The sequence below is a fragment of the Streptomyces sp. NPDC051218 genome (assembly GCF_044455475.1).
GTDB lineage: Bacteria > Actinomycetota > Actinomycetes > Streptomycetales > Streptomycetaceae > Streptomyces.
This window is the reverse complement of record NZ_JBITEU010000006.1, coordinates 57,672-111,917: the sequence shown is the minus strand read 5'-3', so window position 1 is coordinate 111,917 and position 54,246 is coordinate 57,672. Positions and strand designations below refer to the sequence as shown.

Below are 54,246 nucleotides of genomic sequence, written 5' to 3'. Positions count from 1 at the left end.
CTTGTCCGTGAAGGAGTCGGCGTTGCTGAGCCCCTCGGCGCGCAGCTGCGTCAGGCCGAGTGCCAGCGCCGCGAGCGCCACCGCCGTGATGCCCCAGGTCAGGCGCGGGCGATGGGCGATACGGCGGCCCATGCGGGCCCAGACGCCGCGCTCGGTGGGCTCCTGCGAGCCGTTGTGCGGGATCAGCGGCCAGAACAGCCACCGGCCGCAGACCACCAGGAGCGCGGGGAACAGCGACAGCATCGCCAGCAGGGCTACCGCGACGCCGATGGCGGCCACGGGGCCAAGACCGCGCGTCGAGTTCATGTCGGCGGTGAGCAGGACGAGCATGCTGACCACGACCGTGGCGCCGGACGCGATGACCGCGGGGCCCGCCCGGTGCAGGGCGAGCTGCATCGCCTCGTGCCGGTCCTCGTGGCGGCGCAGTTCTTCGCGGTAGCGAGCGACCAGGAGCAGGGCATAGTCCGTCCCCGCGCCGAAGACGAGGACCGTCAGGATGCCCGCGCTCTGGCCGTTGACCGTCAGGCCCGCGTGCTCGGCCAGGAGATAGATCAGCGCCTGCGCGGCGAACAGGGAGACGACCGCCGCGAGCAGCGGGACGAACAGCAGGACCGGGCTGCGGTAGGTGATCAGGAGGATGACGATGACGACGCCGGCCGCCGAGAGGAGCAGCGTCGAGTCGATGCCCTCGAACGCCTCGGAGAAGTCGGCCGACGTACCGCCGGGCCCCGTGACGTGCACCGAGAGACCGCCAGAACTCTCACCCACACGCTCACGCATGGACTCGACGGCGGGCGTGATCCGCTCCCAGCCCTTCTCGTCCATGGTGATGGGCACGAAGATCTGCGCCGCCTCGGCGGCGGCGGGCCTCTTCGTATCGAAGAGCGGGCCGCGGGTCTCCTGGCCCCGCACGCCGTGGGCGCGCAGCTCCTTGAGCTCGCCGAGGTCCTCGGAGATCCGCGCGCGGTCCTCGGCGGTGAGACCGCCGTCGCGGGCGTACACGACGATCGCGGGGATCTGTTCGGGCCTGAACTCCTCGGAGATGTCCAGGACTTGGGTGGATTCCGCGGACCCCGGCAGCCAGGACGACGCCTGGTTGTCCTGGGCGTCCGTGAGCTTCTGTGCGAGCGGTGCGGCGGCCACGATCACCACCAGCCAGAACAGCACCACGAGCCACTTGGTGCGCCGCCCGCACACCAGCCAGGCCACGCCACGGCCCGCCCTGCGCTGTCCGTCCGACTGCCCGTGCGACCGCACGTCCGACGGTTCGTCCGACCGTTCGTCCGGCATGGCTACCCCCGCTGCCCCACGTCGTCCCGGTGGACCGCCCAGCATGGCACGCGGTCCATGGTCAAAGGAGCCGGTTGGCCCACGCTACGGACCGCGGCGGGCAACGGGCACGGGGCATGGCAGTCTTGGGGCATGGCCGTGCAGATCAACCCCAGCATCCTGTCCGCGGATTTCGCCCGTCTTGCCGAGGAGGCAAGGGCGGTCGAAGGTGCCGATTGGCTCCATGTCGACGTCATGGACAACCACTTCGTTCCCAACCTCACCCTCGGGGTGCCGGTCGTAGAGTCTCTCGCCCGAGCGACGGACACGCCGCTGGACTGCCATCTGATGATCGAGGACGTCGATCGCTGGGCTCCGCAGTACGTCGAAGCGGGCGCCGGATCGGTCACCTTCCACGTGGAGGCGGCCGCCGCTCCCGTCCGCCTGGCCCGCGAGATCCGAGCCCAGGGCGCCCGCGCCTCCATGGCGCTGAAGCCCGCGACGCCCATCGAGCCGTACGAGGATCTGCTCGCCGAGCTCGACATGCTGCTGATCATGACCGTCGAGCCGGGGTTCGGCGGCCAGGCGTTCCTCGACATCATGCTCCCGAAGATCCGTCGTACCCGCGAGTTGATCAGCAAGCACGGCCTCGAACTCTGGCTCCAGGTCGACGGCGGCGTCTCCGCCGAGACCATCGAGCGCTGCGCCGAGGCCGGCGCCGACGTCTTCGTGGCCGGCTCGGCGGTCTACGGGGCGAACGACCCGGCGGAGGCGGTACGTGCACTGCGCACCCAGGCGGCCGGGGCGACGTCCACGGCGGCATGGGCGTGCGGCCACTGAGCCACCAATACGTGAACGCAGTCCTTCGGGGCTGATCAAGTACGTCAGATCTGCAAGGATGAACGGCGAACCCAGGTTGCGCTGCGGCAATGCGCGAGAAGCCGTGGCCATGCGCGCGAAGCCCACGCGGATGTGTGTGAACGCGTGAACGACAGATGCTTGAAATGACAGTCGTGAAATGACAGTGAGGAGATCGTCGTGTCGACGGGCGGCCGGTCAGCCATGCGGATGGGACCCGCGGAGCTGGTGCAGGCGGCGGCCATGGCCCGCCGCTTCTATCTCGAGGGCAAGTCGAAGATCCAGATCGCCGAGGAGTTCGGCGTGAGCCGCTTCAAGGTGGCCAGGGTCCTGGAGACGGCTCTCGAACGTGATCTCGTACGGATCGAGATCCGTGTGCCCGCCGAGCTGGACGCGGAGCGCTCGGACGCGCTGCGCGCCCGCTACGGCCTGCGGCACGCGGTCGTCGTCGAGTCGCCGGCGCCGGCCGACGAGATCGACGAGTCGCCCGACCCCGAGAACCTCGGCGAGGTCGCGGCCGATCTGCTCGGCGAGCTGGTCACCGAGGGCGATGTCCTCGGCCTCGCGTGGGGACGCTCGACCATTCACATGGCCGCCGCCCTCGACCAGCTGCCGCCGTGCACCGTGGTGCAGCTGACGGGTGTGTACGACGCCGGGACCGCCGAACGCGGCTCGGTCGAGGCCGTGCGGCGTGCCGCGCAGGTCTCGGGCGGCGAGGCCCACCCCATCTACGCGCCGATGCTGCTGCCGGACCCGGCCACGGCCGCCGCGTTGCGGAACCAGACCGGGATCGCGCGGGCGTTTGAGTACTTCGACAAGGTCACCGTCGCCGCGGTCTCCATCGGCTCCTGGGAGCCCGGCATCTCCACCGTCCACGACATGCTCAGCGACGAGGAGCGTGCGCATTACGCCTCGCTGGGGGTCGCCGCCGAGATGTCCGCGCACCTCTTCGACGCCGAGGGCCGCAGGGTCGGGCGTGACCTGGGGGAGCGGTGCATCACCGTCGAGGCGGACCGGCTCCGGCGGATTCCTGAGGTGGTGGCCATCGCGGGCGGGCAGCGGAAGGCCGCCGCGATCGACGCGGTGCTGCGTTCGGGTCTTGTGACCAGCCTCGTCACGGACACGGCTGCGGCTGATCAGCTGATGGTCATGGGGCACACTCCGCATCCTGCGTTGGACCGGGCGGATCCGGACGGTAGTTGAGTTTCTGCCGGTTGTGGGGGCTGAGCGCGCCCACGCGGCGGAGCCGCAAATGGACGCCGCCCCGCGCCCCTTGCGGGGCGCTGTGGCAGCATCTGCCGCATGCTGACCCGGTTCGTCCCTCGCGCGCTGGGGGCGCTGCTGGTCTGTTTCACTGTGCTGGTGGCCGGGTGCTCATCGGACGGTGCGCAGGGCGCCCCCGCCTGGGCCCGCGGCATGCCCGTCGTCCAGGACGACCGGCTGCCTGCCGAGGCGCGGCGGACGTTGCGGCTCATCGATGACGGTGGGCCCTTCCCGTACGCCAAGGACGGCTCCGTCTTCGGCAACTTCGAGGGCGAGCTGCCGAAGCAGCGGCGCGGCCACTACCGCGAGTACACCGTCCCCACCCCCGGCGAACGCGACCGGGGCGCGCGGCGGATCGTCACCGGGAGCGGCGGCGAGACCTACTACACCGACGACCACTACGCGTCCTTCAAGGCGGTACTGAGATGACGCCCGAACAGCTGCCCCCGGAGCCGCTGGCCCCCGTGCTGGAGGCCGTCCGTGCCGCCGGTATGGCCACCGTCTCGCTCGACCTGAGCGGCGTGCGCGACAAGGCCGCCTTCATGGAGCGCTGCGCCCGCGCGCTCGACCTGCCCGAGTGGTTCGGGCACAACTGGGACGCGCTCGCCGACTGCCTCACCGATCTGGGCGGCGCGTCCGCCGCGCCCGGACGGCTCCTCGCCGTCTCCGGCTGGCAGGAGTACGCCGAAGCCGCCCCCCAGGAGTGGATCGTCGCCCAAGAGGTGTTCACGGATGCCGTGGAGTACGCGCGGGGGCGCGGGACCGGCCTGGAGATCGTTCTCGCGCTCGGCACGCGCTCCTGAGCGGAGGGTGACCGTCCGGGGCGGCGCTTGGAGGATCCGACCAGGGGCCCGGCGACCCGGCTGGGTGATCATCCCAGGCGGCGCATCACCCGGGGCATGGGACACTGAAGTACGTGCTTTTCCCTCGGCCTAACTGTCCGGGGGCCACCTCTGAACGACTGGGATGAGCAGCACGTGCGCTTCCTCAATGACAACCAGCCTGCGTACGACCTGACGTACGACGACGTCTTCATGGTGCCGAGGCGCTCCGCCGTCGGATCGCGTCAGGGCGTCGACCTCTCGTCGCCGGACGGCACCGGCACCACGATCCCGCTGGTCGTCGCGAACATGACCGCGATCGCCGGCCGCCGGATGGCTGAGACCGTCGCCCGCCGCGGTGGCCTCGTCGTGATCCCTCAGGACATTCCGATCGAGGTCGTCACCGAGGTCATCTCCTGGGTCAAGACGCGCCACCACGTCCTGGACACCCCCATCGTCCTGGCCCCCACGCAGACCGTCGCCGACGCGCTCGCCCTGCTGTCCAAGCGCGCACACAACGCCGGCGTCGTCGTGGACGCCGACCAGAAGCCGGTCGGCGTCGTCACCGACACGGACCTGAACGGCGTCGACCGCTTCACCCAGCTCTCCGAGGTCATGTCCAAGGACCTCGTGCTGCTCGACGCGGACATCGACCCGATCGAGGCGTTCAACAAGCTGGACCACGCCAACCGCCGCTACGCCCCCGCCGTGGGCAAGGACGGCCGCCTCGCCGGCATCCTGACCCGCACGGGCGCCCTGCGCGCGACGCTCTACTCGCCCGCGCTCGACGCCAACGGCAAGCTGCGCATCGCCGCCGCCGTCGGCATCAACGGCGACGTCGCGGCCAAGGCCAAGCAGCTCCTCGACGCGGGCGCCGACACGCTCGTCGTGGACACCGCGCACGGCCACCAGGAGTCGATGATCGCCGCGGTCGAGGCCGTGCGCGCGCTCGACCCGCAGGTGCCGATCGTCGCGGGCAACATCGTCGCCGCCGAGGGCGTACGGGACCTGATCGAGGCCGGCGCCGACATCATCAAGGTCGGCGTGGGCCCCGGCGCCATGTGCACCACGCGCATGATGACCGGCGTCGGCCGCCCCCAGTTCTCCGCCGTGCTCGAATGCGCCGCCGAGGCCGCGAAGTTCGGCAAGCACGTGTGGGCCGACGGCGGTGTCCGCCACCCCCGTGACGTCGCCATGGCGCTGGCCGCCGGTGCGTCGAACGTCATGATCGGCTCGTGGTTCGCCGGGACGTACGAGTCCCCGGGCGACCTGCAGCAGGACGCCAACGGCCGCCTCTACAAGGAGTCGTTCGGCATGGCGTCGGCGCGAGCGGTCAAGAACCGCACCAGCGAGGAGTCGGCGTACGACCGTGCTCGCAAGGCGCTGTTCGAGGAGGGCATCTCGACCTCGCGGATGTTCCTCGACCCGGAGCGTCCCGGCGTCGAGGACCTGATCGACTCGATCATCGCGGGTGTCCGTTCCTCCTGCACGTACGCCGGTGCGGGTTCGCTGGCGGAGTTCGCCGAGCGGGCCACCGTGGGTGTGCAGAGCGCCGCGGGCTACGCGGAGGGCAAGCCGCTGCACGCCAGCTGGAGCTAGTCGCTCCGCGAAGGGGTGCGGGATTCGACTGCCGGTCCGTCGGGGCTGGTCGCGCAGTTCCCCGCGCCCCTTCGGGGCGCTCCCCGGAGTTAGCCCCGTACCGCAGCCGCGTACGCGTCGATGGCCGGGCTTGGCGTCAGCAGGGCACACTGCGGGCGGCATCTCGCAGCGCATGCTCACCCTCACCGTGCACCCCCGATGGTCGGATACGGGAACTTCACGCTCACCCCGCCGTCCACGACGAGCGTCTGCCCGGTGACGTACGAGGACAGTGGCGAGGCGAAGAAGAGCAGGGCCGACGCGATGTCCGAGGTTTCGGCCACCCGCCCCAACGGGGCGTTGCGCGCGTTGCGTTCGCGGCCCTCCTCGCCGATCAGGGCCGCCACCCGCGGCGTCCAGACGACACCGGGCGCCACCGCGTTCACCCGTACCCCGCGCGGGCCGTACTCCACCGCCGCCGAGCGGACCAGGGAGATCAGGCCCGCCTTGGCCGCGCCGTACGCCGCGTGGAGGGGCGCCGCCGTCAGGCCCGACACGGACGCCACGAAGACCAGCGGGCCGCCGCCCGCGTCGGCGAGCGCCTCGCCGCCGTACTGGACAGTCAGCCAGGCGTGCCGCAGGACGAGGGAGAAGGCCCAGTCCCAGGAGTCGTCGTCCAGCTCGTCCAGGGGCGCGTAGCGAGCCATGCCCACGATGTCGACCACACCGCCGAGCGGGCCCAACTCCCGCCGCGCGTGGGCGAAGAGCTGCCGCATCTCCTCGCGCCGCGTCACGTCCGCGACGTACGGGACACCGCCTGTCTCGGCGGCGACCGCCTCCGCGCGGCCCTTGTCGAGATCCACGCACAGGACCCGCGCGCCCGCCGCCGTGAGCGCGTGCGCGGTCTGGCGGCCGATGCCGTTGCCCGCGCCGAGGACGACGTAGGCGCGGTCGTCCAGGCGGTGCAGGGTGGCGTAGTCGGGGACGGGGGAGGTGTCGAGCGGCTCGCTCACGGTGCCTCCCGCCGGGGCCGGTAGGAGGCCAGCTCCGGGATGACTTCCTTGCCCAGGATCTCGATCGTGCGCAGGATCTCCTGATGCTCCAGATAGCCCCACTGGACGTAACAGATGAGCTGGTCGATGCCGAGGTCGGCGTAGCGCTTGGCCTTGCGGACGACGGTCTCCGCGTCGCCGATGAGGATCATGTCGCCGTCGCTGAACTCCTCGACGGGGACGTTCCCTTCGATGATCGGGGTGAGGAAGGGGAACGTCCGCTCGCGCTCGTCGGAGGAAAGGTGCGGCAGTTCCCAGTCGAGCGTGAACTGGGCGAGGTTGCGGTACCACCAGGCCACCGAGTCCCAGATCCGCTGCGCAGGCCGGTCCGCCACGTGCACCAGCGTGTACGCGCTGACGCGGTCCGTGGTGACGTCCGTGAGGGGGGACGGCGCACGCGCGGCCGCACGGTAGGCGGCGACTTGACGGGCCATCACCTCCAGCGGCTGCATGATCGAGAAGGAGAGCAGCCCGAGCCCCGCCGCCCCCGCGACCTCCGCGGAGCCGGGGGACGTCGCCGCCATCCAGCACGGGGGATGCGGGTCCTGGACCGGCTTCGGCGTGACCATCCGGCGGGGGAAGGAGAACCGCTCGGACTCGTACGCGAAGTACTCCTCGCGCCACATGCCCGTCACGATCTCGATCGCCTCGCGCCAGTCGGACCGCGACTGTTCGCGATCGACCCCGAATGCCGTCTGTTCCATGGGAGTTGAACGGCCCGTGCCCCACTCCACGCGCCCATCCGAGAGGACGTCCACCGCCGCCACCTTCTCCGCGATCCGCTGCGGGGGCGTGAAGCCGAAGGGGGTGAGGGTGACGCCGAAGCCGAGCCGTATCCGCTCGGTGAGCGCCGCGAGATGGCCGAGGAGCACCTCGGGCGCGGGACAGTGCGAGCGGCCCTCGCGGAAGTGGTGCTCCACCGCCCACACCGTGCGGAAGCCGACCCGGTCCGCGAGCCGGATCTGTTCCACGGCCTCGCGGTAGGCGCGCTGCTCGGCCGTGCGCTGGCCGTGCGGATGGGGTCCGTTCCAGGGCTTCGGTACGTCGATCTCGTACAGCACATCGAGGTCCATGGCCTGCTGCCTCCCTCTCGACCGGAGTGCACGATCGGCTCGACCGGAGTGCACGATGGGGTAGATCTGACGAAGTGTCAATCGCTTCCCCGGAGCCCCCGAACGCAACGGACGAAACGGACCGCGCAACAAAGACCCGCCGGGCCGGGAAGTACGCAACGATCATGCGGGGCTGCGCAAGGTTGCTGCATTACGTACGTGAAGCGCGCCTCATAGAGTCGTCCGCTGTACGTGGTGTGGCGGGGACCGCCTGCTCGGCGGTCCCCATCCATGCGTGGGAGCTGCCGCCGGTCCCGCCGCCCTGACCGGCAGCGATGAAGGAGCCACGCGTGCTCGACCAAGGCGCACCCCCGCAGAACCGCCCAAGCCCCCCGGGGGCCGCCGGACTCGGCAGCCGCCTGATGCGGCGCAAGCCGGTGGAACTCCTGGTCGCGGAGGGTGGCCAGGGCGAGGGCGGCTCGTTGCGGCGCTCCCTCGGCATGTGGCAGCTGACCATGATCAGCATCGGCGCCACGCTCGGTACCGGCATCTTCGTCGTCCTCGGCGAGAGCGTCCCCAAGGCGGGGCCCGCCGTCACCATCTCCTTCGTGATCGCCGGTCTCACCGCCCTCTTCTCCGCGCTCTCGTACGCCGAGCTCGCCGGTTCCATACCGGTCGCTGGCTCCTCGTACTCGTACGCGTACGCAACGATGGGCGAACTCGTCGCCTGGGTCTGCGGCTGGTGCCTGGTCCTTGAGTACGGCGTCTCGGTAGCGGCGGTGGCCGTCGGCTGGGGCGAATACCTCAACGAACTGCTCAACGGGACCATCGGCGTCACGATCCCGGACGCCCTCTCGGCGGCCCCCGGTGAGGTCGACGGCGCCATCATCAACCTGCCCGGCCTGATCGTCGTCCTGCTCGCCATGGTGTTCCTGCTCGGCGGCGCCAAGGAGTCGGCGACGGCCAACACGATCATGGTGATCGTGAAGATCGCCGCGCTCGTGCTCTTCTGCACCATCGGCTTCATGGGTTTCAAGTCGGGCAACTACTCCGACTTCATGCCGCTCGGCACCGCCGGCGTCAGCGCCGCCGCCGCGAGCCTCTTCTTCTCGTACATCGGCTTCGACGCCGCATCCACCGCCGGTGAGGAAGCGAAGAACCCCCAGCGCGACCTGCCCCGCGCGATCATGCTCTCGCTGATCATCGTCACGTCCCTCTACGTCCTGGTCGCGGCCGTCGCCGTCGGCGCCTGGAACTGGACGGACTTCGAGGGCTCCGAGGCCGCGCTCGCCGCGATCATGAACGACGTCAGCGGCCAGAGCATGTGGGGCACGATCCTCGCCGCCGGCGCGGTCATCTCCATCGCGTCCGTCGTCCTGACCGTCCTCTACGGCCAGACCCGCGTCCTGTTCGCGATGTCCCGCGACGGCCTGGTCCCCAAGGTGTTCGGCAAGGTCAGCAAGAAGACCGGCACGCCCCGCGTGAACACCGTCATCGTGTCGCTGTTCTGCGCGGCGCTCGCCTCGGTCATCCCGCTCGGCAAGCTCGTCGACGCCACCAGCATCGGTACGCTCTTCGCGTTCGGCCTGGTCAACATCGCGGTGATCGTCCTGCGCCGGACCCGCCCCGACATGCCGCGCACCTTCCGGGTGCCGCTCGGCTGGCTCTTCCCGGTGCTCGGCTTCGGCTTCTGCGCCTACAACATGTTCAGCCTCGACTCCATCACCTGGGTCGTGTTCGGTGTCTGGATGGCCGTCGGCCTCGTGTTCTACTTCCTGTACGGCATGAGCCGCTCCCGATTGGCCTCCGCAGAGAAGTGATCCACCCCCAGTGCGACTGAACGATCTCGACGAACGCATCGTGCACGCCCTCGCCGAGGACGCCCGCCGCTCCTACGCCGACATCGGCCAGCTGGTCGGCCTCTCCGCGCCCGCCGTGAAGCGGCGCGTGGACCGGCTGCGGGAGACCGGGGCCATCACGGGATTCACCGTGCGGGTCGACCCGGCCGCGCTGGGCTGGGAGACCGAGGGTTTCATCGAGATCTATTGCCGTCGCAACACCTCGCCGGAGGCGATCCGGCGAGGCCTGGAGAGATATCCGGAGATCGCGTCCGCCTCCACCGTCACCGGGGAGGCGGACGCCGTCGTCCAGGTCTTCGCCGCCGACATGCGGCACTTCGAGCGGGTGCTCGAACGGATCGCGGGCGAGCACTTCGTGGAGCGTACGAAGTCCGTGCTCGTCCTCTCGCCCCTGATGCGCCGGTTCTCCTCCGGGGCGCCCGCCTAGCTCTTCATCGGCAGTACGTGCAGGTCGCCGCTGCCCGGCCTCGTCCTGTCGAACGGGGCAGCGCTCACGCACTTGGGCATGTCGTCCGGCAGGTCGTTCGGAATGCCGACCATGGCCCAGCTGTAGCCGAAGCGGTCCTGCTTGCCCTGGTCGTGGACCGTCATCCCGACGCGCTTGCCGATCGCCCCCTTCAGGCCGCCGTCCGCCTTCGTGATGACCGCCGACACCGTGGCGACCTTTCCGCCGGTCAGCAGGCAGTCCACGCGCGCCTCGGCGGACCCGCCGAACGTGGGGTTCTCCATGTAGTGGCTGAACTTGATGGTGCCGTACGCGGTCGTGGGATCGGTTTGGCCCTTGGCGTCCAGATGGGCGTCGAAGGTGACCGTGGCGTCGTCGCCGGGGCGGCGGTCCAGCATGGCGGTCCCGGTCAGGGAGGCCGCCTCGCGCGCAGGGTGCGGAGTGCTGGACGCGGTCGCGGGGCCCGTGGCTCCGGCGAGTGCGAGGAGCGCGGCGCCGACGGCGACTGCTCGGATGAAGGTGGAGCGGCGGTTCATGTGACGTCCCCGTCCGGCTGTGGTCCGCCCGGTCCCTCCGGGCGTGATCCACATTCCCGTGAGCCGGAGCCCGCCGCATCGTGCGCGAGGGGGTGACCGTCTCCGCCGCGCGGCGGAGGAGAAGGCGCCGGGGCTGCCCCGAAGCTGCCCCGAAGAGTCAGCCGGTCGGGTACGTCGGGTGCCAGGGCTGCACGTGAAAGTCGCCGGTGCCCTGCTTGACCTTCTCGAAGGGGGCCGCGCTCGTGCACTTGGGCAGCTTCTTGGTCCCGTCGGGGCCGCCCACCGAGGCCCAGCTGTAGCCCACGCGGTCGTGCTTGCCCTGGTCGTGAACCGTGAAGCCGACGCGGCCGCCCTTGATGCCCTTGAGGTTGCTGCCGGTGATGACGCCGGTGGCCGTGGCGACCTTGCCGCCCGTCATCAGGCAGTCGATGCGCCCCTCGGCCCAGCCGCCCTTGCCGCCAGGCTTGTCGAGGTGGACGAAGCGGAAGGTCCCGGTCGCCTTGTCGGGGCGCATGTTGTCGCGCCGCGCGAGGTGGGCGTCGAAGGTGAACGTCACGTCCTCGGTGGTCGCCCGGTACAGCTTCGCGCTGCCGGTGAGGGCGGCGGCATCGCGGGCACGGGTGTCCGAGGCCGCCTGGTGTGCCCCGCCGCCGTCCGAAGCGACGGCGGCTCCCACCGCCCCCACGGACAGCAGCAGGGCGGTCCCCACGGCGATGAGACGGCTGCGATTGCCGGTCGGGCGGCCGGTGGTCGTCCAGGTGCTTCCGTTGCTTCCGTTGCTTTCGCTGCGGCTGGAGCGGTTGTCGCGGCTGTTGCGGTTCATGGGAAGCCTCCTGTTGGGGGCCGTTCACCCGGTCCTTCCGGGCCAGATCACGGTCTCGCGGCAGGGGGCGCCGGCACGTCCGGCCACGGGCGGCAATCCGTCTCCGCCGTGCGGCGGGGACGGCCCCCGTACCCCCTGCTCCCGGCGGCGGACATCACTACGACCCCGGTCCCACACCGCCGCGCAACGAATCGCCGCCCGGAGCCACGTACGCGCAACGGATCGAGCAGCGGCCCGCAACGCTCGCGCCTTGTCCGGGCATGGCCGCCGACCGTACCGTCTAACGGACCCCACCTGCCCCTTCGTACGCCACGAGGATCCGCCATGCCTGCGCTGCGCACCGCCCTGCTCCAGAGTTCCGGGCAGCTCGGCTCCGTCGCCGAGAACCTCAAGGCGCTCGACGACGCCGCGGGCCGTGCCGCCGCCGCGGGGGCCGGGCTGCTCGTGGCGCCCGAGCTGTACCTCACCGGGTACGCCATCGGCGATGACGTCGCGCGCCTGGCGGAGCCCGCCGACGGGCCCTCCGCCATCGCGATCGCGGAGACCGCCCTGCGCCACGGCGTCGCGGTCGCCTACGGCTACCCGGAGCGGGACGGGGAGCACGTCTTCAACTCCGTCCAGCTGATCGGCCCCGACGGCGCGCGCCTGGCGAACTACCGCAAGACCCATCTCTTCGGCTGCTTCGAGCGCGACCACTTCACGCCCGGTGAACAGGCCGTCGTACAGGCCGAGTTGGGCGGTCTGCGGATCGGCCTGATGATCTGCTACGACGTGGAGTTCCCGGAGAACGTCCGCGCGCACGCCCTCGCGGGGACCGACCTGCTGCTCGTGCCCACGGCCCAGATGCACCCCTTCCAGTTCGTCGCCGAGTCGGTCGTGCCGGTGCGGGCCTTCGAGAACCAGATGTACGTCGCCTACGTCAACCGGGTCGGCAAGGAAGGGGAGTTCGAGTTCGTCGGACTCTCCACGCTGGCAGGGCCCGACGGAGTCGCCCGCACCCGCGCCGGACGGGACGAGCAGCTGGTGTTCGCCGACGCGGACCCGGCCTTCCTCGCCGCGTCGCGCGAGGCCAACCCCTATCTGCGCGACCGCCGCCCGGGTCTGTACTCGTCCCTGGTCCGACCCGCCTGAGCCTCCCCCCTGCCCCCTTCTGCCGTTCTGCCGTTCCCGCAAGGAGTCCGTACCCCATGACGTCCACGGTGCCCAACGCCGTCCAGCACACCGACGCGCAGCCGCCGATCACCATGTTCGGTCCGGACTTCCCTTACGCGTACGACGACTTCCTCGCGCACCCGGCGGGCCTCGGCCAGATACCCGCGACCGAGCACGGCACGGAGGTCGCCGTCATCGGCGGCGGCCTGTCCGGCATCGTCGCGGCGTACGAACTGATGAAGATGGGCCTCAAGCCCGTCGTCTACGAGGCCGACCAGATCGGCGGGCGGCTGCGCACTGTCGGCTTCGACGGCTGCGACGAGAACCTCACCGCCGAGATGGGCGCGATGCGCTTCCCGCCGTCCTCGACGGCGCTCCAGCACTACATCGACCTCGTGGGCCTCAAGACCCAGGCGTTCCCCAACCCGCTCGCGGAGTCCACCCCCTCGACGGTCGTCGACCTCAAGGGCGAGTCCCACTACGCGACGACCGTCGACGACCTGCCCCAGGTCTACCGCGACGTGATGAACGCCTGGAACTCCTGCCTGGAGGAGGGCGCCGACTTCTCCGACATGAACCGCGCCCTGCGCGAGCGCGACGTGCCGAAGATCCGTGAGATCTGGTCCAAGCTCGTCGAGAAGCTCGACAACCAGACCTTCTACGGTTTCCTCTGCGACTCCGAGGCCTTCAAGTCCTTCCGGCACCGCGAGATCTTCGGCCAGGTCGGCTTCGGCACGGGCGGCTGGGACACCGACTTCCCGAACTCCATCCTGGAGATCCTGCGCGTCGTCTACACCGAGGCCGACGACCACCACCGCGGCATCGTCGGCGGCAGCCAGCAGCTACCCCTTCGCATGTGGGATCGCGAGCCGCAGAAGATCGTGCACTGGGATCTCGGCACCTCCCTGAGCTCGCTGCACGAGGGCGGCCTGCCGAAGCCCGCCGTGACCCGCCTCGACCGCACGGCGGGCAACCGCGTCACCGTCACCGACGCCTCGGGCGACATCCGCACCTACCAGGCGGCGATCTTCACCGCCCAGTCCTGGATGCTGCTGTCGAAGATCGCGTGCGACGACACGCTCTTCCCCATCGACCACTGGACGGCGATGGAGCGGACCCACTACATGGAGTCCTCCAAGCTCTTCGTGCCGGTCGACAGGCCCTTCTGGCTGGACAAGGACGAGGAGACCGGCCGTGACGTCATGTCGATGACGCTCACCGACCGTATGACGCGCGGGACTTACCTGCTCGACGACGGTCCGGACAAGCCCGCCACCATCTGCCTCTCCTACACCTGGTGCGACGACAGCCTGAAGTGGCTGCCGCTGTCGGCGAACGAGCGCATGGAGGTCATGCTCAAGTCGCTCGGCGAGATCTATCCCAAGGTCGACATCCGCAAGCACATCATCGGCAACCCGGTGACGGTGTCGTGGGAGAACGAGCCGTACTTCATGGGCGCGTTCAAGGCCAACCTGCCGGGCCACTACCGCTACCAGCGGCGCCTGTTCACACACTTCATGCAGGATCGCCTGCCGGCGGACAAGCGGGGGATCTTCCTCGCCGGGGATGACATCTCCTGGACGGCGGGGTGGGCCGAGGGTGCGGTCACGACCGCCCTGAACGCCGTGTGGGGCGTCATGCATCACTTTGGCGGGGCCACGGACGCGACCAACCCTGGTCCGGGGGACGTGTACGACGAGATCGCTCCCGTCGAGCTGCCTGAGGACTGACCGCCGTCCCGGGTGGGGCGCGTGGGAACCTGACAGTCCGTTGTGGCTGGTCGCGCAGTTCCCCGCGCCCCTTCGGGGCTCGTCCCCCGGCGCCTACACCCCCGCCGACCTCGCCGCCTCGTACACCTCCGCCGCGAGGTCCTTCAGTTCCTCCGCGTCCCGTGTGCTCCCCTGTAGTTCGATGAGGATCTCCTCCACCGCCCCGGTGGACGCGTGTGCCTCCAGGTCCTCGACGATCTGCTCGACGTTGCCCCGGAAGGGCGCGCGCCTCTCGCCCTCGTACGGGGTCGGCGTGTACCGCGCGTTCGCCCGCAGGACGCTCTGGACCGGCTGCGTGCGCCCCCGCTCGGCGGCCAGTTCCTTCAGTGCCTGCGCCTGCTCGGCCAGTTTCTCGGCGCCCATGCCCACCGGCATCCAGCCGTCGGCGCGGTCGACGAGCCTGCGCAGGGCGCGCGGGCTGCCCGCGGGCAGCAGGATCGGGATGGGGCGGGCGGGCTTGGGGCCGACCACCGAGGGCGCGATCGTGGTCAGCTCCCCTTCGTACGCCACCGGGTCCGGGCCCCACACCGCGCGGCAGACGTCGATGACCTCGTCGAGGACCTTGCCGCGCTGCTCGAAGGGGGCCACCGCCGACGCCGCGTATTCGTCGTGGGACCAGCCCGTGCCGAGGCCCGCGACGACGCGGCCGCCGCTCGCCGCGTCCAACGTGGCCAGCGTGCGCGCCAGTTGGAACGGGATGTGCAGCGGGGCGACCAGGACGCTGGTGCCGAGGCGGGCCCGCTCCGTGGCGGCCGCGGCGAGGGTCAGCGTGACCAGGGGATCGGCCACCGAGCGGTAGCTGTCCGGCCAGGGCAGTCCCTCGATGCCGTACAGACCCTGAGTCGCGGGCTCGGGGAAGAGGACGCGTTCGTAGACCCACAGGCTTTCGTAACCGATCTCCTCCGCCGCGCGGGCGACAGCCGGGACGTCACGCCCGATGCTGTACTGCCGGCCCTGCGGGAGGCTGAGCCCGAGTCGTGTGGCCATGCTGGTGCTCCTTCGCATCCGGGGTCACTGCCTTCAACGTACAACGATCGTTGGGGAGTTCCTCGGTGCGAGACCAGCGGCCCGGTCAGTCCGGCAGGGGAGTGAGCAGCATCCGGCCCACCAGGCCGACCGCTCCGTCGAGACGCTCCCGGAACTCGTCCGCGACGGCGGGCAGTTCGTTCAGGGCCCACATCGTCAGGGCCGTCGCCCAGGCGCTGTCCCTGGCCCGGTCCAGGCTCCAGGAGCCCAGCAGGTGAGTGAGCGGGTCGGCGATCTGGAAGAGGTCGGGGCCCGGCATCAGCTCTTCGCGGATGCTCTCCTCCAGCGAGACGAGGATGTCGCCCACGCGGTCGAACTCGTCCTCCAGATCCGCCGGTTCGCAGCCGAGCGTACGACACGCGTCCATGACGGCCAGCGGAAGGTCGTGCCCGATGTGCGCGTTGATGCCCGCGAGCGCGAACTGCAGAGGTCGTACGCCGGGATGACGCCGGAGCTGGAACAGCGGGCGCCAGCAGGCGGGCGGCCTGCGATCGGCCACCACCGCTTCGACCGCTCTCAGGTAGCGCTCGGCGAACAGGACGTCCAGCGTGATCGCGGCCCCGGAGTCAGGGAAAAGGCCACGCTCGACGTGCCGGCCGACCTCTTCGGTGACCGAGAGATAGACCCGGTTGAAGACCCCGACCCCGTCGCCCGCAGGGAAGCCGGCGCCCAGCGCGCGCATCCGCGCCACCACGCCGTCGACCCCGTGTGCCGAGCCTGTGCACTCCGCCAACCGCTGCAACTGAGCCATGGTGGCAGGGTCCCAGTCCTAGGCTGGCCGCAGTGCAACCGCACCGGCCGCTTCCCCAGAACGAGGGAACGGCGACCGTGTGTGCCCCTGGGGGAGGGGAACGGGCACGCCGTGTCAGGGGGACACGGGGGAGGGGGAGGAGCCGCACTGTGTCAGGCAACCGCGCACGACATCGCGCCGGCCGGCGAGCCGAGCGGAAGGGCGAGCGGAGGCGCGCCGCCCGTCACGGGTTCATGGTCGCCGCGGCCTCGGTCGTCGCCGCCGTCGGCACCGTCACCGGAATGGTGTCCGCCCTGGACGCCCTGGACGAAGGCGGTGGCAAGGACCGGGCGCGCCCGAAGGTGACGAAGTCGCCGACGCTGCAACCGCTGCCCGCGGTGCCGACGCCGTCCGCCTCGAAGCCCCCGGCGAAGCCGTCCCCGGTGAAGTCCTCCGCGGCCCCGAAGCCGAGGCCGAAGCCTTCGACGCAGCGTCCGAAGAAGCCGAGACCCGTCACGCCGAAGGCCAACTCCCTTTACCGGCACGGCGAATCCCAGGTCATCGACTGGGTCAGGGCCAACCGCGGCGACCCGCGCAGGCCGCTCATCGAGTCACGGATCGCCGACCGCCCCGCCGCCGTGTGGTTCGCGGAGTACGCGCCGGGGACCATCACCTCACGGGTGCGCGCGGTGACGTCGAGCGCCGGGAACAGGGTGCCCGTCGTCGTGCCGTACGCGATACCGGACCGCGACTGCGGAGGCGCGTCGCAGGGCGGGGCGCCGGACCTCGCGGCGTACGACGCGTGGATCGGGAAGTTCGCGGCCGGTCTCGGCTCGGGCGAGGTGATCGTGGTCCTCGAACCGGACGCGATCGCGCTGTCCGAGTGCCTCTCGGCGCAGCAGCGCACCGCACGCTATGCCTCGCTCGCTCGCGCGGGCCGCACCCTGAAGGCAGCCAACCCGAAGGCCAGGGTCTATTACGACGCGGGGCACTCCGGCTGGAACGCCGCGGCCAAGCAGGCCGGACGGCTGCGCGCGGCGGGCGCGGCGTCTCCCGCGTCGTCCGACGGCGTCTTCACGAACGTCTCGAACTTCCACCGCACCGACGACGAGGCCGCGTACGCCCGCGACGTCCTGTCCGCGCTCGGCGGCCCACCGGGACTTGGCGCCGTCATCGACACGAGCCGCAACGGCAACGGCGCCCCGGCGGACGGCGAGTGGTGCGACCCGGCGGGCCGCAGCCTCGGGCCGAGCCCGACGCTGCGCACCGGCCGGGACCGCATCGACGCCTATCTGTGGATCAAACTGCCGGGCGAGTCCGACGGCTGCAAGGGCGCGCCGGGCACGTTCACGCCCGGCTACGCCTACGACTTGGCGGGCGGCTGAGAGCCGTCGGCGCCCGCCTCGGGGGACCCGTCGCCCTCGTCGTACGTGGAGGTGCCCGAATCAAGGAGCGGTTCCTGCGTCTTGAGGTGCGGCGGGGCGAAGGCGCGCAGGACGTGGTAGCCGGTGATGACGACGATCGTGCCGAGCGCGATACCGCTCAGCTCGAAGTTGTCGGTGATCTTCAGCGAGACGCCGCCCACGCCGATGATGATGCCCGCGGCGGCCGGGACGAGGTTCAGCGGGTTGCGCAGATCCACCCCGGCGTTGATCCAGATCTGGGCGCCGAGCAGGCCGATCATCCCGTAGAGGATGACGGTGATGCCGCCGAGGACGCCGCCGGGAATGGCCGCCACGACCGCGCCGAACTTGGGGCAGAGGCCGAAGAGCAGGGCGAAGCACGCGGCGGCCCAGTACGCGGCCGTGGAGTAGACGCGGGTCGCGGCCATCACGCCGATGTTCTCGGAGTACGTCGTGTTCGGCGGGCCGCCCACCGCGGTGGAGAGCATGGAGGCGGCGCCGTCGGCGGAGATCGCCGTGCCGAGCTTGTCGTCCAGGTTGTCGCCGGTCATTTCGCCGACCGCCTTGACGTGCCCGGCGTTCTCGGCGACCAGCGCGATGACCACGGGCAGCGCGACGAGGATCGCCGACCACTCGAAGCTCGGCGCGTGGAAGGACGGCAGGCCGATCCAGTCGGCGTTGCCGACCGCGGAGAGGTCCAGGCGCCAGTGGTCGACGACCTTGCCCGAGCCGTCCGCCGAGTGGATCTTGCCGAAGGACAGGTCGAGGACCCAGGACAGGGCGTACCCGAAGATCAGCCCCAGGAAGATCGCGACGCGTGACCAGAATCCGCGCAGGCACACCACGGCCAAACCGGTGAACAGCATCACCAGGAGCGCCGTCCACTGGTCCTGCGGCCAGTAAGTGGACGCGGTGACCGGCGCGAGGTTGAAGCCGATCAGCATGACGACGGCGCCGGTGACGATCGGCGGCATCGCGGCGTGGATGATCCGCGCCCCGAACTTCTGGACGGCGAGGCCCACGAGGAACAGCGCGGCGCCGACCACGAGGACCGCGCCCGTCACGGTCGCCGACGAGCCGCCCTGCGCGCGGATGACCGCGGCCACGCCCACGAAGGAGAGCGAACAGCCCAGGTAGCTGGGCACCCGGCCGCGCGTGGCGAGCAGGAAGATGACCGTCGCGACGCCCGACATCATGATCGCGAGGTTCGGGTCGAGGCCCATCAGGACGGGCGCCACGAAGGACGCGCCGAACATGGCGACCACGTGCTGGGCGCCGAGCCCGAAGGTCCGCGGCCACGAAAGCCGCTCGTCGGGACGGACGACGGCTCCTGGCGCGGGGGTGCGCCCGTCGCCGTGCAGTCTCCAGCGCACGCCGAGATCCATGGTTCTGTTCCGCCTTCTGTGCGCCCGACTTTGTCAAGACCTGAATGAGTCAGCGCAATGTTAATCCGGCATAAGTTCCACTGGTTCTCACGGGATCTTCGCGGGAGCGACCGGAGTGACCTCCCGGCCGTCCGTGCGCAGGACGCCGGCGAACACCGCGAGGCCGCAGGCGAGGACCGTCACCAGGCCGAAGGAGACCACCAGGCTCGTCGCGTCGGCGAGCGTGCCGATCGCGGACGGGGCGATCAGGCCCGATGTGTACGTGATGGTGGCGACGCCCGCGATGGCCTGGCTCGGGTTCGGACCGCTGCGGCCGGCCGCGGCGAACGCGAGCGGCACCACGACCGCGATGCCGAGCCCGAGCAGCGCGAACCCGCCCATGGCGACCGCCGGATGGGGCGCCACCACGACCAGCAGCCCGCCGAGCGCCGCGACCACGCCGCCGACGCGCACCGTGCGGACCGCCCCGAAGCGGTCCACCACCGCGTCGCCCGCGAGTCGCGCGATCGCCATGGTGAGCGTGAAGCCGGTGGTCGACGCGGCGGCGACACCGGCCGAGCTGTCCAGGACGTCCCGCAGATAGACCGCGGACCAGTCAAGGCTCGCGCCCTCCGCGAAGACCGCGCAGAAGCCGACGGCGCCGATCAGGAGCGCCGACTTGGGCGGCAGTGAGAAGCGCGGCGGCGCCGCCTCCTCGGGCTCCGCCTGGAGATCGAGCACGCCCTGGCAGGCGAAGAGGCCGATCACGGTGAGGGCCACGGCGGCGAGCGCGTGGTGCAGGCGGGCGTCCGAGCCCAGGTGCGCGGCGACCGTGCCCGCCGCGGAGCCGATCAGGGCGCCGACGCTCCACATGCCGTGCAGTCCCGACATGATCGACTTCTTCATGCGGGTCTCGACCTCGACACCGAGGGCGTTCATCGCCACGTCCGACATGCCCGCCGTCGCGCCGTACACGAACAGGGCGAAGCAGAGCGTCAGGAGGTTCGGCGCGAGCGAGGGCAGGATCAGCGACATCGTCCACAGGGCGAGCAGGCCGCGCAGCGCCGTACGGGCGCCGAAGCGGTGGCTGACCCAGCCCGCGAGCGGCATCGCCACGGAGGCGCCGATCGCGGGGAAGGCGAGAGCGAGGCCGAGGAGCCCGGCGCTGAGGCCGGCGTGCTCCTGGATCCAGGGGACGCGGGTCGCGAAGGAGCCGGTGACGGCGCCGTGCACACAGAAGACAGCGGCCACGGCATACCGTGCCCGCCTCAACTGCCGTACTTCGTAGGTCACTTCACTCATCGACTCGCCGCCCTCCTGAGGTGCTGCCCCGCTACGGCGTCGTAAACTATCAGGAACCCTGCCTGATAAATAGCGGCTCTATGGAAGGATCCCCGGCATGCCCGCATCACCGAGCACCGCCCGGGCCATCAACGACCGGCTCGCCCTGGGGCTCCTGCAGCGCGAAGGACCGCTGACGGCCAACCAGTTGAAACAGCTGACCGGCCTCTCACGGCCCTCGGTCGCCGACCTCGTCGAGCGCCTTCAGGGCTCCGGCCTCATCGCGGTCGTCGGGGAGGCAGGTGCCCAGCGCCGCGGCCCCAACGCCCGGCTGTACGGGATCGTCGCCGACCGGGCGCATCTGGCCGCGCTCGACGTCCGCACCGGGGGCGTCTCCGTGGTCGTCACCGACCTGCTCGGCGCGGTGCTCGCCGAGGCATCCGCGCCCATCGGCGCCGACTCCGGCACCGGGCCCGCCGTCGAGCGAGCCGTCACCCTCGTGGAGCGCACCGCCCGGGACGGCGGCGTCCAGCGGCTGCACACCGTCGCGATCGGCGCCCCGGGCCTCATCGACCCCGCCACCGGCGAACTGCGCGACACCACCTCGCTGCCCGCCTGGCACCGGCGTCTGGCCGGAGCCCTCCAGGAGCGGCTCCCGGCCCGCGTCCTCGTGGAGAACGAGACCAACCTCGCCGCCCGTGCCGAACAGCGTGACGGCGCCGCCCACGACCGCGACACCTTCGTCCTCCTGTGGCTCGGCGACGGCGTCGGGGCCGCCGTCGTGCTCGACGGCACCCTGCGCCGCGGGGCGTCCGGCGGCACCGGGGAGATCGGCTTCCTGCCGGTGCCCGGCACGCATGTACTGCCCTCCGCCACCGGCTGCGAGGGCGGCTTCCACTCGCTGGCCTGCGCAGCCGCGCTGCGCGAGCTCGGCGCGGAGCACGGCCTGACGGCCGGGCGCGAGGCCGCGGATCTCGTACGGCACGCCGTCGAGTCCGGCCACGACGCCTTCCTCGACGCCGCCGCCGACCGCGTCGCCGTCGGCGCCGCCGCCATGGCCGCGATCCTCGACCCCGGCTGCGTCGTACTCGGCGGCGAGATCGGCCGCGCGGGCGGCGACGCGCTCGCCGCCCGCGTGGCGCACCGCCTCGCCGCCATGTCGCCGCTGCACACCGAGGTGCGCGCGAGCGTGTTCGGTGGCTCCGCGGTGCTGCGCGGCGCGCTGCTCGCCGCTAGGGACGCGGCGCAGGACGATCTCTTCGGACCTGGCCCCCGCCCCGGAGGCTGAGCCACAGCAGTGCGGCCGGCGCGATCACCCCCGCGCCGAGCAGCGCCATCAGTGTCGCGGCGGACCCGGCCGTCATCTGCTCCAGATGGGCCGAGTGGAACACCAGATGGGGCACGGAGAAGGTCAGATACGCGGCGAGCCCGACGGACACCAGCAGCGGCTCCGCCGAGCGCACACCCGCCGCGAGGACCACCCCGAGGGCCAGGGACATCGCCCCCAGGTCGCGCATCATGTGCTCGTTGTACGGCGGCAGGTCCGACACCCACAGGACGCCGTAGAAGGAGTGCGGTGCGAACAACTGCCAGCAGCCGACGGTCACTTGAGTGGCCGTCAGGGCCAGCAGGCCGCCCCGCAGCACCCTCGTCCCACGCCCGCTCACCGCTGCCCGCCGCGCCGCGCCGCGAGGAACTCCTCGAAGGTGCCCTTTGCCCACGGCCTGCCGAGGCGCCAGATGCCCGCCCTCGCGCATCCCGCGGTACGCCTTCCCCGCGAGCCGCACCGGCAGCAGCGGCCGACGCCGACCGGTCGCCCGCAGATAGGTGCGGGCCAGTTCGGTGAACGTGTGCACCGCGGGGCCGCCCATGTCGTCCACGCGTCCGGCAGGCGGCGCGAGGGCCAACTCGGCCAGCCGGTCGGCTACGTCGGTGACCTCGATCGGCTGGTCACTGACGCCCGCGGGCAGCAGCATCACCGGCAGCTTCGCCGAGGCCTCCAGGATCCGCGCCACCAGATCGTGGAACTGCGTGGTCCGCAGCACCGTCCAGCCGACCCCCGACTCCTCGACCAGCTTCTCGACGGCGAGCTTCGAGCGGTAGTAGCCGAGCGGCACGCGGTCCACACCGACGATCGAGATGTAGACCAGGTGCGCAACCCCGGCGCGCCGGGCCGCCTCGACGAGACGCGCCGCCGACACCTCGTCACCGCCGCGCTGCGTGGTCGCGCAGTGCACGACCACATCCACGCCCGCCACGGCCGAGTCGAGCCCGGGGCCGCCCTCGCGCAGGTCGACGGCGTACGGCTGGGAGCGGCGACTCAGTACGCGCACCTCGTGCCCGTCAGCGCGCAGCTTCTCGGCCAGCGGGCGGCCCAGGGTTCCGGTGCCGCCGGTCACCAGGATCGTGGTCATTGCTCGGCTCCTTCGCAGCGTGGACGGCTTCCGTGCCGTCCCTCACCGACTGAGAACCGGACAGCCGTCAGGAATGTGACAACTGGCGCGCCACGAACCCCAGCTTGTCGGGATTGACCATCACCCACACCTCGCTGACCAGGCCGTCACGGAACTCGAACGACGCGACGCCCACGACGGCCCCCGCCGTCCGCGCGACGATCGCGGGCGCGCCGTTGACCTCGGCGCAGGAGAGGTCCATGGCCGAGGCGAACTTCTCCATGCCGCCCACGACGAACCGCAGGACCTTCTCGCGGCCGACGACCGGCTTGCGCGCGGCGGTCGCCTTGCCGCCGCCGTCGCCCCACCACGTAACGTCAGCCGTGAACATCTTCTCCAGGCCGGCCATGTCCCCTTCGCGGGCCGCCGCGAGGAACGACTCAAGGAAGGCCTCACGCCGCTCCGCCGCCGCGTCGAACCGCGCCCGCTCATCCGTCACGGCCCGCGCCGCCCTGCGGTACAGCTGGCGGCAGTTGGCCTCACCGATGTCCAGGACCCCGGCGATCTCCCGGTGGCTGTACGCGAACGCCTCCCGCAGCACGTACACCGCACGCTCCACCGGCGTGAGCCGTTCCAGCAGGATCAGCAGCGCCATGGACACCGCGTCCCGCTGCTCCGCCGACTCCAGTGGACCGAGCGTGCCGCCCGAGGTGACGACCGGCTCCGGGAGCCACGGCCCCACGTACTCCTCGCGCCGCGCACGCGCCGACGTGAGCCTGTTGAGGCAGAGGTTGGTGACGACCTTGGCCAGCCAGGCGCCGGGCTGCCCGATCGCCGCCCGGTCCGCGCCGCTCCAGCGCAGATACGCGTCCTGCACGGCGTCCTCCGCCTCCTGGGCGGAGGAGAGCATGCGGTAGGCGAGCGAGAACATTCGGGGGCGATAGGACTCGAATTCATCGGCCAGTGCTGCGGTCGTCACGCGCTCAGCGTGCCAGAACGGCGCCGCAGGGTGGTCGTCACCGCCGGTCAGATGCCTGTCACAGGCTGCTGTGAGCCAGGCCACAGTGGTTCGCCCGTATGGGCGTCGATCAGGCGTGGCACACTGGCCTCGTACCAAAAGCAGCGCACTCCGGGGTCGGTGTAATTCCGAACCGGCGGTTACAGTCCGCGACCCGGTCACCTCCAGTGGCCGGTTGACCAGGTGAAACTCCTGGACCGACGGTGAAAGTCCGGATGGGAGGCAGTGCGCGGCGGGCGGGCATTCGTGCACGTCGCCGAGTGGCTTGTTTTTGGGATACCCGTCTCTTCGGGTTTCCCGGGGAGAGGTCTCGTTTTCCGGCGTCGCTCCCGATGCCGCAGTCCGTACATTCTGTCGTCATCGACAGGCCCCGGAGTCCGTGCCCCATGAGGCAGGAGGACCCGGTGGCCACCGCACCCGCGGCAGCAGTGAACGAGCACGAGCTCGCAGCCATGCGCCGTGCCATCACGCTCGCCGCTCTCGGGCTCGGCTCCACCAGTCCCAACCCGGTCGTCGGATGCGTGATCGTCGACGCCTCCGGAGAGACCGTCGGTGAGGGCTACCACCAGCGCGCGGGCGGCCCGCACGCCGAGGTCCACGCCCTGCGCGAGGCCGGTGAACAGGCCCGCGGCGCCACGGCTCTCGTCACCCTCGAACCCTGCAACCACACCGGACGCACCGGCCCCTGTGCCCAGGCGCTCATCGACGCCGGGATCGCCCGCGTCGTCTACGCCGTCGGCGACCCGAACCCCGCCGCGACCGGGGGCGCGCAGCGACTGCGCACCGCCGGAGTCGACGTGCGGGCGGGCCTGTTGGAGGACGAGGCCGCCGCCGGCAACGCCGCCTGGCTGACCTCCGTGCGGCTCGGCCGCCCCCACGTCACCTGGAAGTACGCCGCGACGCTCGACGGCCGTATCGCCGCCGCCGACGGCAGCAGCCGCTGGATCACCTCCGCCGATGCCCGCGCCGACGTCCACCGGCTGCGCGCCGAGTGCGACGCGGTGGTCGTCGGCTCCGGCACCCAGCGCGCCGACGACCCCCACCTCGCGGTGCGGGGCATCGAAGGCGCCGTACAGCCGCTGCGCGTCGTCGTCGACACGAACGGCACCGCGGTGGCGCCCGGCGCCCGCGTCCTCGACGACGCCGCTCCCACCCTCATCGCCGTCGCCGACAACGTGACCACCGACAGCGCGGCGGAGACCGTACGACTGCCGCGCGCGGACGGCGGGTTGGACATCCCGGCCCTCCTCGACGAGCTGCACGCGCGCGGGGTGCGTTCCGTCCTCCTCGAAGGCGGATCGACCCTCGCCGGAGCCTTCGTCGCCGCGGGCGCCGTCGACCGCGTCATCGCCTACCTCGCCCCCGTCCTGCTCGGCGCGGGCCCCGCCGCCCTCACCGGCGGCGGAATCACGACCATCACCGAAGCGTTGCGGCTCGACGTGAGCGAGAGCGTCCGCATCGGCCCCGATCTGCGCGTCACCGCGACCCTCGCAGCGCACGCGACCCCCGTAGCGAAGGAGCACTGAAGTGTTCACCGGAATCGTCGAAGAGCTGGGCGAGATCACCGCCGTCGAGAACCTGGACGACGCGTCCCGCTTCCGCGTCCGTGGCCCCGTCGTCACCGAAGGCGCGAAGCACGGCGACTCCATCGCGGTCAACGGCGTCTGTCTGACGGTCGTGGAGCACGAGGGCGAGGAGTTCACCGCCGACGTGATGGCCGAGACCCTGAACCGCTCCAGCCTCGGCGCGCTCGCGGCGGGATCGCGGGTCAACCTGGAGCGGCCCACCGCCGTGGGCGACCGCCTGGGTGGCCACATCGTGCAGGGGCACGTGGACGGTACCGGCGAGATCGTCGACCGCGAGCCCTCCGAGAACTGGGAGATCGTCAAGATCTCCCTGCCCGCCGGCCTCTCCCGCTACGTGGTCGAGAAGGGCTCCATCACCGTCGACGGCGTCAGCCTGACGGTGGTCGACGCGGGGCCCGACTACTTCACCATCAGCCTCATCCCCACCACCCTCGCCCTGACCACGCTCGGCATCAAGCAGCCCGGCGACCCGGTCAACCTCGAGGTCGACGTCATCGCGAAGTACGTCGAGCGGATGCTCGGCGACCGCGTCGGTGCCGGAACCGCCGCCGCTCCCGCTCCCGCTCAGGAGGCCACGAAGTGAACTGGCTCAACTCCGAAGCCTTCACGGCCTTCGGGCAGCACGTGATCTGGTCCGACATGGTCGGCAACACCATCGGCCTGATCGCCCTCGCCCTCGGCTGGCGGCGTTCCATATGGACCTGGCCCGCCCAGTTCCTCTCGGGCGTCGTCCTCGTCGGCGCCTACGCGTCCGCGCAGCTCTCCGGCGGTGTCGGCAAGCAGCTGCTCGTCATCGGCGTGGCCCTGTGGGGCTGGCGGCTGTGGACCAACGGCAAGCAGCAGGCGCAGGACGGCTCCATCGCCGTCCGGTTCGCCACCTGGAAGGAGCGCGGGGTGCTCATCGGTGGTACGGCCGTCGGCACCCTCGCGGTCGGCGCCCTGTTCTCCGCCGTCCCCGACCTGTCCTGGAACCCCTGGCCCGACGCCTACATCTTCGTCGGCACGCTCGCCGCGATGGTCGCCCAGGCCCGCGGCCTCGTCGAGTTCTGGTTCGCCTGGCTCCTGGTCGACGTGGTCGGAGTGCCGCTCGCGTTCAGCAGCGGCCTCGCCTTCTCCGGCCTCGTGTACGTCATCTACCTCGCGCTCGTCCTGTGGGGCATGCGCGACTGGTGGCTGCGGTCGCGCACTGCGTCCTCGCAGGCCACGCAGCCCGACATGGAAGGAGCCCCGGCATGAGCGCGGCACCGGTTTGGTACAGCACGGGTCACGAAGAAGACGCCTCCGACCTGGCCCTCGACCCCGTCGAGGCGGCCATCCGTGACATCGCCGCCGGGCGGCCCGTCGTGGTCGTCGACGACGAGGACCGCGAGAACGAGGGCGACCTCGTCATCGCGGCCGAGAAGGCGACGCCCGAGATCATCGCCTTCATGATGAGCGAGTGCCGCGGCCTGATCTGCGCGCCCATGGAGGGTGACGAGCTCGACCGCCTCCGGCTCCCGCAGATGGTCGAGAACAACACCGAGTCGATGCGGACGGCCTTCACCGTCTCCGTCGACGCGAGCGGCGCGCACGGCGTCACCACCGGCATCTCGGCCGCCGACCGCGCCACCACGCTCCAGATGCTCGCCGCGGGCACGTATCAGCCGGCCGACTTCGTGCGGCCGGGCCACATCTTCCCGCTGCGCGCCAAGTCCGGTGGCGTCCTGGTCCGCAACGGCCACACCGAGGCCGCCGTCGACCTCGCGCGCCTCGCGGGCCTGCGCCCGGCAGGCGCGATCGTCGAGATCGCGGGCGAGGACGGCACGATGCTCCGCCTGCCGGAGCTGATCCCGTTCGCCCGCAAGCACGGCCTGACGATCATCTCCATCGAGGATTTGATCGCCTACCGCAGCAGCTCCGAGCCGACGGTCCGCCGCGAGGCCGAGGTCCACCTGCCCACCGCCTTCGGCGACTTCACGGCGTACGGCTACCGCTCCACCGTCGACGGCGTCGAGCACGTCGCCCTCGTCCACGGCGAGGTCGGCGAGGGCGATGACGTCCTGGTCCGCATCCACTCCGAGTGCCTGACCGGCGACGTCTTCCACTCCCTTCGCTGCGACTGCGGCCCCCAGCTGGAGGCGTCCATGCGGCGCATCACGGACGAGGGCCGCGGCGTCGTCGTCTACCTCCGCGGCCACGAGGGCCGCGGCATCGGCCTGCTCTCCAAGCTGCGTGCCTACGAACTCCAGGAGCGCGGCAGCGACACCCTGGACGCCAACCTGGAACTCGGCCTGCCCGCCGACGCCAGGGACTACGGCGCGGGCGCCCGCATCCTGGACGACCTCGGCATCCGCAGCGTGCGCCTGATGACGAACAACCCCGACAAGACCGACGCGGTGATCCGGCACGGCCTGAAGGTCACCGGACGCGAGCCCATGGCAGTCCAGGCGGGCGAGCACAACCTCCGTTACCTGCGCACCAAGCGGGACCGGATGGGTCACGACCTGCCCTGGCTGGACACCACCCCCGAAGTGTCCGCCTGCGGCAATCAGTAAGCAGAAACCGGCCTACGAGAAGTACCGGCACACGACAACCAGGAGAAGCGCGTGAGCGGCAAGGGTGCACCCGAACTGAGTGTGAAGAACTGCGGAGACCTGCGGGTCGCGGTGATCGCCGCCCAGTGGCACGAGAAGGTCATGGACGGCCTCGTCGACGGCGCGCTGCGCGCCCTGCACGAGCTCGGCATCAGCGAGCCGACCGTCCTGCGCGTACCCGGCAGCTTCGAGCTGCCGGTCGTCGCCAAGGTCCTCGCCGGACGCGGCTACGACGCGATCGTGGCACTCGGCGTCGTCATCCGCGGCGGAACCCCGCACTTCGAGTACGTGTGCCAGGGCGTCACCCAGGGCCTGACCCAGGTCAGCATCGACACCGGCGTCCCCGTCGGCTTCGGCGTCCTCACCTGCGACACCGAGGAGCAGGCCCTGGACAGGGCGGGCATCGAGGGCTCCCGCGAGGACAAGGGGCACGAAGCGGTCACCGCGGCCGTCGCCACCGCGACCACGCTGCGTACGATCTCCGAACCCTGGCGGTGAGCGGGGCCGGGGAGCCGCGTAAAGTAAGCGACATCATGTCCAAGAAGACTTTCGAGGAGCTCTTCACCGAGCTCCAGCACAAGGCCGCCAACGGCGACCCCGCCACGTCGCGCACCGCCGAGCTGGTCGACAAGGGCGTCCATGCCATCGGCAAGAAGGTCGTCGAGGAGGCCGCCGAGGTCTGGATGGCCGCCGAGCACGAGGGCAAGGAAGCCGCGGCCGAGGAGATCTCCCAGCTCCTCTACCACGTTCAGGTGATGATGGTCGCCCGCGGCATCTCCCTCGACGACGTGTACGCCCACCTCTGAGCCGTACGCCCCACCGTCTCCAACTCCCCATCAACGCAAAGGAATCCGTCCTCATGCTGCGCATCGCCGTTCCCAACAAGGGTTCACTGTCCGGACCTGCGTCGGCGATGCTCCATGAGGCCGGGTACCAGCAGCGCAAGGAGTCCAAGGAGCTCGTCCTCGTCGACCCGGACAACGAAGTCGAGTTCTTCTACCTCCGGCCCAAGGACATCGCGATCTATGTCTCGGCCGGCAAGCTCGACATCGGCATCACCGGCCAGGACCTCCTGATCGACTCCGGCGCGAACGCCGAGACGATCCTGCCGCTCGGCTTCGCCCGCTCCACCTTCCGCTTCGCGGCGAAGCCGGGCACGGCCAGCACCATCGCGGACCTCGCGGGCATGACCGTCGCGACCTCGTACGAGGGCATCGTCGCCAAGCACCTCGCGGACAGCGGCATCGACGCCTCCGTCGTCCACCTCGACGGCGCCGTCGAGACGGCCATCGAGCTGGGCGTCGCCCAGGTCATCGCGGACGTCGTGGAGACCGGCACCTCGCTGCGCAACGCGGGCCTCGAAGTGTTCGGCGAGCCGATCATGAAGTCCGAGGCGGTCGTCATCCGCCGCACCGGCGCCGACACCGACGACCCCAAGGTCCAGCAGTTCCTGCGCCGCCTCCAGGGCGTCCTGGTCGCCCGCGCGTACGTGATGATGGACTACGACTGCCGGGCCGAGCACCTGGAGCAGGCCGTCGCCCTCACCCCGGGCCTCGAGTCGCCGACGATCTCGCCCCTGCACAACGAGGGCTGGGTCGCCGTCCGCTCCATGGTCCCGGCCAAGGAGGCCCAGCGGATCATGGACGACCTGTACGCCATCGGGGCGCGGGCCATCCTGACCACGGCCATCCACGCCTGCCGCCTCTGAACCGGCAGGAGAACCCGCCTCATGTCCGAGCTTCCCGAGCTCCCCGCCCTGCCCGTGACCTTCCGTCCGAGCCGGACCCGGGCCGTCCTGCTCACCGCCGGCGCCGCGATCCTCGTGGTCCTCACGGTGATCGCCCTGCTCATCCCGGGCCTCAGCCCGGGGGAGCGGCTCAGCTTCATCTTCACCGGCGTCCTGCTCCTCGGTGTCCTGATGCTCCTGAGCAGGCCCAAGGTCGTCGCCGACGAGTCCGGCGTGACCGTCGTCAACATCGCCACCAGCAGGCGCCTGGCCTGGGCCGAGATCGTCCAGGTCAATCTGCGGCCCGGCGACCCGTGGGTCTTCCTGAACCTCAGTGACGGCACCAGCCTCCCCGTCATGGGCATCCAGCCGGGCATCGCCAAGCAGCGGGCCATCAGCGACGCCCGCTCGCTGCGTGCCCTCGCCGACGCCCGCTCGCCGCGGGGCTGACGTTTGTGGCCAGGTCTTGATTAATCTGGTGGCGGGGCACGCAAGGTGTGCCGCCCCGCCCCTGTCGGGCCCGCCCGGTCCACAGGGGCTCCTGCTACCCGAGGAGTGACTCCCTCCGGCGATGGACGGTTCGTCCTGTAGTACATGCGCCGCCCCCTCCCGACATACCGGGACAGGCAAGACCAGGGAGGCGGCGGCATGACGACTTCCCTGCTGCTTCTCGGGGCGGCATTCCTGCTGATTCTCGCCAACGGCTTCTTCGTGGCCGCCGAGTTCGGACTCGTCACCGTGGAGCGCCCGGACGCCGAGAAGGCCGCGGCCGAAGGCGACCGAAGGGCCCGTACGGTCGTCGACGCCCTGAAGGAGCTGTCCTTCCAGCTCTCCGGCACCCAGCTCGGCATCACCATCACCTCGCTCGTGGTCGGCATGCTCGCCGAACCGGCGCTCGCGCATCTGCTCGCGGGCCCCTTCACGGCGACCGGCCTCCCGGAAGGCGCCGTACCGAGCGTCTCCGTGGTCGTGGGGATGCTCCTGGCGTCCGCCGTGCAGATGGTGATCGGCGAGCTGGTCCCGAAGAACTGGGCGGTGTCCAAGCCGCTCCAGGTCGCACGGTTCGTCGCGGGCCCGCAGCATGTGTTCTCGCGCCTCCTGAGGCCCGTGATCTCCCTCCTGAACGCCACGGCCAACCGGCTCGTGCGGCTGTTCGGTGTCGAGCCCGCCGAGGAGCTCGCCTCGGCGCGCACCCCCGGTGAGCTGGTCTCCCTCGCCCGGCACTCGGCCCAGGCGGGCACCCTCGAACAGGACACCGCGGACCTGTTCGTGCGCACCCTCTCCCTCGGCGAGCTGACCGCGCAGCACGTCATGACCCCGCGGGTGAAGGTCAGCGCGCTGCAGACGTCGGCCACCGCCGAGGACGTGGTGAACCTGACCCGCGCCACCGGGCTCTCACGCTTCCCCGTCTACCGCGAGCGCATCGACGAGATCGTCGGCATGGTGCACCTCAAGGACGCCCTCGCGGTCCCGGCCCACGAGCGCCTGCGGGCCCCGGTCGGCCGCATCGCGCAGGCGCCGCTCCTGGTCCCGGAGACGCTGCCCGTGCGGCAGCTCTTGGAACAGCTGCGCAGCGAGCAGCCGATAGCCGTCGTCGTCGACGAGTACGGCGGCACGGCCGGCGTGGTCACCCTGGAGGACATCGTCGAGGAGCTCGTCGGCGAGGTCCGCGACGAGCACGACCTGCTCGACCTGCCCGACATCGCCCCGGCACCGGCCGAGGACGGCCGGCCCGCGTGGGACGCCGACGGCAGCTGCCGCGTCGACACGCTCCAGCGCATCGGACTCGACGTCCCCGAGGGGCCGTACGAGACCGTGGCGGGGCTCGTCGCCGATCTGCTCGGCCGCATCCCCGCCCCCGGTGACCGGGCCGAGCTCCCGGGCTGGCGGCTCGCGGTGCGCCAGGTGGACCACTACCGCGCCGCGCGGGTACGGCTCGTGCGGACCCCGGAGGCCTCGGAGGCCTCGGAGGCCGCGAAAGCCATGAGCGTGGCGGAGGCCGCCCGATGAGCATGCTCCAACTCCTGTTCGCCCTGCTCCTCGTCCTCGCGAACGGCTTCTTCGTCGGGGCCGAGTTCGCGCTCGTCTCCGTACGCCGTAGCCAGATCGAACCGCTGGGCGGCAAGCGGGCCCGCCAGGTCCTCTACGGCCTGGAGCACCTGCCGCAGATGATGGCCGCCGCCCAGTTCGGCATCACCGTCTGCTCGTTGACGCTCGGCGCGGTCGCCGAGCCCACCGTCGCGCATCTCCTGGAGCCCGTCTTCGCGGCGGCCCACATCCCCGAAGGGGCGATCCATCCGCTCGGGTACGCCATCGCGCTCGCCGTGGTGGTCTTCCTCCACCTCGTCGTCGGCGAGATGGTCCCGAAGAACCTCGCGATGGCCGCCCCCGAGAAGACCGCGCTCTGGTTCAGCCCCGGCCTCGTCGCCTTCGCCCGCCTCTGCCGTCCGGTCACGGTGGCGCTCGGGGCGTGCGCGCGGCTCGTCCTGAAACTCTTCGGGGTCGAGCCCAAGGACGAGGTCGAGGCCGTCTTCACCAGCGAGCAGCTCAACCGCCTCGTCGGCGACTCGGGCCAGGCGGGGCTGCTCGAACCCGAGGAGCAGGAGCGCCTGGAGGACGCCCTGGAGCTCGGCTCGCGCCAGGTGACGGACGTCCTGCTCGACCGGGCCTCGCTGGTGACGGTCGGCGCCGGGGTCACCCCGGCGCAGGTCATCGAACTCACCGGGCGTACCGGTTACTCCCGTTTCCCGGTCTGTGCGGAGAACGGCGCCTTCATGGGCTACCTCCATGTGAAGGACGTACTCGACCTGACCGACGGCACGGAGCCGGACCGCGCGGTGCCGCAGCAGGTCTGGCGCCCGATGACGACGCTGCGCGCCGAACTCCCCCTGGACGACGCCCTGACGGTGATGCGCCGCGCCGCGACGCATCTGGCACAGGTCGCCGACGCGTCGGGCAAGGTGCTCGGCCTGGTCGCCCTGGAGGACGTACTGGAGCTGCTGGTGGGCGAGGTCCGCGACCCGGCGCACCGGGTGGCGGTACCGCGCAGGCCTCAGGAGGCCCGGGACGGCGCCCTGGTGTGAGCGGCGGGGCCCAGGGTCCCCGGGGAGTCAGATCCCCGGCGGGCTCTGCGGCCCTCGCCCCGACAGCACCTCGCCGTAAGCCTGCATCAGGTCGGGGAGCCGCAGCGTCGACAGGTCGTCACGGCTCGGTTCGCCGGAATAGCCGGTCAGGCGCAGATCGCGGTAGGCGCAGCTCTTCTCGTAGAGCGTGCGCAGGAAGCGGCCGTTGCCCAGTTCGTCGATCCACGCCTGGTCGACGACGTGCCCGCTGATGGAGCGCAGCTCGTCGAGCGCCTCCTCGTCCCACACATCTCCGTTGTCGGCGGCCAGGACCTCGCCGATGGAGGTGAGCTCCAGGGGGCGGTACGAGGGGAAATCCACGCGGGTCGTGAAGCGGGAGGAGAGCCCGGGGTTGGCGGCCAGCAGGCGGTCCATGCCCTCGGGGTAGCCCGCGAGGATCACGACCAGGTGGTCGCGGTTGTCCTCGGCACGCTTGAGCAGCACCTGGAGCGCTTCGTCGCCGTACGCGTCGCCCTTGCCGTACCCCGAGTTGGAGAGGGAGTACGCCTCGTCCACGAACAGGACGCCGCCGATCGCCGAGTCGATCAGTTCGTTGGCCTTCACGGCGGTCTGGCCCAGATACTCGCCGACCAGGTCCGCCCGCTGCGCCTCCACCAGATGGTCGCCGCCGAGCAGGCCGAGCGCGTAGAACGCACGCCCCAGGATGCGGGCCACGGTGGTCTTGCCGGTGCCCGAGGGGCCGGAGAAGACGAAGTGTCGTTTCGGCGGCTGCACGGGCAGGCCCTGCGCGGTCCGCAGGCGCGCCATGTTCAACTGCGCCGAGAGCGCCTTGACCTGCCGCTTGACGGGTTCGAGGCCGACCATCCCCTCCAGTTCGGCGAGCGCGGCCTCCAGGAGCGCGGGGTCGGTGGGCCCCGGCGGGAGCTGCGGCAGCCCCGGCTGGATGGGGATCACGGCCTTCTCGCGCACCGATTCGGTCGCGGACGGGCCGCCGGTGGACGGCAGTTCGGGCTCGGTGACCTTCAGGTCGCGCCCTTCGGTGCCGAAGAGCGGATCGATCCCGTCGGGGCCGTCCATCACGTCCTGCCCGAAGCCGGTCAGGGCGATCGCCGCCAGGTCCGTGACCTCGTCGTACCCGTCGCCCTCGGAGATCGCCGCGAGCCGTGCGGAGGTGTCCATGAAGGAGGGGTCCACCCGGTGCACCGCGCGGTAGAGCGGCAGGGCCGCCGCCGAGCGGCCCGTGCCCTCGTGCGCGCGGGCCAGCCAGTAGCGAAGCTCCTTGCGCTGCGGCTGCTCGCTGCGGCACCGCATCAGGGCGGCGGAGAGCAGCGGCTCGGCCTGGCCGTACATCTCCAGGCGTACACGGGCCATGCCTCCGAAGAGGCCCGCCTCGATGCCCAGCATCGCGTCGTCGATCAGCGAGTCCGTGTGCCGGACCAACTGCTCCCAGTCCTTGACCAGATAGGAGCGGCAGGCGTGCAGGAACCGCACCTGCGGATCCGCGTCGACCGGTGGCAGTCCCGCCAACGCCCGGTCGAGCTCGGGGACATGACGTCCGTCCAGCCAGTGCGAGGCGTGCGCGAGCAGCAGGTCACGTGTGCTCTCCAGGACGGGCTGCACCCACCAGCCCAGCCAGTACCAGGAGTTGAGGGTGCGCCCGTGCCGGGTGCGCTGTTCCCCGAACCGGTCCCGGTGCTGGAACATCCGAAGGAGTGCCGTCGTCGTGTCGATGCGCAGCGCGTGCAGTCCGAGCCAGCCGTCGGCCATCCCCGGATCCATCCGCACCGCGGCCCGGAACTCCTCCTCCGCCTGCGGATAGGCGCCCATCGTGTAGGCGTCGACGCCCCTCAGCCAGGCGAGGTCGGCCGGGGCGGGTGAGCCCACCGCGTCGAAGTCCATCACGTCCCCCACAAACCGTGCCCCCGTTTGTGTACCGCCGGGCCGGTGCCCGTCGGCAACTTCGCTGAACCGCCGTGCTGCGGACGGACGTTGAACCGGCGCGCGGAGCAGCCGTCCGTAAGTCGCACCGAAAGGCATCGTACCTGCGGGGGAGTGCTCGGCCGTAGGGTGCCGCAGCGCGGGATCAGGCAGGGGAAGGGGGCCTCGTCGTCACCGAGGGTGAGCGAAAGGCGGCTCGCGGCGTCCGGAATGCGCGCTCGGAGGGCAGTACGAAGCCCCCGATCACGGGGGAACAACCGGGGGCTTCGCGTCTGCGGGCGACCCCGAAAGGCCGCACATTCAGAACGTAAGTCCTGTAAGGGCCCTGGGTCAAGCCGAGTTGAGGCACTCATGGAAACTGGCGAGAACTTCTGGGAGCGCTCTTCGGGAGGTTCAGCGGATCGCCTCCGGTCCCTCACTCTCTGTGACAATTTGGCTCTGCGCATCCGCCTCATCCGGCCCTCGCAGCACCTCATATCCCTCTCGGCACTGTCGCACCAAAGACTGAGCGAAGGGGCGTGAAGGGTCTTTCGTGAAGTGCTGGCGCTCCGCGGGTTCCCATCCGTCCCAGAAGTCGCTCTGGACCGCCCCGTCCCGGTGGCGCCCCCTGCCCCAGGCCTCGTCCTGGGGCAGCTCCATCCACAGCAGTCGCGCCAGGAACGGGCGCAGAGCGCGGCGGCCCGCGCCGACCCCCTCGACGAGGACCACCGGCGCCGGCGGCAGAGCGCGGACCTCAGGCCCGAAACGGCGCTCGTGCCAGTCGTACGTCTCGTAGTGCGCCGTTTCGCCGCGCGAGAGCGGCACGATGACCTGCCGCCGCAGCCGCTCCGTCCAGTCGAACAGCGCGTCGTGGCTCGCGATGTCGTCGAGGCGCAGGACGGGCGCGCCGCCCAGCGCGTCGGCGAGGCGGTCGGCGAAGGTCGACTTGCCGGAGCCCGCGTGCCCGTCGACGGCGACGAGGCGGACCGGGCCGCAGGAGGGCGGCAGGCGCAGCAGCTCCGCTGCGACGCGGGCCAGGGGAGTGGGAGCGGCGTGTGCGGTGGCGTATGCGGTCATCACGGGCAAGCGTACGGGTGCGGAATTCCTCGCTCCGCGCGCCGTCGCAGCTCACGCCAGTGGTCGAGGCCAATATTGACGAACGCGGTGATGGTCGAAGCGCTGGCAGAAGTCGGCGTGCAGCAGCCATAGTTGGCCTACCGCCGTGCACCTGACCTGCCCCTTCCGGACCCGTCCGGAAACCCGCGTCGACTGCGGGTCCCAGCCATGGACCGAGCTGATGACATGTCCCGCAGAACCGTCCTCACCGCGGCCGCGGCCGTGGCAGCACTGGCCGCCACCGCGAGCCCGGCACTCGCGTCGGGCGGCCTCGCCGGCGCCCCGCGCGCGAAGCGACCGGTGAGCAACCGCTTCTGGTCCTCGTCCGCCGACTGGGGCGCCGGCACCGCCGAGGGCACCCGTGCCGTCTCCGGGGCCCGCCCGGCCGTGGAGATCGCCGAGGCCGCGGGCACGACCGAGTACGCCGATCCGCACACCGGCAAGACCGCCACCTGGGAGTACGCCCGGTGGACCTCGCCCGTGCACCGGCCCGCCGTCCCCGCGACGGAGGTCATCGCCTCCTGGAACGCCCGCACACCCGCCGGGACGTGGCTCCAGGTCGAGCTCCAGGGAACGTACTCGGACAAGGCGAAGACTCCCTGGTACGTCCTCGGCCGCTGGACGTCGGGCGACGACAAGGACAAGGACATCCGCCGTACGTCGGTCGACGACCAGAGCGACGGCAAGTCGAGCATCTGGACGGACACCTTCGCCATCGACGACACGACGACGTCCCTGCGCCTCGTCTCGTACAAGCTGCGCCTGACCCTGTACCGCAAGCCGGGCGCCACCCACACCCCCACCGTGTGGCGGCTCGGCGCGATGGCGTCCGCCGTCCCCGACCGCTTCACCGTCCCGGCGTCGAAGCCGGGTCTCGCCAAGGAACTGACGGTCCCGCGCTACTCGCAGGAGACCCACGTCGGCCAGTATCCGGAGTACGACAACGGCGGCGAGGCCTGGTGCAGCCCCACCTCCTCGCAGATGATCATCGAGTTCTGGGGCCGCAAGCCGACCGCCGAGGACCTCGCCTGGGTCGACCCGTCGTACGCCGACCCCCAGGTGTGCCACGCGGCGCGCCACACCTTCGACTACCAGTACGCGGGCTGCGGCAACTGGCCCTTCAACGCGGCCTACGCGTCGACGTACAAGGACTTCCAGGCCGTGGTCACCCGCCTCACCTCGCTCACGGAGCTGGAGTCACTGATCGCCGCGGGCATTCCGGCCATAACGTCGCAGTCGTTCCTCAAGGAGGAGCTGACGGGCGCCGGTTACGGCACGGCGGGCCACCTGATGACGGTGATCGGCTTCACGCCGAAGGGCGACGTGATCGCCAACGACCCGGCATCGCCGAGCAACGAGGCGGTGCGCCGCGTCTACAAGCGCCGCGAGTGGGAGAACATCTGGCTCCGCACGAAGCGCTACAACTCCACGGGCAAGGTGGTCTCCGGCACGGGAGGCGTCTGCTACCTGTACTTCCCGACGAAGCTCTCGGCGAAGCAGAACGCGGCGCTGGCAGAGGTGGGAATCCACTAGGACCACGAAAGGGCCCCCTCTCCACAGCCGGAAAGGGGGCCGACGCCACGCGAGCGCGGTGAGCCCTCAGCGGGGGCCGCTTCGCTCCCGCATCCCCTCCACGGCATAGGCGACACCGACGAAGAGAGCCCACGCCGGGGCGGCGATCATGCCCGGCCAGAAACCGAAGAACATCGCGGGCAGGAAGAAGCCGCCGCCCATGGCCAGATCCCGGGTGAGGTAGGGCGGACGGCTCGCGCGGCGGGGGTACTTCGTGAAGACCCAGGCGTAGTGCAGGAGGCAGGCGACGATCCCGGCCTCGTAGACGTAAAGGACCTCGTGCATCAGGGACTTCGGTACCAGGATCATGATCCCCAACACCGGCAGGAAGAGGGGCATCCCGATGAGCAAGGTCAGCCGGAGGCGCCGGTTGGGGCCGGTGCCGAGTCCGGTGCGGGCGGCTTCGGCCTCGGCGATGCGTTGCGCTGAGTACAGGTCCATGGTCGTCCCTCGGAGTGAAGCGGGGAGGGGAGCGGTGCACCACGCACCCCGTCCGTCCCGGCCCAGGCGAAACTTCCGGGGATCGTAGCCGACGAGGCCGAGCCGGTCATCGGCCATGGCGACGGCCCCTCCCGTTCGTTCGGGAGGGGCCGGCGTGTGCCCAAAGGGTTGCTGCTGGGCTACTTCGCGTCGGATGTGCCCCGTCGCATGCGGGCCGCCTTTTCGTCGACCTCGTCCTGGGGTGTGCCCGCCTGGACGACGAGCACCGCGTGGGTGCCGTCCGGCAGTGTCGCCTCGCGCATCTCCGTGCCCAGCAGCGGTGGACGTCTCCGCTCTCGCGCTACGTCCTCGTCGTCCGACATGAGACCTCCCAGTTCGGCGGGAATCCCAACGTAGACCTGGAGTGCTCATGGAATCCGTCGCACCGGCGGTCGGCGGCGTTCTTCACACGAACGCCGCCGCCAGATGACGGATGTGCCTCAGCCCTGGACCGGATCCACCACCCAGTCCGGGTGCCCCGGCATGGGCGGTGTCTTCGAGCCGTACAGCCATGGCCGCAGGAAGCCTTCCAGGTCCTCGCCCGCGGTCTTCGACGCCAGGTCGATGAACTGCTGGGTGCTTGCCGTCTTCCCGCGGAAGCCGGTCACCCACGCCCGCTCGATCTTCTCGAACTTCGCGTTGCCGACCTGCTCCCGCAGCGCGTACAGGACCAGGGCCGAGCCGTCGTACCGCATGCGCTTGAAGAGGTTCGGCTCGGTCGGTTCGGCGGGGGCGCCGAAGTCGTGGCGCCACTGGTCGTGCGCGGCGTACGCCGTCTTCATGGCGGCCTCAAAGCTGTCGCCGCCGTGCTCCTCGGAGTACATCCGCTCGTAGAAGCGGGCGTGCCCCTCGCTCACCCACAGGTCGGACCAGCTCTTCAGGGCCACGCTGTCGCCGAACCACTGGTGGGTCAGCTCGTGCACCATGTTCCGCTCGGCGTCGACCTTCGTGCCGAGCAGGTCCGCCTTCGGGATGAGGGAGAGCGTCTGGGTCTCCAGGGCGACGGCCAGGTCCGTGTCGCCGACCAGGAGGCCGTAGCGGTTGAAGGGGTAGGGGCCGAGCTTCTCCTGGAGCCATGTGAGGTGGCCGGGCGTGAGTTTGCGGTACTCCGCCGTCGGCTCGACCAGCGCGTCCGGGACCACGTCTCGGAGGGGCAGGCCGCCGGGACCCTTGCCTTCGACCAGCTTGAACTTGCCGACCGCCAGCTGCACCAGCTGTGTGGACAGCGGCTGTTCGGAGTCGTACGTCCAGCGCACCCGGTCACCGGGGCGTTCCGTGCGGTCCACCAGCTTCCCGTTCGCCACTGCCGTCAGATCCTTCGGCGTGGTGATGCGGAAGGTGATCGGCGCCCGCCGGCTGGGGTGGTCGTTCGCAGGGAAGATCAACCGGGCCCCGTTCGGCTGCGGATAGACCACGGTGCCGTCGGCGGTGGGGATCCAGCCGTAGTCCTCGATGGCGTCGTCGCGGTGCCGCGTCTGCGTCGGGTCGGCGGTGTACGTCACCTTGACGGTGAACGAACGGCCCTTCGCGATCGGGGACTTGGGCGTGACCGTCAGCTCGTCCCCGGCGCGGGACGTGCGCGCGGTCGAGCCGTCGACCTGCACGCCGTGCAGGGTGTTGCCCCCGAAGTCCAGATTGAAGCGGGAGAGCGACTGGGTGGCGGTCGCCTTGATCGTCGCCGTGGCCTCGAACGGCGTCCTCGGGGCCTGCCAGTCGAAGTCGAGGGTGTAGCGCTCGACGCGGTACCCGCCGTTCCCGTCCAGCGGGAACATCGGGTCGCCCAGGCCGGCCGCACCGGGTGAGGGCGTCCCCGGCGCGGGCTTCCCGGGGGTGGGCGGCGCGGCCTGCGACACCGTCCCGGTGAGGGCCGCCGTCACGGTGACGGCGGCCGCGAGGGCGAGCCGCGCTCTGCGGCGGGGCGTCCGGTACGGCCGGTGCGTCCGGTGCGTGCTCATCGGAAACCTTTCGGTCAGAAGGTTGCGCGGACGAGTCGGCGGGGGTGCGCCTGGGGTGGGCCCCAGACAGCTGCGCCCGGGGATGTGCCCCACCGCTCGTAGTGAGACGCACGGCACTCGGCCCGAGTTGCACGGGATCCGGGCGGTGAGTGACCAAGCTCTCGCCCGCGACGGCGGAATCCGATGGCAAGGTGGTGGGGTCAGTGGGGGGAGTCCGTTGCCGGACGTCGCGTCCAGAGGCGCGACGCATACGTATCGAGTGATGCCATGACCGCTGCCACAGCCACAGCCACTGCCACCGCACAGCCCCGGGCGACCACGCGCACCGGCGGCCCCAAGGAAGACGGCCCGAAGGTGCTCGAGCACGTCCTGGGATGGACGCTCGTCGTCGTCCTCGCGATGCTCGTCACGCAGACCGGTCTGCTGTGACCCCGGTCTCGTAGCCGCCCTGGTTCAGGTCGAGGCCCGCTCGCCAGTGCCGGTTCGGCACTCCCACCAGGCCGTACAGCCATCGCACGGGTGACCGCCGCGACAGCAGCGTCAGCCCTGCGATGACGGCGAACAGCGGCAGACCGAGCCACCCGCCCAGGACGCGGACGAGGACGCTCGCGACGAGCGCGCCGACGAACGGCAGGCCGTAGACCCCGGCCGCCGCGATGGCGATCGCCAGGAACCGGTGCACTTTGCGGTCCTCGTCCGCGCCGGGCAGCGACCAGCCCTCCATCAGCCAGCCGATCTCCGTCAGCAGCATGGTGCCGATCACGGCCGCGCCGAAGACCAGCAGCGCGAGGAACGTTCCGGACGTCAGGAAGTCCAGTACGTGGTTGAGCACGCTGTCCCGCCGCCAGCCCGCGAAGTCCCGCGCGCCGGGAGAGAGGAACCGCTCGTACCCCCTGCCGTCCCAGCCGTGGACCAGCATCCCGAACAGCAGGAAGTAGCCGCCCACGCACTGGAGATACGCCCAGTAGCCCGCCCCCACCAGGACGAGCCCCTGCGCCACCAGGAACCCGAGGATCGCGGCCACGGGCAGCCCGCCCGCGTAGAAGAGCACGAACCCCGCCCACACGCCCTCGTGCCCGTCGGCGACGTGCATGGTCGCCCACGCGGGGTTCTGCCACATCAGGAACAGACCCGTCGGCACCATCAGAACCGCCGCGAAGAGTGCCGTGAGCGCGAGGTACGGATTGGCCGCGCGGCTGCGCGTGCGCGGCCCCTCGCCCGCGTTGATCCGCTCCCACACCTGGAGCTGCCGGGCCGCGGACAGCGCGAACGTCGCGCCGATCGCGTACGCCCAGAAGAGGGCGGCCTGGATCTGGATCATGCCGAAGCCTTCAGGGTGAGCCCGCCCGCGACGATCAAGTCCGAGGTGACCAGGGCCTGTTCGGCCTGTACGTCGGTCATGAAGACGAATGGCGGCACGATGGGCGGCACCGGCAGCTTGTCGGGTGTGAAGGTCAGACAGAGCAGCCCCTCCAGGCAGCCCTTGAACTTGGTCAGATAGAGCGTGACCGAACCGCTGAGGTCCAAGGTGTCGGCGCCCAGGGCGAGTTCCTCGCTCCCGTCGCGTGTCTTGAGCCGGTAGTCGGTGAGCGACGCGGCCTTCATCTTCAGCACCATGACCTTCAACGGCCCGTCAGCCGTGGGGATCTCGCGCACGCCGGCCAGCAGGAATCCCTTCGGCGAGAAGAGCGTGGTGGTGACCGTCGGCGGGGTCCGCGCCGCCACGATCTCCTGGCCGGGCGCCGCCACGATCTCCTGGCCGGGCGCCGCCACGATCTCCTGGCCGGACGGGGCCACGGCGGCCCGACCGGCCGCCGCCCCGATCGCGTCACCGGGAGCCGCCTTCGCCGGAGCCCCACCCCACAGCGTCGCCCCCACGATGACCACCGGAAGCAGTACACCGAGCGTCCGCGTGCCCTGGCCGTCCCGCACCTTCGGCCGCTCAGGATCCTCCGCGTCCTCCTCGGGCACCGGCGTCCACCCGAAGCCCATCGCGCTGCCGACGATGCCGAGCACCATGCCCACCAGGAACCCGCCGAGATTCGTGGCCGCGAACGAAAGCACCGACAGGATCAGGGCGTTGACGCTCACGTAGTGGTGGGCGTGCGGCAGCAGCCACAGGAAGATCCCGGCAGCGATGAGGGCGAGCCCGATGCCGATCGCCGCGAGCCCGCCGAGCCCCAGGCTGACCAGGACGGTCAGCGGCGACAGCGGCACGAGGAGCAGCTCGGCGCCGCCCAGGACCAGCAGCAGGCCGCCCCAGAAGGGCCGGGTGCGCCGCCACCTGCGCAGCACCCTGCGGGCTTCCGGCAGCGGCAGCCGCTGGTCGAGCCACCCGCCGCCGTCCCTGCCCCACGCTCTGACTCCGGCTCTGCGGCCGCCGGTCAGAAGCACTTCTTGCCGCCGATGCTGACATCGACCTTCATGCCCTTGAGCCGGAAGTTACCGCCGGTCGCCGACCAGGCGTTGGACTTCACCCCGGAGACGGTGATGTCACCGGCCTGCAGCCCGAACTTCCCCTTCTCGCCCTGGACCCCGGGCACCTCGTCGAGAGTCGACGCGTCCCGGCCGATCTCCGCCGTGCCGAAGCGTGCGTCGCCCTTCAGGTCCTCGCCGTCGATGATGAGGTTGCTGGCGGTGACATTGCCCGCCGAGCCGCCCGCGGTCAGCTTGAACACCACGTTGCCCACCGGCGTCTTGACCTCCGCCGCCTGGCAGATGTCGGACAGGGTCGCGTCGCCGATCCCCAGGAGCGCCACCGGGTGCCCCTTGCCGTCGATGTCCCGGTCGGTCTGTACGTAGGAGGACAGGCCCTCGCTGGTGAGCTTGCCGGATGACACCTGGAAGCTGGTGCCGGAGACGGCGAAGGATGCGGCGAGCGCCCCCTCGGCCATCACGGAGGCCATCGCGCCGACGGCCAGGACGGCCGGCAGGGCCACGACAGCCGTCTTCTTCCAGGAGGTTCTGCCCTCACGTGCCGAGGTTCTGCCCTCACGTGCCGAGGTTCTGTCCTCGCGGAGAGGGGTACGCGCTGCGCTCATGAGTCTTCCTCCCGTACGGCGGTCCATGTGCGTAGGGGGAGTGCGTGGATGAGCCCCTTCGGGCGCGGAAACGGCAGGTGGCGTGCTTCTGCCATACTGCGCATACCCAAGGCAGTTGGAGACTAGGGCCGAAATTGAATAATAGTCAACAGCGCGGCACCGACCGTCCCGCGGACGCCCGGCCGCAGGCGCGCGGCACCGACCGATCCGTGGCGCGCCGCGCCGAACTCATCAGCATCGGGCGGAAGTTGTTCGCCGACACGTCGTACGACGCGCTCTCGATGGACGACATCGCCAAACAGGCCTCCGTCGCCAAGGGGTTGATCTACTACTACTTCAAGTCCAAGCGCGGCTACTACCTCGCGATCATCGAGGACTCGGTCGCGGAGCTGGTCGCGCGCGCCGGACGCCATGACGATCTGCCGCCCGTGGAGCGGGTGCACAGGACCATCGACGGCTACCTGCGCTACGCCGAGCACCACCAGGCGGCGTACCGCACCATCATCAGCGGCGGTGTCGGCTTCGACGCCGAGGTGCACGCCATACGCGACGGTGTGCGCGAGGCCCTGATCGGGGCGATCGCCGACGGGGCGTACGGCCGTCGCGACATCCCCGAGCTCGCGCGCACCGCGCTGCTCGGCTGGCTGTGCAGCGTCGAGGGCGTCGCGCTCGACTGGATCGGCAGCCGTGGCCTGTCGCGCGAGACCGTGTGCGATCTTCTCGTGCGGACGCTCGGCGACACACTGCGCGTCATCGAGGAGTTCGAGCCGTCCTTCCCGGCTCCGCCACGGTCATGAACCCGCGCTCATGAACCCGCGCTCATGAGGAAGGGGCGGGAGCCCTGCGGCCCCCGCCCCCAACTCACGCGTACGACGGATCAGTTGATGGCCTTGATCAGCTCGCCGTTCGCCGTGTCGCCGCTCAGCTCCCAGAAGAAGGTGCCGCCGAGGCCCGCCTGGTTCTTGTAGTCCATCTTCCCCGCGATGGTCGCCGGGGTGTCATAGCTCCACCAGTTGGTCCCGCAGTGCGCGTACGCGGTCCCGCCGACCGTGCCGTTGGCCGGGCACTTGGTCTTCAGCTCCTTGTAGTCGTCGATCCCCGCCTCGTACTTGCCCGCCGCGGGCCCGGTCGCGGTACCGCCGGGCTCCTTCTGCGTGACGCCCGTCCAGCCGCGGCCGTAGAAGCCGATGCCGAGGAGCAGCTTCTCGGAGGGGATGCCGAGGCCCTGGAGCTTCTTGATGGTGGCGTCGGTGTTCCAGTTCGCCTTGGGCGCTCCCTGGTACGTCTTCAGCGGCGAGTGCGGGGCGGTCGGTCCCTTCGCCTCCCAGGCGCCGAAGTAGTCGTACGTCATCGGGTTGTACCAGTCGACGTACTGGGCCGCCCCCGCGTAGTCGGCGGCGTCGATCTTGCCGCCCTCCTCCGCGTCGGCCGGGATCGCCGCGGTGACGAGACGGTCGCCGCCGAACTTCGAACGCACCGCGGACATCAGGTCCTTGTACGCCGCGAGCCCGCTGGTGTCACAGGTCAGACCGCACGCGTTGGGGTACTCCCAGTCGATGTCGATACCGTCGAAGACATCGGCCCACTTGGAGTTCTCGACCAGGTCGTAGCAGGACTGGGCGAAGGCGGCCGGGTTCTTGGCCGCCTCGGTGAAGCCGCCGGACCAGGTCCAGCCGCCGAAGGACCACAGGACCTTGAGGTCGGGGTGGGCCTTCTTGAGCTTGCGCAACTGGTTGAAGTTGCCGCGCAGTTCCTGGTCCCAGGTGTCGGCGACGCCGTCGACCGACTGGTCCGCGGTGTACGCCTTGTCGGTCGCCGCATAGGCGTCGCCCATCGTGCACTTGCCGCCCTGGACGTTGCCGAAGGCGTAGTTGATGTGCGTGAGCTTGTCGGCGGAGCCGGACGTCTCGACGTTCTTGACGTGGTAGTTCCGGTCGTAGGTACCCCACTCGGTGAAGTATCCGACGACCTTGGAGCCGGCTGCGGCCTTCGTCGCGGAGTCCTTGTCCTGTCCGGCGGTGGCGGTGCCCGCGCCGGCGAGCAGACCGCCGCCGAGCACGGCACAACACGCGGTGGCGACGAGCGCCCGGAAGGGGGCGCGGGGGAGGTGCGGTCCGAGCATCGTTTCTCCTCGTGGGGGAGAGGGCGCATGGGGGCGTGGTGCTGTTGACCTGCGGACGCCATGGGGGACATCCGTGAATCTTGAATTGGCATGAACGCGGTAAGGCGCTCGGCTGGACTCTAGGAGGACTAGACCAGTGGGGTCAATGGTTCGGACCAATTCCGAGCCCCCCTCTTGCAGGCGTCGGTTATCTTTTGAGTAAGCGGTCGTTAACTAGTGACTGGCCGCCGCCGATCGGGCATACTCAACGCGCCAGAGCCGCTGGTCACAGCACCTTCCGCGACCCGGAAGCGCGCCATCGGCCGGGCGTGAGACACGGTGGCGCCGCACTACCCCGCGGGCCCGCCGCAGTGCCGAAAGGGAGGATGCGATCGTGCCTGAGCGAAGCTTGCAGCAGCCGGTGGACCGTCAGCTGCCCACGGACGAGGCGCGGGATCTGTTCTCGCTCGTCCGTGACCTCGTCCAGCGGGAGATCACTCCCCGCGCGGCCGAGGAGGAGGACGCCGGAAGCTTCCCGCGCGAGGTCTTCGCCCTCCTCTCCGAATCCGGACTGCTCGGGCTTCCGTACGCCTCCGAGTTCGGCGGCGGCGACCAGCCGTACGAGGTCTATCTCCAGGTCCTCGAAGAGCTCGCCGCGGCCCGGCTCACCGTCGGTCTCGGCGTCAGCGTCCACTCCCTGTCCTGTCATGCGCTCGCGGGTTACGGCACCAAGGAGCAGCAGGCCGAGCACCTGCCGGCGATGCTCGGCGGCGGACTGCTCGGGGCGTACTGCCTCTCCGAGCCGGCCTCGGGATCGGACGCCGCCTCCCTGCGGACGAAGGCTGTCCGTGATGGCGACAACTGGGTGATCACCGGCACGAAGGCGTGGATCACGCACGGCGGAGTCGCCGACTTCTACACCGTCCTCGCCCGCACCGGCGGCGAAGGCGCTCGCGGCATCTCCGCGTTCCTGGTGCCGGGCGACGCCGAAGGGCTGAACGCGGCGGTGCCCGAGAAGAAGATGGGGATGAAGGGCTCGCCCACCGCCCAGATCAACTTCGACGGGGTACGGGTCTCCGACGCCCGCCGCATCGGCGAGGAGGGCCAGGGCTTCGCGATCGCGCTCTCCGCGCTCGACTCGGGGCGGCTCGGCATCGCGGCCTGTGCGATCGGCGTGGCGCAGGCGGCACTCGACGAGGCGCTTCGCTATGCCACCGAGCGGCGGCAGTTCGGGCGGCCGATCGCGGACTTCCAGGGCCTTCGCTTCATGCTCGCGGACATGGCGACGCAGATCGAGGCGGGCCGGGCGCTCTATCTGTCGGCGGCGCGGCTGCGCGACGCGGGCAGGCCGTTCTCCAAGCAGGCGGCCATGGCCAAGCTGATGTGCACGGACGCCGCGATGAAGGTCACGACGGACGCCGTACAGGTCCTCGGCGGCTATGGCTACACCGCGGACTTCCCCGTGGAGCGCTTCATGCGCGAGGCGAAGGTGCTGCAGATCGTCGAGGGCACCAATCAGATCCAGCGGATGGTCATCGCCCGTCACCTCGCGGGTCCCGAGACGCGCTGAACTGGCCGAGCCTGACCGGAGGCGCCGCGAGCCGCACCCACTCCGGGTCGTGGCGCCCCGGCAGGGTCTTGCCCCGCTCGGCCCAGCTCCGGATCAGGGCGCGGTAGATGGGCGGATCCTGGAGGTGCGGCGGCTGTGGCTGGGGCGGGGGCGGCTGGTACGGCTGCTGGTGCGGCTGGGGATGTGGCTGCTGAGGTCGCTGGGGAACCGATTCTGCGGGGGACGGGGGAGCCGTCAGGAGGGTGCGCCTGCGGCGGCCGGTCGGCGGGGGCGCCATGGGCATCGGCGTGGGGGTGGTCATACAGGGCCAACGCGCGGCACGGGGGACAGGTCACCGCCCTTCACATTCGAGCGTCCGTTCGCGGCAACCCCGTGCGGGGCCCGGAGGCGCAGGCCTGTGTCGCCCCTCCATGCCGTGCTGCGGGCGGGCCCGCGGCTCCCTGAACGCGGGCTGACACGTGTCTGGATCCGTCACCTTCCCTGACGTACCGTCAACTCCGCGCCGGGGGCACGGGATCCGCCCTGTGCCCGTCAACTGCCGTGCGCCCAGGGAGGTTTGCCGTGGCAGACGACCGTCCCGTCCCGCTCGACGAGTACCCGATCCATCAGGTGCCGCTGTCCATGAAGCAGGTCGCGACGGGCGACCGCAACGCCTACGACCGCTGCATCTTCCACATCTTCGACCACGAGGGCCGTTCACTCCTCATCCTCGGCCTCGGCGTCTATCCGAACGTCGGTGTCATCGACGCCTACGCCACCTTGCGCAGGGGAGATACGCTCCACGCCGTACGCGCCTCCGACGCGCTCGGCGACGATCGGATGAACCTCTCCGTCGGCCCCTTGACCATCACCGTCGAGGAACCGCTGCGGCGGCTGCGCCTGAGGTGCGCCGCCGACCCGGACGACCCGGACTCCCTCTCGTACGACATCACGTGGACCGCTTCCTTCCCCGCCCTGTGGGAGCCGCACCACATCCAGCGGCGCGGCGACCGGCTCTCCCTCGAAGGGCGCCGCTTCGTCCAGGCGGGCGGCTGCGCGGGCACGATCCGCGTCGGCGGCGATGACATACCGGTCGCGGCGGGGGAGTGGACCGCCACCCGTGACCGCAGCTGGGGCGTGCGGCCCATACCCGGCGAGGAACGCGGGCGTCTGGAGGACGAGTTCGGCACCGAGGGCTTCCACTGGATCTGGAGCCCGGTGCGCTTCGACGACCGCTTCCTCATGGTCATCGCCCAGGAGGACGCGGACGGCTACCGCACCCTCAACGATGCCACGCTCGTACGCCCCGGGGAGCGCGACCGCCAACTCGGGTGGCCCCAGGCCGACATCACCTACCGCTCCGGCACCCGGCACCCCGAGCGCGCCGTCATCCATCTCACCGACCCCGACGACCGCAAGCCCCTGGAGCTCGGCGTGGAGGTCCTCGCCTCCCTGCCGCTCGCCGTGGGGGCCGGCTATCCGCCCGCGGACGACTGGCAGCACGGCACGTGGCAGGGACGCGGCTGGACCGACCGCCGTGACTACGACCTCTCGGACCCGAAGGCGCACCCCCGGGCCGCGTACGGGGTCATCGACCACGCCGCCCGTTTCACGCTCAACGGTCGGACGGGGTACGGCATCTTCGAGCACGGCAGCTTCGGCCGCCACGACCCGAGCGGCTTCACCGGCTTCGACTCGGTCGCGCCCTGAGATTCCACAGCTGAGAGGAGTCCGTGATGGCGACAGCACCCCGCCCCCGCACCACCACCCGTGACCCGGAGGAACTCGCGCGCAGGCTCACCGCCTGGCTCGCCGCGCGGCTGCCCGGCGCCAAGGCCACCGGCGTGCGCGTCCCCGAGTCCAACGGCATGTCGAGCGAGACCCTCCTCTTCGACATCGAGCACCCCGAACCGCCCCTGCGGGCCTGCGCGTTGCGCGTGGCGGCGGACCCGGCGGCGTACACGATCTTCCCGGTCTACGACCTGCCGCGGCAGCACCGCACGATGAGGCTCGTCGCCGAGCGCACCGACCTGCCCGTGCCGCGCGTGCTGTGGCTCGAGGAGGACCCGGGGCCGCTCGGCGCGCCCTTCTTCGTCATGGAACGGGTCGAGGGCCGCGTGCCGCCGGACGTCATGCCCTATACGTACGAGGGAAATTGGCTGCACTCCGCGAGCGACGCCGAACGCGCGCACCTGGAGGAAGCATCGATCCGGCTGATCGCCCACCTCCACGACCAAGTACCCGCCGCGGAGGCCGAGTTCCTGACCCTGCCCGGCGACGGCAGCCCACTGCGCCGCCACGTGGCCGCCCAACGCGCCTACTACGACTGGGTGGTCGACGGCCTGCCCCGCTCGCCCCTCATCGAGAGCGCCTTCGACCGCCTCGACGCGTGGTGGCCGCACGACGAGGGCGAGCCCGTCCTCAACTGGGGTGACGCCCGCATCGGGAACGTCATCTACGACGGCTTCGACCCCGCGGCCGTACTGGACTGGGAGATGGCGGCGCTCGCACCGCGCGAGGTGGACCTCGGCTGGATGGTCTACCTGCACCGCTTCTTCCAGGACCTGACGGTGAGCTTCGGGCAGGAGGGCCTGCCCGGCTTCCTGCGCCGCGACCACATCGAGGAGCGCTACACCCAACTCACCGGCCACACACCCCGGTCGATGGACTTCCACACGCTGTACGCGGCGCTGCGGCACGCCATCGTCATGCTGCGCGTCGCCTACCGGCAGGTGCACTTCGGCGAGGCCGCGGTCCCCGACGACCCGGACACGCTGATCCTGCACCACGCCGGCCTGGCGGCCATGGTGCAGGGCAGCTATTGGTAGCCGTCAGGCCGCGGAGCGCCGTTCCGGCTGGGGCACGACGCGCAGCGGGCGCGAGCCCTGGCCGCCGACGTGCGAGAAGGGCTGCGTCCGCCAGTCGAGTCCCTGAGGGAGCGTCAGGAGCAGGGCAGTGTCCTGCTCCTGAGCCTCCATCGACTCGTCGGCGGGTTCGGCCTCGGCCGCGGCGCGTCCCGTGCCCGCACACACCGTGAGCCCGAACGGGTTCCACGGCTGGGCGCAGAGCGCGTGCTCGGGCAGGACGTCCTCGTCGGCCAGGAGCGCGATCGGCTGCGCGCAGTCGGGGCACGTGACCCGGTACATCTCGAAGGTGTCGTACGCGTCGAACTCGGTCTCAGCCGGTTCGACGCCCTCCGATACGGGTGCGGACGCGGATTCGTCGGAGCGCTGCTGCTTGCTGCGGGCAGGGCGACCGGGGCGCTTCAAGTTCTGCATGGGATTCTCCCCCTTGGGTGGGCCGAGAAGGCGCTGCGGCCTCGACCACAGCAAGCACTTCCCGTCCCGTCGTAGAGGTAATCGTGGCATCCCTTTGGACACGGTCACAGGTATGTGGCGTTCGTCACATGCCCGGCGAAGATGCCGCCCTCGCGCCCAGCGGTATCCGAAGGGATCAAGAGCCCTGTAGGTTCGGCGCATGGAGGAGCTGGACCGACAGATCGTGCAGCTGCTCGTCAAGGACGGGCGGATGAGCTACACCGACCTGGGCAAGGCCACGGGCCTGTCCACATCGGCCGTGCACCAGCGGGTGCGCCGCCTTGAGCAGCGCGGAGTCATCCGCGGCTATGCCGCCGTCGTGGACGCGGAGGCCGTCGGCCTGCCGCTCACGGCGTTCATCTCGGTGAAGCCGTTCGACCCCAGCGCGCCCGACGATATCGCCGAACGCCTCGCGGGTGTCCCGGAGATCGAGGCGTGCCACAGCGTGGCGGGCGACGAGAACTACATCCTCAAGGTACGGGTGGCGACCCCACTCGAACTGGAGCATCTCTTGAGCCGTCTGCGAGCGCTCGCCGGCGTCTCCACGCGCACGACGGTCGTGCTCTCCACGCCGTACGAGGCCCGGCCCCCGCAGGTCTGAGCCGCCCCGTGGCCGCCCCCGGGGCGGAGCCCCCACCCGGAGGGGCCAGACTGGTCCCATGAGCGAGAGCACCACCCCCCAGAGCGGCCCTCAGGGCCACCGCACCGTGCTGCTGCGCGGTGGCGAGGTCCACAGCCCCGCCGATCCGTTCGCCACGGCCATGGTCGTCGAACGGGGGCACGTCGCCTGGGTGGGATCCGAGGGCGCGGCCGACGCGTTCGCCGACGGCGTGGACGAGGTCGTCGACCTCGAAGGAGCGCTCGTCACCCCCGCGTTCACCGATGCGCATGTGCACACCACATCGACCGGTCTCGCCCTGACGGGACTCGATCTGACGGGCACGCGCTCCCTCGACGACGCGCTCGCTCTCGTACGCGCGCACGCCACGGCCCGGCCGCACGACCGCGTCCTGCTCGGCCACGGCTGGGACGCCGCCCGTTGGGCGGGCGGCCGCCCGCCCACGCGCGCGGAACTCGACGAGGCGGCCGGTGGCCGTCCCCTCTATCTCACCCGCATCGACGTCCACTCGGCGGTCGTCACCACGGCGCTGCTCGACCTCGTCCCCGGCGTCACCGGGCGCACCGGCTATCACCCGGACGCACCGCTGACCGCGGACGCCCATCACGCGGTGCGCGCCGCGGCGCTCGGCGCCCTCGCCGCGCACCAGCGCACCGAGGCCCAGCGCGCGGCGTTGCGGCACGCCGCGTCCCTCGGCATCGGCTCCGTGCACGAGTGCGCGGGCCCCGAGATCTCCAGCGAGGACGACCTGACGGGGCTGCTTCGGCTGGCCGCCGACGAGGCCGGGCCGCGCGTCGTCGGCTACTGGGCACAGCAGGGCGAGGAAGGCGTCGCCCGTGCAAAGGAACTGGGTGCGATCGGCGCCGCGGGTGACCTCTTCGTCGACGGCGCCCTCGGCTCGCACACCGCCTGCCTGCATGAGCCGTACGCCGACTCCGGCCACACCGGCACCGCCTATCTGGACGCCGCCGCCGTCGCGGCGCACGTCGTCGCCTGCACCGAAGCAGGCGTCCAGGCGGGCTTCCACGCCATCGGCGACGCCGCCGTGTCCGCCGTGGTCGAAGGCATCCGCGCCGCCTCCGAGAAGGTCGGCCTGGCCCGCGTCCGCGCCGCGAGGCACCGCGTCGAGCATGCCGAGATGCTCACCCCGGAGACGATCGCCGCCTTCGCCGAACTGGGCCTCACCGCCTCCGTACAGCCCGCCTTCGACGCACTGTGGGGCGGCGACGACGGCATGTACGTCCAGCGCCTTGGCGCCGAACGGGCCCGCACCCTCAACCCGTACGCGGCACTCCTGCGCACCGGCGTCCCGCTCGCCTTCGGCTCCGACAGCCCCGTCACCCCGCTCGACCCCTGGGGCACCGTCCGCGCCGCCGCGTTCCACCAAACGCTTGAGCACCGTGTGTCGGTGCGCGCCGCGTTCACCGCCCACACCCGAGGTGGCTGGCGGGCGATCGGCCGGGACGACGCGGGTGTCCTGGTGCCGGGTGCGCCCGCCGACTACGCCGTCTGGCGGACCTCGGATCTCGTGGTCCAGGCCCCGGACGACCGGGTCGCGCGCTGGTCGACCGATCCGCGCTCCGGCACGCCCGGCCTGCCCGACCTGACCCCGGGCGCCGAACTCCCCGTCTGTCTGCGCACGGTGGTCTTCGGAAAGACGGTGTACGTACGGCCGGACGAGTGATGTCCCGGCGGTGCGTACCGCCGATCGCGGCCCGTTGCCGCGTCGCACGACCTGCGTAACCTCGGCACTGACCTGGCCATATTTGGCATCACCCCAGGTCAAACGGCTATTGACAGAACGCGGCCGTCGGCCGGTAGGTTCGGCCGGGTCCACCACAGGACGTCCGACCGGAGAAATTCCACGCAGCCGTCGAACGCCGCTGGGCCATGGGCGGTGTGCCGCACCGGCGCACCACCACTGGGAGCCAGGTCCAGCGCCCGCGCCGCGGACGCGAGGGAACGTTCCACCGGGCCGGCAGGTGTGACCCGGGTGGGGCCCGGACGCTCAGTAGACAACGGCTCTCGGTCGACCCGCAGCCAGCGGGCCCCAGGTCGGCCCGAAGGGTGCCGGGCCCCGATCCGCAGTACTCCCCCTTTCAACCGCCCGTGCCGCCGTGGCCGCGCGGGAGGCGGCCATTATGGTGGTCCTCTGCGTACGAACGAAGGGGCAGTAGTGAACGACGGCGGTGGGGTCTCCGAAACCGGTGACCAGGGGAGGCAGTTCGGTCCGCTCGGCCTGGCCTTGGTGATCATTCCGACCTACAACGAGGCGGAGAACATCCAGTCCATCGTCGGTCGTGTCCGGCTCGCCGTGCCCGAGGCGCACGTCCTCATCGCCGACGACAACAGCCCCGACGGCACCGGCAAGATCGCCGATGAGCTCGTGGCCGACGACGACCACGTCCACGTACTGCACCGCAAGGGCAAGGAAGGCCTCGGCGCGGCCTATCTCGCGGGCTTCCAGTGGGGCCTGGACAACGGCTACGGAGTGCTCGTCGAGATGGACGCCGACGGCTCCCACCAGCCCGAGGAGCTGCCCCGGCTGCTCACCGCGCTCAAGGGTGCCGACCTCGTCCTCGGCTCGCGCTGGGTGCCGGGCGGGCGGATCGTCAACTGGCCCAAGTACCGCGAGATGATCTCGCGCGGCGGCAGTACGTACTCCCGGCTGATGCTCGATGTGCCGATCCGCGACGTCACCGGCGGCTACCGCGCCTTCCGCCGCGAGACCCTCGAAGGCATCGGCCTCGGCGAGGTCGCGTCGCAGGGCTACTGCTTCCAGGTCGACCTGGCGCGCCGCGCGATCAAGACCGGCTTTCACGTCGTCGAGGTGCCCATCACCTTCGTCGAGCGGGAGCACGGCGACAGCAAGATGAGCCAGGACATCGTCGCCGAGGCGCTGTGGCGCGTCACGGCGTGGGGCGTGGGGGAGCGCGTGGGCCGTGTGGGCCGCGCTCTGGGCCGCAAGGACGCGGGAGGTGCGCAGGAGACCCCCAAGGACGGCAAGAAGCTCTGAGAAGGGCCGCAAGACCCCCGTTCGTCGCTCCGGCGGTCGTTTGTTGATCACTCCCTTATGCCGGTCAGAGCCGCGCCCAGGCACACTGGAGCCATGACGACTGGCGTACCGCCCACCCGACCCGCCCGGCCCCGGCGCTCCCGCGTCCTGAGGTTTTTGCCGCTCGGCATCGCCGCGTGGCTGGTCCTTGAGATCTGGCTGCTCACCGTCGTGGCGGGCGCCGCGGGCGGACTCACGGTGTTCTTGCTGCTCGTGGCCGGTGTCGTGCTCGGTGGCATGGTCATCAAGCGCCGGGCGCCGTGCCTTCCGCGAGCTGAGCGAGGCGGTGCAACAGCAGCAGAGCGGCCTCGCGCCGCACCCCTCCGAGCGGGGCGGTGGCAACGCCCTGACGATGCTGGGCGGCCTGCTGATCATCCTGCCGGGGCTGATCTCCGATGCCCTGGGACTGCTCCTCCTTGTGCCGCCCGTCCAGAAAGCCGTCAGTCGTAGGGCGGAGAAGACGTTCGAGCGCAAGGTCCGCGAGGCCACCACGCGGGGCGGCCTCGGTGACGCCTTCCAGCAGGCGCGCATGCACCGCCCGGACGGCAAGGTCGTCCAGGGCGAGGTGATCAGGGACGACGAGCGTCCGCACGGCAGCGTGCACCCGGACGACCCGCAGCTGCCTCCGCGCTGAGCGGGCCGGCGCAGCACGAAGGCCGGGGCCACTGCTCAGCAGTGGCCCCGGCCTTCGTGTGCGGTGTCGTGCGGTGTTCTTCAGTTCGCCGTCAGGCGGACTTGCGGCTGTCCCGCGGATGCACCGCGATGTTCATGGCTCCTGAACGGAGAACCGCGAGGCGCTCCTCCAGGACCTCCTCGAGTTCTTCCCGAGTACGGCGCTCCATGAGCATGTCCCAGTGCGTACGC

At 71.0% G+C, this 54,246-nt stretch carries 53 protein-coding genes, 2 pseudogenes and 1 riboswitch (2 of these 56 running past the window's edge); of the genes and pseudogenes, 31 read left to right on the top strand and 24 right to left on the bottom strand.

Annotation, left to right across the window (positions count from 1 at the left end; translation table 11 throughout):
- Window positions 1-1,290: the 5' portion of an MMPL family transporter gene (locus tag ACIBCK_RS19215; RefSeq protein ID WP_399391703.1), read on the bottom strand. It extends 933 nt beyond the left edge of the window; the window shows 1,290 of its 2,223 coding nt (coding positions 1-1,290); the start codon lies at window positions 1,288-1,290; the stop codon falls past the left edge of the window.
- A gap of 132 nt (window positions 1,291-1,422) precedes the next feature.
- Between ACIBCK_RS19215 and rpe the strand changes: the two genes are divergently transcribed.
- The 5 genes from rpe to ACIBCK_RS19190 all read left to right on the top strand — a co-directional run bounded on the left by rpe (window position 1,423) and on the right by ACIBCK_RS19190 (window position 5,810).
- Complete coding sequence (rpe, locus tag ACIBCK_RS19210) at window positions 1,423-2,109, top strand: ribulose-phosphate 3-epimerase (RefSeq protein ID WP_399391701.1); 687 nt, start codon at window positions 1,423-1,425, stop codon at window positions 2,107-2,109.
- A gap of 222 nt (window positions 2,110-2,331) precedes the next feature.
- Window positions 2,332-3,330 (top strand): sugar-binding domain-containing protein, encoded by a 999-nt coding sequence (locus ACIBCK_RS19205; protein WP_363211159.1) that lies wholly within the window; start codon window positions 2,332-2,334, stop codon window positions 3,328-3,330.
- Window positions 3,331-3,429: 99 nt separating this feature from the next.
- Complete coding sequence (locus ACIBCK_RS19200; RefSeq protein WP_399391699.1) at window positions 3,430-3,819, top strand: ribonuclease domain-containing protein; 390 nt, start codon at window positions 3,430-3,432, stop codon at window positions 3,817-3,819.
- Window positions 3,816-4,193 carry a barstar family protein gene (locus ACIBCK_RS19195; protein WP_399391697.1) on the top strand — a complete coding sequence of 126 codons (378 nt, stop codon included), beginning with the start codon at window positions 3,816-3,818 and terminating at the stop codon, window positions 4,191-4,193. Before ACIBCK_RS19200 ends, ACIBCK_RS19195 begins: the two co-directional genes overlap by 4 nt.
- 174 nt (window positions 4,194-4,367) lie before the next feature.
- Entirely contained in the window at window positions 4,368-5,810 is a 1,443-nt protein-coding gene (locus tag ACIBCK_RS19190; RefSeq protein ID WP_399391695.1) for a GuaB1 family IMP dehydrogenase-related protein, read from the top strand.
- A gap of 182 nt (window positions 5,811-5,992) precedes the next feature.
- Here ACIBCK_RS19190 and ACIBCK_RS19185 read toward each other — a convergent pair whose 3' ends face one another.
- Together ACIBCK_RS19185 and ACIBCK_RS19180 are read right to left on the bottom strand one after the other, a co-directional pair.
- Window positions 5,993-6,802, bottom strand: coding sequence for an SDR family NAD(P)-dependent oxidoreductase (locus tag ACIBCK_RS19185; RefSeq protein WP_399391693.1), 810 nt, complete (start codon window positions 6,800-6,802; stop codon window positions 5,993-5,995).
- Entirely contained in the window at window positions 6,799-7,914 is a 1,116-nt protein-coding gene (locus tag ACIBCK_RS19180; RefSeq protein ID WP_399391692.1) for an LLM class flavin-dependent oxidoreductase, read from the bottom strand. The genes ACIBCK_RS19185 and ACIBCK_RS19180 overlap by 4 nt, the downstream gene beginning before the upstream one ends.
- A gap of 329 nt (window positions 7,915-8,243) precedes the next feature.
- Between ACIBCK_RS19180 and ACIBCK_RS19175 the strand changes: the two genes are divergently transcribed.
- Window positions 8,244-9,713 carry an amino acid permease gene (locus ACIBCK_RS19175; RefSeq protein ID WP_399391690.1) on the top strand — a complete coding sequence of 490 codons (1,470 nt, stop codon included), beginning with the start codon at window positions 8,244-8,246 and terminating at the stop codon, window positions 9,711-9,713.
- Between the two features lie 10 nt (window positions 9,714-9,723).
- The gene (locus ACIBCK_RS19170) at window positions 9,724-10,179 is read left to right on the top strand and encodes an Lrp/AsnC family transcriptional regulator (RefSeq protein ID WP_160503743.1); all 456 of its coding nucleotides are present in this window, start codon (window positions 9,724-9,726) and stop codon (window positions 10,177-10,179) included.
- Here the strand turns inward: ACIBCK_RS19170 and ACIBCK_RS19165 are convergent.
- Together ACIBCK_RS19165 and ACIBCK_RS19160 are read right to left on the bottom strand one after the other, a co-directional pair.
- Window positions 10,176-10,733, bottom strand: a complete 558-nt coding sequence (locus tag ACIBCK_RS19165) for a Repetin (protein WP_399391688.1) — start codon at window positions 10,731-10,733, stop codon at window positions 10,176-10,178. The two genes, ACIBCK_RS19170 and ACIBCK_RS19165, sit on opposite strands and share 4 nt — an antisense overlap.
- Window positions 10,734-10,890: 157 nt before the next feature.
- On the bottom strand, window positions 10,891-11,556 hold the full coding sequence (locus ACIBCK_RS19160; protein WP_399391686.1) for a Repetin: 666 nt from the start codon (window positions 11,554-11,556) through the stop codon (window positions 10,891-10,893).
- Window positions 11,557-11,889: 333 nt separating this feature from the next.
- Here ACIBCK_RS19160 and ACIBCK_RS19155 point away from each other — a divergent pair, with 333 nt between their 5' ends.
- Both ACIBCK_RS19155 and ACIBCK_RS19150 read left to right on the top strand, forming a co-directional pair.
- Window positions 11,890-12,687 carry a carbon-nitrogen hydrolase family protein gene (locus ACIBCK_RS19155; RefSeq protein ID WP_399392286.1) on the top strand — a complete coding sequence of 266 codons (798 nt, stop codon included), beginning with the start codon at window positions 11,890-11,892 and terminating at the stop codon, window positions 12,685-12,687.
- 56 nt (window positions 12,688-12,743) lie between these two features.
- On the top strand, window positions 12,744-14,438 hold the full coding sequence (locus ACIBCK_RS19150; protein ID WP_399391685.1) for a flavin monoamine oxidase family protein: 1,695 nt from the start codon (window positions 12,744-12,746) through the stop codon (window positions 14,436-14,438).
- Between the two features lie 93 nt (window positions 14,439-14,531).
- Here ACIBCK_RS19150 and ACIBCK_RS19145 read toward each other — a convergent pair whose 3' ends face one another.
- Both ACIBCK_RS19145 and ACIBCK_RS19140 read right to left on the bottom strand, forming a co-directional pair.
- A complete protein-coding gene (locus tag ACIBCK_RS19145) occupies window positions 14,532-15,464 on the bottom strand; it encodes an LLM class F420-dependent oxidoreductase (protein WP_399391683.1) in 933 nt (310 codons plus the stop codon).
- An 85-nt stretch (window positions 15,465-15,549) separates the two neighbouring features.
- On the bottom strand, window positions 15,550-16,254 hold the full coding sequence (locus ACIBCK_RS19140; RefSeq protein WP_399391682.1) for a DUF5995 family protein: 705 nt from the start codon (window positions 16,252-16,254) through the stop codon (window positions 15,550-15,552).
- Window positions 16,255-16,487: 233 nt separating this feature from the next.
- Here ACIBCK_RS19140 and ACIBCK_RS19135 point away from each other — a divergent pair, with 233 nt between their 5' ends.
- The gene (locus ACIBCK_RS19135; RefSeq protein WP_399392284.1) at window positions 16,488-17,618 is read left to right on the top strand and encodes a glycoside hydrolase family 6 protein; all 1,131 of its coding nucleotides are present in this window, start codon (window positions 16,488-16,490) and stop codon (window positions 17,616-17,618) included.
- On the opposite strand, the gene ACIBCK_RS19130 is transcribed toward ACIBCK_RS19135, so the two are convergent.
- Window positions 17,597-19,021 (bottom strand): uracil-xanthine permease family protein, encoded by a 1,425-nt coding sequence (locus tag ACIBCK_RS19130; protein WP_399391680.1) that lies wholly within the window; start codon window positions 19,019-19,021, stop codon window positions 17,597-17,599. The two genes, ACIBCK_RS19135 and ACIBCK_RS19130, sit on opposite strands and share 22 nt — an antisense overlap.
- Before the next feature lie 87 nt (window positions 19,022-19,108).
- On the bottom strand, window positions 19,109-20,302 hold the full coding sequence (locus ACIBCK_RS19125) for an MFS transporter (RefSeq protein WP_399391678.1): 1,194 nt from the start codon (window positions 20,300-20,302) through the stop codon (window positions 19,109-19,111).
- A 97-nt stretch (window positions 20,303-20,399) separates the two neighbouring features.
- Here ACIBCK_RS19125 and ACIBCK_RS19120 point away from each other — a divergent pair, with 97 nt between their 5' ends.
- The gene (locus ACIBCK_RS19120) at window positions 20,400-21,569 is read left to right on the top strand and encodes an ROK family transcriptional regulator (protein ID WP_399391676.1); all 1,170 of its coding nucleotides are present in this window, start codon (window positions 20,400-20,402) and stop codon (window positions 21,567-21,569) included.
- On the opposite strand, the gene ACIBCK_RS19115 is transcribed toward ACIBCK_RS19120, so the two are convergent.
- The 3 genes and pseudogenes from ACIBCK_RS19115 to ACIBCK_RS19105 form a co-directional block, all read right to left on the bottom strand.
- Entirely contained in the window at window positions 21,514-21,948 is a 435-nt protein-coding gene (locus tag ACIBCK_RS19115) for a hypothetical protein (protein ID WP_399391674.1), read from the bottom strand. The two genes, ACIBCK_RS19120 and ACIBCK_RS19115, sit on opposite strands and share 56 nt — an antisense overlap.
- Window positions 21,945-22,695 (bottom strand): annotated as a pseudogene (locus ACIBCK_RS19110) (SDR family oxidoreductase). Before ACIBCK_RS19110 ends, ACIBCK_RS19115 begins: the two are co-directional and overlap by 4 nt.
- 67 nt (window positions 22,696-22,762) lie before the next feature.
- Window positions 22,763-23,653 carry an RNA polymerase sigma-70 factor gene (locus tag ACIBCK_RS19105; protein ID WP_399391672.1) on the bottom strand — a complete coding sequence of 297 codons (891 nt, stop codon included), beginning with the start codon at window positions 23,651-23,653 and terminating at the stop codon, window positions 22,763-22,765.
- A gap of 141 nt (window positions 23,654-23,794) precedes the next feature.
- A riboswitch (FMN riboswitch) is annotated at window positions 23,795-23,925 on the top strand.
- Window positions 23,926-24,144: 219 nt separating this feature from the next.
- On the opposite strand from ACIBCK_RS19105, the gene ribD reads away from it, so the two are divergent.
- The 10 genes from ribD (at window position 24,145) to ACIBCK_RS19055 (ending at window position 32,660) form a co-directional block, all read left to right on the top strand.
- A complete protein-coding gene (gene ribD, locus ACIBCK_RS19100; RefSeq protein WP_399392282.1) occupies window positions 24,145-25,218 on the top strand; it encodes a bifunctional diaminohydroxyphosphoribosylaminopyrimidine deaminase/5-amino-6-(5-phosphoribosylamino)uracil reductase RibD in 1,074 nt (357 codons plus the stop codon).
- Between the two features lies 1 nt (window position 25,219).
- The gene (locus tag ACIBCK_RS19095) at window positions 25,220-25,861 is read left to right on the top strand and encodes a riboflavin synthase (protein WP_399391670.1); all 642 of its coding nucleotides are present in this window, start codon (window positions 25,220-25,222) and stop codon (window positions 25,859-25,861) included.
- A gap of 56 nt (window positions 25,862-25,917) precedes the next feature.
- Window positions 25,918-26,514, top strand: coding sequence for a nicotinamide riboside transporter PnuC (locus ACIBCK_RS19090; RefSeq protein ID WP_399392280.1), 597 nt, complete (start codon window positions 25,918-25,920; stop codon window positions 26,512-26,514).
- A complete protein-coding gene (locus ACIBCK_RS19085; RefSeq protein WP_399391668.1) occupies window positions 26,511-27,812 on the top strand; it encodes a bifunctional 3,4-dihydroxy-2-butanone-4-phosphate synthase/GTP cyclohydrolase II in 1,302 nt (433 codons plus the stop codon). Before ACIBCK_RS19090 ends, ACIBCK_RS19085 begins: the two co-directional genes overlap by 4 nt.
- Window positions 27,813-27,863: 51 nt before the next feature.
- Window positions 27,864-28,349 carry a 6,7-dimethyl-8-ribityllumazine synthase gene (gene ribH, locus ACIBCK_RS19080; protein WP_367039852.1) on the top strand — a complete coding sequence of 162 codons (486 nt, stop codon included), beginning with the start codon at window positions 27,864-27,866 and terminating at the stop codon, window positions 28,347-28,349.
- A gap of 35 nt (window positions 28,350-28,384) precedes the next feature.
- Complete coding sequence (locus tag ACIBCK_RS19075; RefSeq protein ID WP_055564821.1) at window positions 28,385-28,657, top strand: phosphoribosyl-ATP diphosphatase; 273 nt, start codon at window positions 28,385-28,387, stop codon at window positions 28,655-28,657.
- A 53-nt stretch (window positions 28,658-28,710) separates the two neighbouring features.
- Complete coding sequence (gene hisG, locus ACIBCK_RS19070; protein WP_399391665.1) at window positions 28,711-29,559, top strand: ATP phosphoribosyltransferase; 849 nt, start codon at window positions 28,711-28,713, stop codon at window positions 29,557-29,559.
- 21 nt (window positions 29,560-29,580) lie between these two features.
- Window positions 29,581-30,027, top strand: a complete 447-nt coding sequence (locus ACIBCK_RS19065) for a PH domain-containing protein (protein WP_399391663.1) — start codon at window positions 29,581-29,583, stop codon at window positions 30,025-30,027.
- 198 nt (window positions 30,028-30,225) lie between these two features.
- Window positions 30,226-31,587 carry a hemolysin family protein gene (locus tag ACIBCK_RS19060; protein WP_399391662.1) on the top strand — a complete coding sequence of 454 codons (1,362 nt, stop codon included), beginning with the start codon at window positions 30,226-30,228 and terminating at the stop codon, window positions 31,585-31,587.
- Window positions 31,584-32,660 (top strand): hemolysin family protein, encoded by a 1,077-nt coding sequence (locus ACIBCK_RS19055; RefSeq protein WP_399391660.1) that lies wholly within the window; start codon window positions 31,584-31,586, stop codon window positions 32,658-32,660. The genes ACIBCK_RS19060 and ACIBCK_RS19055 overlap by 4 nt, the downstream gene beginning before the upstream one ends.
- A gap of 27 nt (window positions 32,661-32,687) precedes the next feature.
- Here the strand turns inward: ACIBCK_RS19055 and ACIBCK_RS19050 are convergent, their stop codons facing one another.
- Together ACIBCK_RS19050 and ACIBCK_RS19045 are read right to left on the bottom strand one after the other, a co-directional pair.
- On the bottom strand, window positions 32,688-34,559 hold the full coding sequence (locus ACIBCK_RS19050; protein WP_399392278.1) for an AAA family ATPase: 1,872 nt from the start codon (window positions 34,557-34,559) through the stop codon (window positions 32,688-32,690).
- Window positions 34,560-34,991: 432 nt separating this feature from the next.
- Window positions 34,992-35,654 (bottom strand): uridine kinase, encoded by a 663-nt coding sequence (locus ACIBCK_RS19045; protein WP_399391658.1) that lies wholly within the window; start codon window positions 35,652-35,654, stop codon window positions 34,992-34,994.
- Between the two features lie 207 nt (window positions 35,655-35,861).
- Here ACIBCK_RS19045 and ACIBCK_RS19040 point away from each other — a divergent pair, with 207 nt between their 5' ends.
- Window positions 35,862-37,226: a peptidase C39 family protein gene (locus tag ACIBCK_RS19040; protein WP_399391656.1), complete on the top strand. Its 1,365-nt coding sequence runs from the start codon at window positions 35,862-35,864 to the stop codon at window positions 37,224-37,226.
- A gap of 66 nt (window positions 37,227-37,292) precedes the next feature.
- On the opposite strand, the gene ACIBCK_RS19035 is transcribed toward ACIBCK_RS19040, so the two are convergent.
- From ACIBCK_RS19035 to ACIBCK_RS19025, 3 genes are all read right to left on the bottom strand, one after another.
- On the bottom strand, window positions 37,293-37,706 hold the full coding sequence (locus tag ACIBCK_RS19035; protein WP_399391653.1) for a hypothetical protein: 414 nt from the start codon (window positions 37,704-37,706) through the stop codon (window positions 37,293-37,295).
- 179 nt (window positions 37,707-37,885) lie between these two features.
- Window positions 37,886-38,068 carry a hypothetical protein gene (locus tag ACIBCK_RS19030; RefSeq protein WP_399391652.1) on the bottom strand — a complete coding sequence of 61 codons (183 nt, stop codon included), beginning with the start codon at window positions 38,066-38,068 and terminating at the stop codon, window positions 37,886-37,888.
- Window positions 38,069-38,185: 117 nt separating this feature from the next.
- Complete coding sequence (locus ACIBCK_RS19025) at window positions 38,186-39,700, bottom strand: M1 family metallopeptidase (protein WP_399391650.1); 1,515 nt, start codon at window positions 39,698-39,700, stop codon at window positions 38,186-38,188.
- Between the two features lie 267 nt (window positions 39,701-39,967).
- Between ACIBCK_RS19025 and ACIBCK_RS19020 the strand changes: the two genes are divergently transcribed.
- A complete protein-coding gene (locus ACIBCK_RS19020) occupies window positions 39,968-40,129 on the top strand; it encodes an SCO1431 family membrane protein (protein ID WP_399391648.1) in 162 nt (53 codons plus the stop codon).
- Here the strand turns inward: ACIBCK_RS19020 and ACIBCK_RS19015 are convergent.
- The 3 genes from ACIBCK_RS19015 to ACIBCK_RS19005 are packed head-to-tail and all read right to left on the bottom strand — an operon-like array spanning window position 40,107 to window position 42,741.
- On the bottom strand, window positions 40,107-41,021 hold the full coding sequence (locus ACIBCK_RS19015; protein ID WP_399391646.1) for a hypothetical protein: 915 nt from the start codon (window positions 41,019-41,021) through the stop codon (window positions 40,107-40,109). The genes ACIBCK_RS19020 and ACIBCK_RS19015 overlap by 23 nt on opposite strands.
- Window positions 41,018-42,094, bottom strand: a complete 1,077-nt coding sequence (locus tag ACIBCK_RS19010) for a DUF6114 domain-containing protein (protein WP_399391644.1) — start codon at window positions 42,092-42,094, stop codon at window positions 41,018-41,020. Before ACIBCK_RS19010 ends, ACIBCK_RS19015 begins: the two co-directional genes overlap by 4 nt.
- The gene (locus tag ACIBCK_RS19005; RefSeq protein WP_399391642.1) at window positions 42,085-42,741 is read right to left on the bottom strand and encodes a DUF6230 family protein; all 657 of its coding nucleotides are present in this window, start codon (window positions 42,739-42,741) and stop codon (window positions 42,085-42,087) included. The genes ACIBCK_RS19010 and ACIBCK_RS19005 overlap by 10 nt, the downstream gene beginning before the upstream one ends.
- A 134-nt stretch (window positions 42,742-42,875) precedes the next feature.
- Between ACIBCK_RS19005 and ACIBCK_RS19000 the strand changes: the two genes are divergently transcribed.
- Window positions 42,876-43,538, top strand: a complete 663-nt coding sequence (locus ACIBCK_RS19000) for a TetR/AcrR family transcriptional regulator (protein WP_399391641.1) — start codon at window positions 42,876-42,878, stop codon at window positions 43,536-43,538.
- Window positions 43,539-43,618: 80 nt separating this feature from the next.
- On the opposite strand, the gene ACIBCK_RS18995 is transcribed toward ACIBCK_RS19000, so the two are convergent.
- Window positions 43,619-44,863, bottom strand: a complete 1,245-nt coding sequence (locus ACIBCK_RS18995; protein WP_399391639.1) for a glycoside hydrolase family 18 protein — start codon at window positions 44,861-44,863, stop codon at window positions 43,619-43,621.
- A gap of 373 nt (window positions 44,864-45,236) precedes the next feature.
- Between ACIBCK_RS18995 and ACIBCK_RS18990 the strand changes: the two genes are divergently transcribed.
- Window positions 45,237-46,412, top strand: a complete 1,176-nt coding sequence (locus ACIBCK_RS18990; protein ID WP_399391637.1) for an acyl-CoA dehydrogenase family protein — start codon at window positions 45,237-45,239, stop codon at window positions 46,410-46,412.
- Here ACIBCK_RS18990 and ACIBCK_RS18985 read toward each other — a convergent pair.
- Entirely contained in the window at window positions 46,375-46,650 is a 276-nt protein-coding gene (locus tag ACIBCK_RS18985) for a hypothetical protein (RefSeq protein WP_399392276.1), read from the bottom strand. The two genes, ACIBCK_RS18990 and ACIBCK_RS18985, sit on opposite strands and share 38 nt — an antisense overlap.
- Before the next feature lie 323 nt (window positions 46,651-46,973).
- On the opposite strand from ACIBCK_RS18985, the gene ACIBCK_RS18980 reads away from it, so the two are divergent.
- Together ACIBCK_RS18980 and ACIBCK_RS18975 are read left to right on the top strand one after the other, a co-directional pair.
- Window positions 46,974-48,101, top strand: coding sequence for a hypothetical protein (locus tag ACIBCK_RS18980; protein WP_399391636.1), 1,128 nt, complete (start codon window positions 46,974-46,976; stop codon window positions 48,099-48,101).
- A gap of 26 nt (window positions 48,102-48,127) precedes the next feature.
- On the top strand, window positions 48,128-49,219 hold the full coding sequence (locus tag ACIBCK_RS18975; protein WP_399391634.1) for a phosphotransferase family protein: 1,092 nt from the start codon (window positions 48,128-48,130) through the stop codon (window positions 49,217-49,219).
- 3 nt (window positions 49,220-49,222) lie between these two features.
- Here ACIBCK_RS18975 and ACIBCK_RS18970 read toward each other — a convergent pair whose 3' ends face one another.
- The gene (locus tag ACIBCK_RS18970; RefSeq protein WP_399391632.1) at window positions 49,223-49,669 is read right to left on the bottom strand and encodes a hypothetical protein; all 447 of its coding nucleotides are present in this window, start codon (window positions 49,667-49,669) and stop codon (window positions 49,223-49,225) included.
- Between the two features lie 199 nt (window positions 49,670-49,868).
- On the opposite strand from ACIBCK_RS18970, the gene ACIBCK_RS18965 reads away from it, so the two are divergent.
- The 4 genes and pseudogenes from ACIBCK_RS18965 (at window position 49,869) to fxsA (ending at window position 54,016) form a co-directional block, all read left to right on the top strand.
- A complete protein-coding gene (locus ACIBCK_RS18965; protein WP_160503714.1) occupies window positions 49,869-50,309 on the top strand; it encodes an Lrp/AsnC family transcriptional regulator in 441 nt (146 codons plus the stop codon).
- Window positions 50,310-50,367: 58 nt separating this feature from the next.
- Entirely contained in the window at window positions 50,368-52,011 is a 1,644-nt protein-coding gene (locus ACIBCK_RS18960) for an amidohydrolase (protein ID WP_399391630.1), read from the top strand.
- A 492-nt stretch (window positions 52,012-52,503) separates the two neighbouring features.
- Window positions 52,504-53,343, top strand: a complete 840-nt coding sequence (locus tag ACIBCK_RS18955; protein ID WP_399391628.1) for a polyprenol monophosphomannose synthase — start codon at window positions 52,504-52,506, stop codon at window positions 53,341-53,343.
- A 93-nt stretch (window positions 53,344-53,436) separates the two neighbouring features.
- Window positions 53,437-54,016 (top strand): annotated as a pseudogene (gene fxsA / locus ACIBCK_RS18950) (FxsA family membrane protein).
- Window positions 54,017-54,107: 91 nt separating this feature from the next.
- On the opposite strand, the gene ACIBCK_RS18945 reads toward fxsA, so the two are convergent.
- Window positions 54,108-54,246: the final stretch of an RNA polymerase-binding protein RbpA gene (locus ACIBCK_RS18945; RefSeq protein ID WP_030360404.1), read on the bottom strand. 236 nt of this gene lie beyond the right edge of the window; only the last 139 of its 375 coding nucleotides appear in the window; the start codon falls outside the window, past its right edge — the gene reads right to left on this strand; the stop codon is at window positions 54,108-54,110.

What these genes read in the sequence shown, in the direction of transcription:
- rpe (WP_399391701.1), top strand. Translation starts at nt 1,423, where the DNA reads ATGGCCGTGCAGATCAACCCCAGCATCCTGTCCGCGGATTTCGCCCGT.
- ACIBCK_RS19205 (WP_363211159.1), top strand. Translation starts at nt 2,332, where the DNA reads ATGCGGATGGGACCCGCGGAGCTGGTGCAGGCGGCGGCCATGGCCCGC.
- ACIBCK_RS19200 (WP_399391699.1), top strand. Translation starts at nt 3,430, where the DNA reads ATGCTGACCCGGTTCGTCCCTCGCGCGCTGGGGGCGCTGCTGGTCTGT.
- ACIBCK_RS19195 (WP_399391697.1), top strand. Translation starts at nt 3,816, where the DNA reads ATGACGCCCGAACAGCTGCCCCCGGAGCCGCTGGCCCCCGTGCTGGAG.
- ACIBCK_RS19180 (WP_399391692.1), bottom strand. Translation starts at nt 7,914, where the DNA reads ATGGACCTCGATGTGCTGTACGAGATCGACGTACCGAAGCCCTGGAAC.
- ACIBCK_RS19165 (WP_399391688.1), bottom strand. Translation starts at nt 10,733, where the DNA reads ATGAACCGCCGCTCCACCTTCATCCGAGCAGTCGCCGTCGGCGCCGCG.
- ACIBCK_RS19160 (WP_399391686.1), bottom strand. Translation starts at nt 11,556, where the DNA reads ATGAACCGCAACAGCCGCGACAACCGCTCCAGCCGCAGCGAAAGCAAC.
- ACIBCK_RS19150 (WP_399391685.1), top strand. Translation starts at nt 12,744, where the DNA reads ATGACGTCCACGGTGCCCAACGCCGTCCAGCACACCGACGCGCAGCCG.
- ACIBCK_RS19145 (WP_399391683.1), bottom strand. Translation starts at nt 15,464, where the DNA reads ATGGCCACACGACTCGGGCTCAGCCTCCCGCAGGGCCGGCAGTACAGC.
- ACIBCK_RS19140 (WP_399391682.1), bottom strand. Translation starts at nt 16,254, where the DNA reads ATGGCTCAGTTGCAGCGGTTGGCGGAGTGCACAGGCTCGGCACACGGG.
- ACIBCK_RS19135 (WP_399392284.1), top strand. Translation starts at nt 16,488, where the DNA reads ATGGTCGCCGCGGCCTCGGTCGTCGCCGCCGTCGGCACCGTCACCGGA.
- ACIBCK_RS19130 (WP_399391680.1), bottom strand. Translation starts at nt 19,021, where the DNA reads ATGGATCTCGGCGTGCGCTGGAGACTGCACGGCGACGGGCGCACCCCC.
- ACIBCK_RS19125 (WP_399391678.1), bottom strand. Translation starts at nt 20,302, where the DNA reads ATGAGTGAAGTGACCTACGAAGTACGGCAGTTGAGGCGGGCACGGTAT.
- ACIBCK_RS19120 (WP_399391676.1), top strand. Translation starts at nt 20,400, where the DNA reads ATGCCCGCATCACCGAGCACCGCCCGGGCCATCAACGACCGGCTCGCC.
- ribD (WP_399392282.1), top strand. Translation starts at nt 24,145, where the DNA reads ATGCGCCGTGCCATCACGCTCGCCGCTCTCGGGCTCGGCTCCACCAGT.
- ACIBCK_RS19090 (WP_399392280.1), top strand. Translation starts at nt 25,918, where the DNA reads ATGGTCGGCAACACCATCGGCCTGATCGCCCTCGCCCTCGGCTGGCGG.
- ACIBCK_RS19085 (WP_399391668.1), top strand. Translation starts at nt 26,511, where the DNA reads ATGAGCGCGGCACCGGTTTGGTACAGCACGGGTCACGAAGAAGACGCC.
- ACIBCK_RS19075 (WP_055564821.1), top strand. Translation starts at nt 28,385, where the DNA reads ATGTCCAAGAAGACTTTCGAGGAGCTCTTCACCGAGCTCCAGCACAAG.
- hisG (WP_399391665.1), top strand. Translation starts at nt 28,711, where the DNA reads ATGCTGCGCATCGCCGTTCCCAACAAGGGTTCACTGTCCGGACCTGCG.
- ACIBCK_RS19065 (WP_399391663.1), top strand. Translation starts at nt 29,581, where the DNA reads ATGTCCGAGCTTCCCGAGCTCCCCGCCCTGCCCGTGACCTTCCGTCCG.
- ACIBCK_RS19060 (WP_399391662.1), top strand. Translation starts at nt 30,226, where the DNA reads ATGACGACTTCCCTGCTGCTTCTCGGGGCGGCATTCCTGCTGATTCTC.
- ACIBCK_RS19055 (WP_399391660.1), top strand. Translation starts at nt 31,584, where the DNA reads ATGAGCATGCTCCAACTCCTGTTCGCCCTGCTCCTCGTCCTCGCGAAC.
- ACIBCK_RS19050 (WP_399392278.1), bottom strand. Translation starts at nt 34,559, where the DNA reads ATGGACTTCGACGCGGTGGGCTCACCCGCCCCGGCCGACCTCGCCTGG.
- ACIBCK_RS19045 (WP_399391658.1), bottom strand. Translation starts at nt 35,654, where the DNA reads ATGACCGCATACGCCACCGCACACGCCGCTCCCACTCCCCTGGCCCGC.
- ACIBCK_RS19040 (WP_399391656.1), top strand. Translation starts at nt 35,862, where the DNA reads ATGGACCGAGCTGATGACATGTCCCGCAGAACCGTCCTCACCGCGGCC.
- ACIBCK_RS19035 (WP_399391653.1), bottom strand. Translation starts at nt 37,706, where the DNA reads ATGGACCTGTACTCAGCGCAACGCATCGCCGAGGCCGAAGCCGCCCGC.
- ACIBCK_RS19030 (WP_399391652.1), bottom strand. Translation starts at nt 38,068, where the DNA reads ATGTCGGACGACGAGGACGTAGCGCGAGAGCGGAGACGTCCACCGCTG.
- ACIBCK_RS19025 (WP_399391650.1), bottom strand. Translation starts at nt 39,700, where the DNA reads ATGAGCACGCACCGGACGCACCGGCCGTACCGGACGCCCCGCCGCAGA.
- ACIBCK_RS19020 (WP_399391648.1), top strand. Translation starts at nt 39,968, where the DNA reads ATGACCGCTGCCACAGCCACAGCCACTGCCACCGCACAGCCCCGGGCG.
- ACIBCK_RS19015 (WP_399391646.1), bottom strand. Translation starts at nt 41,021, where the DNA reads ATGATCCAGATCCAGGCCGCCCTCTTCTGGGCGTACGCGATCGGCGCG.
- ACIBCK_RS19005 (WP_399391642.1), bottom strand. Translation starts at nt 42,741, where the DNA reads ATGAGCGCAGCGCGTACCCCTCTCCGCGAGGACAGAACCTCGGCACGT.
- ACIBCK_RS18995 (WP_399391639.1), bottom strand. Translation starts at nt 44,863, where the DNA reads ATGCTCGGACCGCACCTCCCCCGCGCCCCCTTCCGGGCGCTCGTCGCC.
- ACIBCK_RS18975 (WP_399391634.1), top strand. Translation starts at nt 48,128, where the DNA reads ATGGCGACAGCACCCCGCCCCCGCACCACCACCCGTGACCCGGAGGAA.
- ACIBCK_RS18970 (WP_399391632.1), bottom strand. Translation starts at nt 49,669, where the DNA reads ATGCAGAACTTGAAGCGCCCCGGTCGCCCTGCCCGCAGCAAGCAGCAG.
- ACIBCK_RS18965 (WP_160503714.1), top strand. Translation starts at nt 49,869, where the DNA reads ATGGAGGAGCTGGACCGACAGATCGTGCAGCTGCTCGTCAAGGACGGG.
- ACIBCK_RS18960 (WP_399391630.1), top strand. Translation starts at nt 50,368, where the DNA reads ATGAGCGAGAGCACCACCCCCCAGAGCGGCCCTCAGGGCCACCGCACC.